Consider the following 55796-nt stretch of genomic DNA (forward strand, 5'->3'; position numbering starts at 1 on the left):
TGCCTTCGCTCATCACCGCGAGGCGGCTGGCCATCGTCATCGCCTCTTCCTGGTCGTGCGTGACCATCACGCAGGTCACGTCGACCTTCTCGATGATGTTCACGAGTTCGAGCTGGGTCTTCTGGCGGATCTTCTTGTCGAGCGCGGACATCGGCTCGTCGAGCAGCAGGAGCTTCGGGCGCTTGACCAGCGAGCGGGCGAGCGCGACACGCTGCTGCTGGCCGCCCGACAGTTGATGCGGCTTACGCTGCGCGTACTTGCTCATCTGCACCAGCGCGAGCGCATCGGCCACGCGTTCCTTGATCTCGTGCTTCGGCGTGCCTTCCTGCTTCAGGCCGAACGCGACGTTCGATTCGACCGTCATGTGCGGGAACAGCGCGTACGACTGGAACATCATGTTCACCGGACGGCGGTACGGCGGCAGCGACGCAAGATCTTCACCGTCGACGAAGATCTTGCCGGAGGTGGCCGTCTCGAGCCCGGCGAGCATGCGCAGCAACGTCGACTTGCCGCAGCCCGAGCTGCCGAGCAGCGCGAACAGCTCGTTCTTTGCAATAGTCAGGTTCACGTTGTCGACGGCCGTGCTGTCGCCGAATTTCTTCACGACGTTTTCGATGCGCACGAACGCGTCGTTCGTCGCGCGGGTGGCGCCGGCCGCGGCCGGCGCATCGGGCAGGGTGTGGTTCATGGCCGCCTCCTCAACCGCCCGACTTCAACTGCAGCCACAGACGGTTCTGCATCCGCGCGATCTCGGCGCTGCGCGGCATCGCAAGCGACGTCTTCGCGATCGTCGCATCGGACAGGTAGATGCCCGGGTCCTGCACGATCGCCGGTGTCACGAACGGGCGCGCGGCCTTGTTGGCGCTCGGGTAGAAGATCTCGTTCGTGATCGCCGCGTTGGTCTTCGGATCCTCGATGTAGTTGATCCATTTCAGCGCGGCTTCCGGATGCGGCGCATCCTTCGGGATCGCCATCACGTCGAACCACAGCAGGCCGCCTTCCTTCGGATTCACGTAGCGGATTTCGTACGCGCGCTTCGCGTCCAGCGTGCGCCGCCGCGCGATGCCGACGTCGCCCGACCAGCCGAGCACGACGCACACGTCGTTGTTCGCCAGGTCGTCCGCATAGCCGGCCGAGCTGAACTGCGTGACGTACGGGCGGATCTTCTTCAGCACGTCGTAGGCCGCCTGGTAATCGGCCGGATTCCTGCTCTCCGGATCCTTGCCCATGTACTGCAGCGCCGCCGCGAACGCGGCGTCCGGCGCGTCGAGCAGCGAGATGCCGCAGCCTTTCAGCTTCGCCGCGTTCGCCGGATCGAACAGCAGCGCCCAGCTGTCGGTCGGCGCGTTGTCGCCGAGCCGCTTCCTGACGGCCTCGACGTTGTAGCCGATACCCGTCGTGCCCCACGCCCACGGTACGCCGTACTGGTTGCCAGGATCGGCCTTCGCGACCATCTTCATCAGCACCGGGTCGAGGTTCGCGAGATTCGGCAGCTTCGACTTGTCGAGCTTCTGGTACACGCCGGCCTGGATCTGCTGCGCGAGATAGTTCGACGTCGGCACGACGATGTCGTAGCCCGAGCTGCCCGCCAGCAGCTTGGTCTGCAGCGTGTCGTCGCTGTCGTAGCTGTCGTAGCGTACCTTGATGCCCGCCTGTTTCTCGAACACCGGCACCGTGTCCTTCGCGATGTATTCGGACCAGTTGTAGACGTTCAGGTTGGCATCGCCGGCACGCACCGGTAGGCTTGCCGCGGCGGCAAGGCCCGCCGACATGACGAACATGGCACGGACGGCCGGACGACAGCGAAATCGGACACGCATGGGGATCTCCAGAGAGTAGTCATCGGCCGTTGCGCCACGCCCGGGTGGGCTCGCGGTAACGCCGTCAGACGGTTTCGGCACAGGGGTCAATGTAGAGATCGCGATTCGTACCGTCAGTCCCGAAAACCGGGACAAGCGGTGTCGCGTGCCGGGGCCGTTTGAGTGGATTCCCATCTAGGCAATCGAAAATCGTCGTGATACGAGTAGCGCCACCTGAAATTTCCTGATACCCGAGGCCATGGACGCTGCGCTCCCCTCCCCCGATCTGCCGCTGAGTCACGTCGCATTCGTGACGGAAACGCTGGGCGATATCGCGCAGGCTGTCGGCACGCCGCAGTTCATGCGCGCCGTCTACGACACGCTCGTGCGCTACGCCGACTTCGACGCGGTACACCTCGACTACGAACGGGTCGCGTCGTCGGGCCGGCGCAGCGTCGGCTGGATCGGCAGCTTCGGCCGCGAGCCGGAACTCATCACGCAGGTGATGCGCCACTACTACCGGAGCTATGCGAGCGACGATGCGACCTACGCGGCCATCGACAGCGAAAGCGACATGCAGCTCGTACAGGTGTCCGCGCAGCGCGTCGCGAGCGAGATCCGCCATCAGTTCTTCGACAGCGGCGACATCCACGACGAATGCGTGATCGCCGGCGTCACGCTCGGCACGCGCTATTCGATCTCGATCGCGCGCTCGCGGCGGCTGCCGCCGTTTTCATTGAAGGAGTTGAGCCTGCTGAAGCAACTGTCGCAGGTGGTGCTGCCGCTGGCGTCCGCGCACAAGCGCCTGCTCGGCGCGGTGTCGGCCGACGGCGGCGAGTGCGACGAACTCGATCTCGACCACGTCGCGCAATGGCTGCCGGAATGGCAGGAACGACTGACCGCGCGCGAGCTGCACGTGTGCGCGTCGTTCATCCAGGGCATGACCTCGGCTGCGATTGCGCAGTCGATGGGGCTCAAGACGTCCACCGTCGACACGTACGCGAAGCGCGCATTCGCGAAGCTCGGCGTCGATTCACGCCGGCAGTTGATGACGCTCGTCCTGAGAAACGCGTCGCGACGGCACGACGCATGAGTTTCCCGCGCACCGGCCGCCGGCCGGTTGCGCGCGCATCCATCCCCGCGCCGCCTCATAACGATCCGACAATTTATTGGTTCCCTTGACGATGCGCTGTCCGTATCGTTCACCGACTCGTCAGACCATTCGACCAACGGGGGAATCCAACAATGAAACAGATCCGTTCACTCGCACTGCTCACGCTGCCGGCCGCGCTCTATGCCGTCGGCGCTCACGCACAAAGCAGCGTCACGCTGTACGGCATCGTCGATGCCGGCATCGCATACGTGCACAACGCGCAGAACGCGAACGGCGGCAACGCGTCGAGCCTCGTCAAGTTCAGCAGCGGCAACCTGTCGGGCAGCCGCTGGGGGCTGCGCGGCACCGAGGATCTCGGCGGCGGCCTGGCCGCGCTGTTCCAGCTCGAGAACGGCTTCAACATCGGCACCGGCGCGCTCGGCCAGGGCCAGCGCGAATTCGGCCGCAAGGCCGTCGTCGGCCTCTCGAGCAGCACGTACGGCACCGTGACGCTCGGCCGCCAGTACGATCCGGTCGTCGATCTCGTGCAGGGTCTCACGCAGGACAACTACTTCGGTGGCGTGTTCGCGACGCCGGGCGATCTCGACAACTACGACAACAGCCTGCGCGTCAGCAACTCGGTGAAATACACGAGCCCGCTGATCTCGGGCTTCCAGTTCGAGGGCCTGTACGGCTTCGGCGGTGTCGCGGGCGCCACCGGCAGCGGTCGCACGTACAGCTTCGGCGCGAGTTACGCGAACGGGCCGCTGTCGCTCGGTGCCGGCTTCTTCTACGCGAACGGCGGCTCCACCGTCGCAAACGGCGTGCGCAACTGGTCGAGCAGCTCGGACACGCTGTTCAACACCGTGATCAACCAGGGCTTCTCGAGCGCGAAGTCGATCCAGATCGTGCGCGTGGCCGGCCAGTACGTGGCCGGGCCGGCCACCTTCGGCCTCGCGTATTCGAATACGCAGTACGGCGCGGACACGCTGTCGGCCTTCAGCCAGAACGCGAAGTTCAACAACGGCTCGGCGTTCTTCAACTGGCAGTTCTCGCCGGCGCTGCGCGCGGGCGTCGGCTACAACTACACGTCGCTGACGGGCCCGGCGTCCGCGCACTACAACCAGGTCAACCTCGGCGCGGACTACGCGCTATCGAAGCGCACCGACCTGTATGCGCTGTTCGGCTACCAGAAGGCGAGCGGCAACACGCTCAACGCGAACGGCGCGGTCGTGAAGGCCGCCGCGTCGGTCGGCTCGTATGGCGTGAACTCCGGCACCGATACGCAGGAACTCGCGATCGTCGGGATTCGCCACAAGTTCTGATCGCGTCGCCGCACGGCGACATCGACCACGACGACAGCCGGCAGGCGCGCACCTCGGTGCGCGCCTGCGGCGTTTACACTGTCCGCGATTCCGTTCCGCACGACACAAGGAGGCCGGCATGCTGACCGTATGGGGGCGCCGTAATGCATTCAACGTCCAGAAGGTGATGTGGCTCGTCGACGAGCTCGCACTCGCGCATCGGCACGTGCCGGCCGGCGGGCAGTTCGGCGTGCTCGACACGCCCGCTTTTCTCGCGATGAACCCGCACGGGCGCGTGCCCGTGATCGACGACAGCGGCACGGTCGTCTGGGAATCGCACAGCATCCTGCGCTACCTTGCCGCGCGTTACGGCCGCCCCGGCTTCTGGCGTGACGATCCCGCCGAACAGTCGCGCGCCGACCGCTGGATGGACTGGTCGCAAACCACGCTGCAGCCGACGTTCCTGAACGGCGTGTTCCGGGGCTTCTTCCGGACGCCGCCCGAGCAGCGCGACACGGCGCGCGTCGAGCAAAGCATCGCGCAGTGCGCGCAGCACTTCCGGACGCTCGATGCGGTGCTGGCCGGGCAGCCGTTTCTCGCGGGCGACGCGCTCTCGCTCGCCGACATCGCGACCGGCACGCACCTGTATCGCTATTTCGAGCTCGACATCGCGCGGCCGGACATCCCGCACGTGCAAGCGTGGTACGAGCGGCTGAAAGCGCGGCCCGCGTATCGCACGCACGTGATGATTCCGTTCGACGACTTGCGCGGGCGGCTCGATTGACTGTAAGGCGTCAAGAGGTGGTGTCTCGACGCGGGAAATCTGGCCATCGGCATCGTGCTCACCACATGGCGCTGTGAGCACGATGCCGGTTGTCGTGATGCGATTACCGGGGCGAGCGATGCGGCCGCTATCGGCTTGCTGACGCAGCGTCGACCGGATGCCCGACGTCATGCAACGACGCGATCAATCTCTGCCTGACGGTCTGAACCTTGATCGAATGGCGATTATGTGGCGGATAGGCGATAAAGAGCCAATCGCCGTATTTTGGCAAGGGTTTGGCGAAACTGGTTTCCATGATCGGAACGAGTTTTCCAGCGGACAACTCGGCACCCACCAGCCAATACGGCATCAGAATAATGCCCTGATTTGAAATCGCCGCAGAAATAACCGCATCCGACATATTGGACGAGAATGATCCTTGAGGCAGGAAGTGAGTCACGCCTGTTTTGTCCTCGAATACCCAATGCTTGTCGAGCCCCAGTATTTCGTGCCGTATGCAGCGGTGTTTTTTCAAATCGTCGATTTCTTCCGGAACGCCGTGTCGTGACAAATACGTCGGGCTTGCGCAGAGCACATGCGTATTCGGCGTGAGCCGGTGCTGAATCAGCGACAAGGATTGATCCTCACCGACTCGAATTCCCATATCGAAACCCTGGGTCACCAGATCACGGTATTCATCACTGAGATCAAGCTCTATCTCGAGCTCCGGGAATTCATCAAGCAACGCCGGAATGATGTCGATCAGATAGCGGCGTCCGAAATTCTCGGGAGCCGTGATACGCATCCTCCCCGACATATCTTCCGTCACACCTCTGATCGCCTTCAGCGTCTCGTCCAGCTGTGTCAGCTGGACACGCGACTGCAGAAGCCGGTACCCGGCTTCGGTCAGCGATAGCTGACGCGTCGAACGGATGAACAGCGTCGCGCCCAGGTTTTGCTCCAGCTGGTTGATGAGGCGCGTGATCGAGGAAATGGCGACCTGACGGGTGCGCGCAACGGCGGAAAAGCTCCCCTGATCGGCAACGTCGAAGAACAGTCGAACTGCGGCGATGGTGTCCATGGATCACTCGAATCATATTTTGCGCAAAGCGCAAGGCACCTTTCGAACGCGCGAAGTGCCTGCTGCCGGGGAAAGAGAATACCATTTCAAGGTCAGAAAAATTTTGCGCCTGGCGATGAATAAACTCGCAATATCGGCGCAATCGAGACGCACGGCGACAACGAATATTTTCCATTCCAGCCAGTAGCGAAGGAGACTCCCGATGATTCGACGCTTCGATAAATTGTTCATCAATGGGGACTGGATTGCCCCGCGTGGCAGCGATTTCAGTCCGGTCATCAATCCGGCTACCGACGAAGTCATCGCCGAGATATGCAATGCAACCGCCGAAGATGTGGATAAAGCATTCCGTGCTGCCAGACAAGCATTCGGCACATGGTCGAAAACCCCATCCAGCGAGCGTCATGACTGGATCGTGAAAATCCACGATGCGCTGGAAAGCCGCCGCGAGGATCTGGAGAACGCCATCTCGACATCGATGGGTTGCCCGATCGAAGTGACACGACAGATACAGACGTCCTGTATCGGTGCCTTCCGGAATTTTGCTGCGCGCAGCGCGATGCTCGACGAGACGACGGAGGTCGACAATGTCGTGGTCATCCGGGAGCCCGTCGGTGTATGCGTGCTCATTACGCCGTGGAACTATCCGCTATTCCAGTTGCTGACCAAAGTCGGATCCGCGCTGGCCGCAGGATGTACGGTCGTGATCAAGGAATCGTCGGTCACGCCGCTGCAAGGCCTGATACTGGCGGAGATTGTCGACTCGATCGGCCTTCCCAAAGGCGTCTTCAACCTGTTGACCGGCAGGGGGAGCGTGCTCGGCGACCTGCTGGTCACCCACCCGGCCGCGGACATGGTGTCGTTCACCGGATCGACTCTCAATGGCGCCCGCATCCAGGAACTTGCGGCCCGGTCGATCAAGCGGGTCTGCCTGGAACTCGGCGGCAAGAGTCCTTTCATCATCACGGAAAGCGCGGATCTCGAGGCCGCAATCAGGTTCGGTGTCGAAGACGTGATGATCAACTCCGGCCAGACCTGCGTCTGCCTGTCTCGCATGCTGATTCCGACATCCAGGTACGAAGAGGCGGTCACCATCGCCAAGCGTATCGCCGAGCGCATCAGGATCGGCAACCCGGCGGATGAAACGACCGACATGGGCCCGATGAGCTCCCGATCCCAGCGAGAGACCGTCATCGCGTACATCAACAAGGGGCTGGAGGAAGGCGCCAGATTGGTGACCGGCGGCCCCGATCTTCCCGAAGGCATCGACAAGGGGGCCTTTGTCAGACCGACGATCTTTCGTGACGTGCACAACAGGATGACGATCGCACAGGAAGAAATATTCGGACCGGTCATCTGCACGATTCCATACGACCGGATCGAGGATGCCATCTTCATGGCCAATGACACGCCTTACGGACTATCGTCGGCGGTCTGGTCCGGAACCGTCGCGGACGCAATCGACATCGCCAGGAAGATCCGGGCGGGCGCCTGCTCGATCAACGGCGGCGAATTCAGCTATGAAGCGCCATTGGGCGGCTACAAGCAATCAGGCAACGGCCGCGAGTGTGGCGATTTCGGCATGCATGAATTCATCGAGCTGAAGAGCTTGCAACTGCCCGCAAGCGCGCGTTGATCCTTGAATGAAACGTGAGTTCCGATACACAGGAGGCGCCATGCTGAACATCGTTTCGGAGCCAGCAGCCGATGGCTACGACTATGTCGTCATCGGATCCGGATCCGCTGGAAGCACGATCGCCGGCCGACTGGCAGAAGACACATCGTTAAGCATCCTTCTGATCGAGGCGGGCGGATCCGATATCAATATCGGCATCGTCATGCCAGGTGCGATGGGTCTGCCGTTGCTCAGCGACAAGACGAACTGGAAGCTTTTTTCGGATGATGGCCCGGGGCCCATTTACGAGCCGCGAGGCCGCGTGCTGGGCGGTTCGTCATCGGTCAACGGCATGAACTGGATGCGCGGCAACGCCGAGGACTACGATGCCTGGTCCGATTTCGGCGTGGCAGGGTGGGATTACCAGGACGTCCTTCCGTACTTCAAGAAGATGGAAACATTCGAAGATGGCGAGAATCGCTGGAGAGGAGGCAGCGGCCCGATCAAGGTCGAGCGAGCACCCTGCAGGAACCGGCTGTTCGAGGCATTCCTCGAGGCCGGGCAGCAAGCCGGGCATGCGCTGAATCCGGATCAAAACGGGGAGAAGCAAGCAGGCATGCATCGAATCCAGCGCAACATCTGCGACGGCCGGCGCATCAACGCTTCGTATGCCTATTTGCGGCAAAAGCCCATGCGCAACCTCGATGTCATGTTGCATACACGGGTGACGCGGCTGCTGTTTTCGGGCACGACCTGTGTAGCCGTCCAGGCCACCCGCCAGGGCAGGAATCATCGGATCGCCGTAGGACGCGAGGCGATTCTTTGTGCGGGCGCCTTGATGTCCCCGCACCTGCTGATGCTGTCGGGAATCGGAGAGGCGGACGCGCTCCGCAGCCATGGCATTGCGCCGGTTGTCCACCATCCGGAGGTGGGACGTGGCTTATCCGATCACACGGCGCTCGTCGTCGACTGGCATGTCAGGAACGAGCACGATTCGATGGCCCGCGAGTTGTCCGTGCCGCGCCGCCCGCTGATCGGCGCGCAATGGATCCTGACACGTCGAGGCATTGGCGCCTCCAATCTCTTTGAAGCCGGCGCGATGATTTCCACCGATGGCTCCGGGCGACCGGATGTCCAGATGGAGTGCGTGGCTTTTCGACCGTACTTCGGGCACGACGCCATACGCATCAATCCCGGCTACCACTGCTCATTGAGTCTGCAGCGGCCCACGAGCACCGGGCGGGTATGGTTGCGCTCCGCCGACCCACTGGCAACCCCCGCGTTCAGCTTCAACTATCTGACGACCGAATATGACCAAAAGCTGGCGATCAAGGCGATCAAGTCCGTACGCGAGATCATGAGCCAGTCCGCCATGGCCAGGCACGTTCAGGGGGAGGCAGACGACGTTGCGCAAGCGCGCAGCGACGCAGACATTCTGGCGTGGGCGAAAGCCACGGCGGAATCCAATTACCACCCGTCCTGCACGTTGCGCATGGGGACGGTGACGGATTCGGAGGGCCGGGTGTTTGGCGTCGAACGCGTCCGGGTAGTCGATGCTTCGATTTTTCCGACCATCCCGTCCGCCAACCTCAATTCACCGGTCACCATGCTGGCAGAGAAGATTGCCGCGTCGATTCTCCGGCAATCCGGGCAAGCCGGTTCGGCGCAGCGCAATGCGTTCTCGATCGATACGGCCTGAGCGCGACACCTTGCGTCCTTGAGAGACGTCGCTGAAAGATGAATCGGAATGTCGTGGAGCCTGAGCGAACATGAGCAAGCATGAATGCAACGCCGAACGGATCAACGCAATGCCCGACCACGCCGAGGCCGGCCCGACTGCCAACAAGCTGTATCGCAAGCATGGCATCGCCGACGACGGCCTCGACGCGTGGCGTGCCAGGCTCGGCAGCGGGAATACCGCTGAAGCGAGACGCGTCAGACAGCTGGAGGACGAGAACACTCGTCTGAAGCTGCTCGTTGCGGACCAGGCGCTCGATATCAAGCTGCTCTGGGAAGTCGTCAGCGGGAAGAACGTGCAATCTGATGCTGACTGAAGGCCGTTCCGTTCGACGACTTGCGCGGGCGGCTCGATTAGCGGATGTCCTGGCGCGGCAGATCCGCCCGCAAACTCCGCCTAATGTCGCCGCATTCCACCGAATCCGCTCGCGCCGCCGAACTGATGCATGCCGCCGAATCCGTGGCCGGCGGCACCCACCGGAAACGCGCCATGGTGAAAACCGGCGCCGATCGGCACGCCGAAGCGGTGATGCTCCATCCCGTTGAAGTGGACGACGTGATCGAAGTGGTGGAAATGATGAAAGTGGTGGAAGCGATCGACGAAGACGAAGCCCACGCCCGCGCCGATGAAAAGCGGCGGCCCCCAGTACCACAGGTCGGCATACGGATAGTCCACCGCCGGATACCATAGAACGCTACCGTCGGGGCTCTGCACGAACTGCCATGTGCCATCGTCTTGCACGCACGCACGCCCCACGATTTGCTGCTCCGTGCCGTCGATGTTCGCCTGCGCGACGACCGCACGGCAGTTCGTACCGGCGTCCGCCTGATCGTCGTATGTTTGCGCAAAGACCGCCGCGGAACAGCCGAGACAGACGATACCTATCCCGGATCGAAACCAGTTGCACATGATCGGCTCCTGCCTGATTGCCCCCGACCACTCGATCGCGCGGCGCCGCTGGCGGCGCCCGGCAGATCGGATTGCTTGCACACGATTCATCACGCGGCGCTCGCATGCCGCCGCTTCATACAGGGTCTCCTGTCGGCTAAACGATGCAGCGCGCCTGCTTATTCCAGGGGTCTGGTTCGAATGAATCGTTGTCGCGTTTGACGTCCGGCCTAGCGTCTCGCGAAGCGATAGGCAGCCGCTGCGGTGATCCCGAATACCAGATGGGCCACCAGCGTGATCGCGCCGCGAACCGGGATGAACCACGGGAAGATCGTGGTAAAGGCGTACAGGTTGACGCCGTACAGGACGAGGCCGAACGCGCCGCCTGCGAGTAGCGCGGCCGCGAGCGACAGGGTGCGAATCACCTTCGCCAGCACGGCCGCGTAGGCCAGCGACAGCACCAGGTGCACGAGGGTCGCCACCGCCATGACCAGCGGATCGAAGCCGCCGGGCGCGCCGAGCGCGCGGCGCCCCATCACGATGGCCGCCGTGAGGCGCGCGTCTCGCAACAGGTTCCCGATGGCGTCGTCGCCGGCGATCGGCCAAAGCAGCAGTTCGACGACGGTCGAACCGACCGCCGCACCGAATGCGGCCCAGAGAACCGGGACGAAATCGGCTCGTTTCAATGGGCGCTCCCGTCGCAACCGGCCGATGCATCGAAGCGGCGTGCGCCCCACCCGCTTCGGCTCCGGTCGGCCGACGTGTGCCCGCGATACCGAACCGGGCGGCCACGCAAAATTACGACGCCCCTTCGCAATCCGTCCAGTACGCGAAAGGATCGCGATGTTTCGGATAATTCTCGTCGAGCCATTTCAGCAACGTCGCCCGCGCATTGTCCATGTCGGCTTTCAGCGACGAGGTCGTCAGTTCGTGCACTTCGACGGACTTTTCGCGATCGACCACGAAGCAGTTCCAGTCGGGGCCGTCCAGATCCGGATCGTCGGACGCCTTCGACGACTTGCCCCAGCCGAACCCCTTGCGTGCGTCGATGTAGTACCGCGGATGCACCTTCAGGTACGACATCTCGCCGCCTTGCAAGCTGCTCTCCGCGCGCAGCACGTCGCGTCCGTCAACGATCTGCGTGACTTCCGGCAGCCGGCGCGCTCGCCATCCGGCGGGCAGCGTCGCGATGGCCTTGACGCTGTCGTACATCCCCCACTCCAGCCCCCAGGCTTCGGCCATACGCTTCATGAATGCGTTCGCATTCGGATAGCCGCGCAACTGGATCCGGGTCGACAGCGTGACTTCGACACCGCCGCGCCCGCCGGAACCCGCGGACGCTTCATCGCCCGCCGCTTCAAACGGATTGAACGGATTGCCCGGACGCGACGCGCGCGTCTCATCCGCGGGCGCCATACCCGAAAACAGCTGGTCGAGCGCCGCACGCGCTTTCGACGACTTGTCTGGCCTGTTCATCGCTGACCTCCTTTCCATCGGCACGGCTGTACACATTTTCGATTTTCGTTCATCTCTCCACCTCATCGTTTTTCGCGGTCGCATTGTCGTCGATCCGGCGGCCCGAGCCTAGTGCCGCGAATCGCGTACTGCTTCCTTCTGCGCCATCGGCCCGCCGTGGCGGGTCGTCAAGGCGGGCCGGCTAGCGGCCTTCGCCCACCGCCGCCCGCATCCGCTCCATCAACGCGAGCACCTCCGGCCGATTCTCCCCCTTCGCGTGCACGAAGTAATACCTGAGCACCGAATCGACCTCGTGCGGGCTCACGCGCACGAGGTCGCTGCGCTTCAGATAGGCGTCGGCGAGCGGCACGCGCGCCAGCGCCACGCCGAGCCCGGCCTCGGCCGCGGCCAGCACCAGGTTGTAATCCTCGAAACGGCGATCCTGCGCGCGCGGCTTGAACGGCACGCCCAATGCATCGAACCACGTGCGCCAGCCTGTCACGTCGGAGTCGTGCAGCAACGGCAGGTCGAGCAGCGCGGCATCGCCGCGCCGGCGGCGCTCCGTGGCCAGTTGCGCGGCGAGCCGCGGATGCGCGACCGGATAAAGCCGCTCCGGCATGAACGCACGGGTTTCGAGCTGACGCCAGTTGCCGCGCCCGTAGCGAATCGACAGATCCGCTTCGCCGCCGGCGATATCCACATTGCGAAGCTCGATGCCGAGCTCGATCCGCAACGCCGGCGCCTCACTCTCGAGCGCATGCTGGCGCTCGAGCAGCCAGAGCTGCGCGAAGGCCGGCACCACGCTCATCCTGACCAGCCGCGGCGTACGCGGCGAGCGCCACTGATCGGCCGCACTGTCGATGATCGCGAACGCCTGCTCGATCCGGCCGACGAAGCGCTGCCCGTCCGGCGTCAGGCGCACGCCGCGCGCATGACGTTCGAACAACCTCAGGCCGAGCCAGTTTTCAACGGCGGCCACCCGCCGGCTGATCGCGCCGTGCGTCACGCCGGAGACGTCGGCCGCAGCCAGGAACGAACCCTCGCGCGCGACCGTGCACACCGTCTCCAGGCTCGCGAGCGGCGGCCGCGAACCCGGCGCCGGCGCGGCGGCGGGCGACGCCGCTGGGGCGCGCTTCGCACGGGTTGAAGCACCGGCCGGCCGCCGGCCCGAGCTGTGAATCATGGTCATATCTGCGTGCTGATCTGTGCGCTAGCTTAGCATCTTGCCACACCGCATCATTGCCGCATGAACACGCTCTCCACCCCGTCGTCGCGCCCTGCGCGGCAGCCGCTGATCGCGGCCGGCGCGGTCGCTTTCACGATCGTTTCGTGGGCGTCCGCTTTCCCCTTCATCCGGATCGGCCTGCATGGCCTGACCCCGCTGCAGCTCGCGGCGGCGCGCTTCGCCACCGCGGCCGTGCTGATCGTCGCGTGGCTGATCGCGCGACGGCCGCGCGTGCCGACACGGGGCGACGCGCTGCGCTTCCTGCTATGCGGCTTTCTCGGCATCGCGCTCTATAACGCGCTGCTCAATACCGGCGAGCAGACGGTATCGGCCGGCGCGGCAAGCTTCATCGTGAACACCCTGCCGATCTTCACCGCGCTGCTGGCCGCGGTGTTTCTTGGCGAGCGCTTCAATCGCTGGGGCTGGCTCGGCTCGCTGGTCAGCCTCGCCGGCATCGCGGTGATCGCGCGCGGACAGCCGGGCGGCCTCGTCCTCGGCGCGGGCAGCACATTGATCCTCGGCGCGGCCCTGTGTTCGGCCAGCTATTTCGTGCTGCAGCGGCGGCTGATTCCGGTGTACGGCGCGCTGGCCTGCACCGCGTACACGCTGCTGGCCGGCGCGCTGCTGCTCTCGCCTTGGCTGCCGGGTGCGCTCGTGGCGCTGGGCAGCGGGTCGCGCGACACGACGCTGGCCGTCCTGATGCTCGGCATCTTCCCCGCCGCGCTGGGTTACGCGACCTGGACGTTCGCACTCGGCTACTTCGGCGCGGCACGCGCCGCCAACTTCCTCTATCTGACGCCGGCGGTCGCGACGATGCTGTCGATGGCGCTGACGGGCGAGCGGCCCGGTATCGAGACGGTGTGCGGCGGCCTGCTGGCGATTGCCGGCGTGATCTTCGTGGCGTTGCGCGGACGTTCCTAGGATCGCAGCGTCATCGGGCCGGCACGATCGCCCCGGCGATCCGCAAGCGAGCCGGTCGGGACGACCCCGGCATCTGCGAAACCGAATGCGTGGCGCGGGCTGTCGCCGTCGCGCCAGTTCGCCGAGGTTGCCGGACTTGACGGTTAGTTGCGTTGGATGGGGGCATCGATCCCGATGAAGCATGGTCATGCAACCGGATGCGCGATCGAAACCGTCCAAACTGTGCAGACAAATCGACCGAACAGTTCCGAATTGACCGCGCATCAGTGTCCATGGCTTCGTCCCGGCCGCCGGCCGAATAATGGATGCGGCCGTAAGGCCGTCGACAGCGAATCGCAGCCTGCGGCCTGCTGCGGCGCACGATTTCCGGCATCCGGCACCTTCGAAATCCGGGCGCCGGCCGTGCCGCGCCCGCCCCGCCATGCGATTCGCCGCAGCGCGCAAAATCGGCTTCATATATATTCGTACGAATTGCACCGTATCAGGCCCCGATTCGACCGCTCAGCCGGGCGGCACGTCGCAGGTCAGGACGCGATGCAAGTGAAGCCCATGATGGGTATGGAGACTCGTCCGATCGCCCCGACCTCGCCGTCGGCCGGTCGAGACGTCAATAGAAAGATCATTCAATTCGGAGATGGCAGATGGAACGAAGCACTGTCGGCATGCGCTGCAAACCCCTGATCACCGTTGCACTGGCTGCCGCCGCGTTTGCGGCCGCCTCGACCGCCATGGCCGACCAGGTCGTCAAGATCGGTAGCGTCGAGCCGACGACGGGCGGCATCTCGCACCTCGGCAAGGACAACGAGAACGGCGCGCGCCTCGCGGTCGAGGAAATCAATGCGAAGGGGCTCACGATCGGCGGCAAGAAGATCACGCTGCAACTCGACGCGCAGGATGACGCGGCCGACCCGCGCCAGGCCACGCAGGTCGCGCAGAAGCTCGTCGACGACAAGGTTGTCGCCGTCATCGGCCACCTGAACTCGGGCACGTCGATCCCGGCCTCGAAGATCTACAGCGACGCGGGCATCGTGCAGATCTCGCCGTCGGCCACCAACCCGACCTACACGCAGCAAGGCTTCAAGACGACGTACCGCGTCGTCGCGACCGACGCGCAGCAGGGCCCGGCACTCGCGAGCTATGCGCAGTCGAAGGGCGTGAAGAGCGTCGCGGTGATCGACGATTCGACCGCGTACGGCCAGGGCCTCGCGAACGAGTTCGAGAAGAAGGCGAAGGCGCTCGGCCTGAAGGTGCTGTCGCACGACGCGACCAACGATAAGGCCGTCGACTTCCGCGCGATTCTGACGAAGGTCAAGGGCGAGAACCCGGACGCGATCATGTACGGCGGCATGGACGCCACCGGCGGCCCGCTCGCGAAGCAGGCGAAGCAGCTCGGCCTGCGCGCGAAGATCCTGTCCGGCGACGGCGTGTGCACCGACTCGCTGGCCGATCTGGCCGGCCCGGCGGCCGACAACGTGACGTGCTCGCAGGCCGGCGCGGCGCTCGAGAAGATGCCGGGCGGCGCGGACTTCCTCGCGAAGTACCAGAAGCGCTTCAACCAGGGCATCAAGTTCGATGCGCCGTTCGCGTATGACGCGGTCTACATCGCGGTCGACGCGATGAAGCGCGCGAACTCGACCGATCCGGCGAAGATCCTCGCCGCGATGCCGGCGACGAAGTACGACGGCGTGATCGGCACGACGACGTTCGATTCGAAGGGCGACCTGACGCACGGGATCATCTCGATCTACGGCTACAAGAGCGGCAAGAAGACCTTCGTCGACCAGGTGAAGATGTAACCCGCCGCGGCGCCGGCACGACGGGGACGCCACCCGTCGGCGCCGGCGCCGCGCGGGCCGATTTCTGATTCACGGAGACGAAGCATCATGTGTGCAATGGCGTATGCGGAATTCCAACAGGAGTTGAAGAAAGCGCAGTTGACGGCGCGCGAGTTCGCCCGCCTGATCCGGATGAATGAAAGTTCGATCACGAACTATTCGAGCAAGGGCACGGTGCCGTCCCACCTCGCGGTGATCGCGAAACTGATCGGCACGATGGCCGCGCACGAGATCGATTTCCGGCGCGTGATCCGGCAGATGCGGATCGAACCGAAACGGCCACGCGGCGGCGGCACGTTTCCTGCGGCGGACAAACCACGCGTGCGGAAAACGGCGAAAGCGGACGCCTGAGCCCGGGCATGCGTCGACAGCGGCACGGTGCTTGCCGCTCGACGCCGAAATGAAGTCATCTCACGGGCAACGCGACACGCGACGCCCGATCGTCACCCCGCCGCCCGCACATGATCGAGCAGCGCCTGCAACGGATGCCGCACCTGCTTCGACGACATCCGCTTCACCTGGCTGCGGCACGAATACCCGGTCGCCAGCGCCTCGCCTTCGTCCTCCGGCCCGTCCACGTGCGCCGCCCACGACTGCGAGTAGATCGTCTTCGACGTCGCGAGATTGCGCGCCTCGTGCCCGTAGGTGCCGGACATCCCGCAGCATCCGGTCGATGCAACCTTCAACCGCAGCCCGCATCGCGCGAACACCTGCGCCCATTGCTTGCCGCTGTCGGGTGCATTGGTCTTCTCGGTACAGTGCGGCAACAACCGGTACGAGCCGGTCACACCGCTCGTGCCCGCTTCCGGCAGCACCTGCAGCAGCCACTCCTGCGGCAACGCGACCTTCGGCACATCCGAGAGCCCCGTCACCTTCAGGTACTCCTGCCGATACGTGAGCGTCATCGCCGGATCGAGGCCGACCAGCGCGACGCCCGAGCGCGCCAGCGCGGCCAGCTGCGTCGCATTGCGGATCGCCGCCTGCTCGAATGCCCGCAGAAAACCCTGCACGTGCAGCGCCTTGCCGTTCGGCGCCAGCGGCGCGAGCCACACCTGAAAGCCCGTGCGCGCCGCCAGCTCGATCAGCGTCGCCAGTTGCTCGGTATCGAAATAGCGCGTGAAGGTGTCCTGCACGATGACGACGCTGCGTGCGCGCTGCGCATCACTCAACGCGGCAAGCGCCTGCGGGTCGGCCGGTTTCACCTGCCATTGACGGATCACGGCCGCGAGATCGAAGCGGCTCAGCAGCGGGCTGTCGACCATGCCGACGTGCCGCTCCAGCACCGTGCGCACCCATCCCGCCCGCATCAGCCCGTTGTACAGCGCGGGCACCCGCGCCATCCACGGCATCGTGAATTCGAGCGAGCCGATCAGGTAGTCGCGCAGCGGCCGCAGGTAGCGCTGGTGATACAGCTCGAGGAAACGCGAGCGAAACTCCGGCACGTTCACCTTCACCGGGCACTGCCCCGCGCACGACTTGCAGGCCAGACACCCGGCCATCGCGTCGTACACCTCGTGCGAGAAGTCGGCTTCGCCGTTGCGCGCCGCGCGACTGTTGCGCCAGCGCGTCGCAAGGCTGCTCAGGAACGGCTGCCGCGCGCGCGCCGCCGCGACGACATCGACGCCGGCCTGCCCTTGCAGGCGCAACCATTCGCGCATCAGCGACGCGCGCCCCTTCGGCGATTGCACGCGTTCGCGCGTCGCCTTCCATGACGGGCACATCGCGTCGTCCGGATCGAAGTTGTAGCACGCGCCGTTGCCGTTGCAGTGCATCGCGGTGCCGTAGCTCTGCCACACGCGCTCGTCGATCTGCCGATCGTGGTCGCCGCGCGTCGGCACTTCGTCGATCTTCAGCAGCCGCATCGTGTGGTCCGGCGGCGTCGCGATCTTGCCCGGGTTGAACTGGTTGTGCGGGTCGAACGCGGCCTTCAGTTGCTGCAGCGACGGATACAGCTCGCCGAAAAACGCCGGCGCATATTCGGAGCGCACGCCCTTGCCGTGCTCGCCCCACAACAGGCCACCGTGGCGCTGCGTGAGCTCGGCCACCGCATCCGACACGGGCCGCACCAGCGCCGCCTGCTTCGGATCCTTCATGTCGAGCGCCGGCCGCACGTGCAGCACGCCGGCATCGACGTGGCCGAACATCCCGTATTGCAGCCCGTGACCGTCGAGCAGCGCGCGAAATTCGGCGATGTACGCAGCGAGGTTCTCGGGCGGCACCGCGGTGTCCTCGACGAACGGCTGCGGGCGCGCCTCGCCCTGCACGTTGCCGAGCAGGCCGACCGCGCGCTTGCGCATCGCATACACGCGCTTCACCGCGTCGTCGCCGGCCGCGAGCGTGTGGCCCAGGCGCTCCACGCTCGTATCGGTGCGCAAATGGTCGACGAACGCGCGCACGCGCGCGTCGACGTCGTCCGCGTCATCACCGCTGAATTCGATCAGGTTGATGCCGAGCGTCGGCCGAGCGTCGTCCTGCGGGAAATACTCGGCCACGCTGCTCCACACGAAATCCTTCATCGCCAGCATCAGCACCTTCGAGTCGACCGTCTCGATCGACAGCGGCTGGAGCGCGAGCAGCGCGCGCGCGTCGCGCAGCGCGTCCATGAAGCCCGCATAGCGCACGTTGACCAGCACCGAAACCTTCGGGATCGGCAGCACGTTGAGCTTCGCCTCGACGACGAAGCCGAGCGAGCCTTCGGCGCCGCACAGCACGCTGTTCAGGTTGAAGCGGCCGTCGGGTTCGCGCAGGTGCGCGAGGTCATAGCCAGTCAGGCAGCGGTTGAGCTTCGGAAACTTCGCGTCGATCAGCGCCGCCTTGTCGTCGCTGATGCGTCGCGCGGTACGGTACACCTTGCCGACGCGGTCCTGCCGCGCGCAGCGGCGCTCCAGTTCGTCGTCCGCGAGCGCGTCGCTGTGCAGGTGTTCGCCGCCCATCAGCACGAAATCGAGCTCGAGCACGTGGTCACGCGTCTTGCCGTACGTGCAGCTGCCCTGCCCGCTCGCGTCGGTGTTGATCATCCCGCCGACGGTCGCGCGGTTCGACGTCGACAGTTCCGGCGCGAAAAACAGCCCGTGCGGCTTCAGCGCCGCATTGAGCTGATCCTTGACGACGCCCGCCTGCACGCGCACCCAGCGCTGCTCGACGTCGATTTCGAGGATCCGGCTCATGTTGCGCGACAGGTCGACGACCACGCCGTCGGTCAGCGACTGCCCGTTGGTACCCGTGCCGCCGCCACGCGCGGCCACCGCGACGTCGCGATGCGCGGGCTCGGCGAGCAGCCGCGCCAGCAGCCGGACATCGTCCGCATGCGCGGGACAGATCACCGCCTGCGGCAGACGCTGGTAGATCGAGTTGTCGGTGGCCTGCACCGTCCGGTTCGCATGGTCGGCGCGGATTTCCCCGGCGAAGCCGGCAGCCTGCAACGCGGCGAGAAAGTCACGGTACGCATGCGCGGGCGGGCTGGCGGGACGGGGCAACGAGGCGATCGACATGGGGTAAAGGCGCAGTGTGGGTGGAACCGGCCGGTTCGCGTGGCCGAAACATGATTTTTTAGCAAGTTTCCACGCGACCGGGAATTCCAGTATCTTTGGAAATTCCATGAGAAACAAACGAATTCTCATCCGGCGAATATTGCATAAAACTCATGAATTACCGTCGCCTCACCCCGTCGATGTCGCTGCTGCTCGTGTTCGAGGCCGCCGCGCGGCACGAAAGTTACACGCGCGCAGCCGAAGAGCTGTCGTTGAGCCAGAGCGCGATCAGCCGGCAAGTCCAGACGCTGGAAGACCAGCTCGGCGTGCCGCTGTTCCGGCGCGAGGGCCGCTCGGTCAAGCTGACCGAGGTCGGGCGGCGCTACTTCACCGAGCTGAGCGGCGCGCTGGGGCGCATCCGCGGCGCGACGCTGCAGGCGATGTCCCACCAGGCGGGCGCCGGCACGCTGCGGCTCGCGACGCTGCCCACATTCGGCTCGAAATGGCTGCTGCCGCACCTGCACGACTTCTACGCCGCGCATCCGGGCGTGACCGTGCACCTTCATTCACGGATCGGCGGCATCGATTTCCTCAACGACGACCTCGATGCGGCGATTACCGTCGGCGCGGGCGACTGGCCGGGCCTGCACGCACATCGGCTGTACAACGAGTTCCTGATCGCGATCGCGCCGCCGGACACGGCCAGCGGAAGCCGCCGCAAGGCCGACCCGCGCACGCCGGCGTGGGCCGCGAAGCAGACGCTGCTCGGCGTGACGAGCAACCAGCAGGCGTGGGCGGAATGGTTCTCGCACTACCGGCTCGACCATCGGCAGATGCGCATCGGCCCGAGCTTCGAGCTCACGTCGCATCTGATCCAGGCCGTGCGGGCCGGGATGGGGATCGGGCTGGTGCCGAAGGTGCTGGTGGAAGACGAGCTGAGCCGCAACGAGCTCGTGTCGATCGGCGACGCGATCACCAGCCAGCGCAGCTACTACCTCGTCTACCCGCCGGGGAACGAGACGCTGCCGTCGCTCGTCGCGTTCCGCGAATGGCTGCTGAAGTCGTGCTGAAGCGCGGCCGGCGGCGGGCCGCTCAGGTGCGCCATTCGCCGAGAATCTGCTCGGCCAGGTAGTCGCACGGCGGGCGCGCGGACTGCGCGCTGCGCGCGAGCACGACCTCCATTTCGCCGAGCGGCGGCAGCCCGTGGCTTTCCGACAGCTGCACGAGATGATCCGGAACGCAGCAGCGCGCCAGCGGCGCGACCGCGAGCCCGGCCTCCACCATGCTGAGCAGGCCGAGGTGGCTCGGGCTTTCGTACGACATCCGGTACGGGATCTTCCGCCGGTTCAGCGCCTTGACCGCGTGATCGCGCGCCGCGCTGCCGCCGTGTGTGAAAAAAGCCACCGGCAGCGGCCGCTCTTCCCAGACGTTGCGCTTCGGCGACCCGGCCCAGACGAGCGGTTCGAGCCGGATCAGCTCGCCGGTCACGCCCTTGATCCGCGTGAGGCATGCGAGGTCGACCGTGTTGTCCTTCAGCATCGGCACGAGCGCGCTGCTCGGCTGGCCGATCACGCGCAGTTCCACGCGCGGATGCATCGCGGCGAACTTGCCGAGCACCTGCGGCAGCAGCGACGAAATGTAATCGTCGGGCACGCCGATCGTCACGCGGCCGCGGATCTCCGGGCGCACGACCGACGCCCAGGCCTCGTCGCGCATCGCCAGCATCCGGCGGCCGTATTCGGCGAGCATCGTGCCGTCGTCGGTCGGCGTCACGTTGCGCGTATCGCGGATGAACAGCGGCTTGCCGAGCGCGTCTTCCAGCGCCTTGATCTGCATGCTCACCGCAGACGGCGACCGGTGCACGGCCAGCGCGCCCTGCGCGAACGATCCGGATTCCGCGACGGCCACCACCATCGCGAGCACATCGAGGTCGAGCTTTTTCATCGCATTCAGAAAAATTGATCAATCTATTCAGTTTATCCCGTTTTACTGTTCTTCTCCACGGTCGGACAATGAATCCCGTCAACCCTCACTCGTTGCAGGAATCATCAGATATGCACACGTCCGGATCGCTCTACGGATTTCTCGTCATCGGCGGCATGCTCGCGGTCACGCCCGGGCCGAACATGGTCTACGTGATGTCGCGCTCGATCGCGCAAGGACGCACGGCGGGGCTCATCTCGCTCGGCGGCGTGATGATCGGCTACCTGTTCTACATGTTCGGCGCGGCGTTCGGCATCACGACGCTGTTCATGAGCGTGCCCTATGCGGGCAGCGGGCTGGCCGTGGTCGGTGCGGCGTACCTGTTGTATCTGGCGTGGCAGGCCGTCAGGCCCGGCGGCCGTTCGCCGTTCGAAGTGCAGGCGTTGCCGAGCGAGCGGCCGCTTCGGCTGCTGGCGATGGGTGCGACGACCAGCGTGCTGAATCCGAAGCTCGCGATGCTGTTCATTTCGTTGCTGCCGCAGTTCATCGACTACGGGAGCGGCAGCGTGCTCGGGCAATCGCTGTTTCTCGGTTCGCTGCTGATCGCCGCGTTCGCTTCCGCGAACGGGCTGGTGGCGATCTGTTCGAGCAGCATCGCGAAGTTCCTGCATGGGCGCCCGACGCTGCTGCTCGCGCAGCGCTGGGCGATGGGGCTCGTGCTGGGTGGGCTTGGCGTGCAGATGGTGGTCGATGCGTCGAAGATGGCGGGGGCGGCGTGACGGCCGCGAGCGCGCCCCTGAACTGAAACGGAAGCGGCCGGCCGGCTACGTCGCCCACCGGCCGTCATGCAGGAAACACGCCGTCGGTGCGACTCGATCACTTCGTCAGCAGTTCGGCCTCCAGCTCGCGCAACCGCTCCGGAAACCGGACGCGCAGCACCAGGAACCACCCGAGCCCGATGGCCAGCAGCGCGACGAACACATAAGGCAGCCACGCATAGACGCCCGCCGGCACCGGATACACGCTGCCGGCCAGCGGAATCGCGAGCAGCACGACCGCGACGACGCTGATCGCCACATGCCGCGCGCGCAGCCGGCGCTGCCGGCGCAGATAGAGCGGCGCACCGATCGCCACCAGCACGTACGCCAGCAGCCAGCCATACGTCGCGATCGAGCTGAGATAGCCATACGAATCGAGCAGCGCGGTGCCGCGTGCGGTGAACACCAGCGCAGTGGCCAGCGCCAGCACCGTAATCAGCGCCACCGCGACGTGCGGCGTCGCATTCCGCTCGTGCGCCTGGCCCGTCGACGCATGCAGCACGCCCTGCCGCCCGAACGTATAGACGATCCGCGCCGCCGCATTGATCGACGAGAAGAACGCCGCGAAAAAACTCAATGCCACGCCCGCGTCGATCAGCACGCCGACCCAGCCGGCCCCGAGCCGACGCGCGAGCACCGCGAGCGGGCCGTCGACCTGATCGAGCGGCGGCTTCTGCCCGTGGAACGCGCTCACCATCCCGTACGCGCCGATCACGAACAGGATGGCCGGCCCGACGACGCTGATCAGCACCGCGCGCGGAATCGCGCGGAACGGGTCGCGCGCCTCCGCGCCGAGCACGGTCGCGCTCTCGAACCCCGTGAAGCTGAAGAACGCGAGCACCATGCCGAGCTGCAGTTGCGTCGGCTTCACGCCTTCGAGCGTCAGTTGTTCGCGGTCGACCGGATGCCCGCCGAACGCGATCGTCCCGATCACGACGACGGCAATCAGCAGCAGCGTCGCGAGCTCGACGAACAGCGTGAAGCGCGTGGACAGCCGGATATCGCGAAACGCGATGTACCACGCGGCGAACGCGGTGACGACCGTCAGCCCGAGCACCGCACCGAGCGGCGTCGCGCTGCCGAGCAGCCCGGTCTCGCGGCCCAGCACCAGAAACGTGTTGATCGTCCCCTGCAGGATGCCCGCGGCGGCCACCGCATAGGCAATCAGCAGCGACCAGCCGCAGATCGCGCCCCAGACCGGCCCGATACCGGCCGACACGTACGCATACAGCGCGCCCGGCGACGCCGAGTCGCGTGCGAACACCGAGATGCTCCAGGACGCAAACAGCAGCGCGACGATCGCGAACAGGTAAGCAAGCCAGGTGCCATTGCCGGCCGTCGCGAATACGGCCGGGATCAGCACGCCGATCCCGCCCGACACGCCGACGAGGCCGATCGACTGCGCGATCAGTTCGGGCAGGCTCAGGTAGTTGCGCCGCAGGCCGCCCGCCTGCGGCACGGTATTGTGCGCAGGCAGTGCGTGCGCGGAGCTTGCTGGATGACTCATCGATTGACCTCGTCAGGAATGAAACGGTGCCGCGCGGGCCACCTGGCTTCCTTGCTCATGTTTCGTTGCGGGGAATACGCCGGCACGACCCGGTCAGTTCCAGGAGTGGCGCGCGGGTTTCACGCCGTTGAGGTAGTAGTTTCCGATCGCGTGATACTTCCAGCGCACCGGGTCGTGCAGCGTATGCACGCGTGCGTTGCGCCAGTGGCGGTCGAAGTTGTATTTCGCGAGCGTCGACTTGCTGCCGCCGAGCTCGAACAGCTTGCTCGCCGCGAGCAGCGACACCTCGGTCGTCGCGATCTTCGCCTCGCCGACCGCGATCGCGGCCTGCGCGACCGTTTCCTCGCTCGGTTCGCGCTTCGCCGCGTCGACGAAGCGCCCCGAGCGCGCGAGCAGCGCTTCGGCCGCGTGCACGCGGTACGCGATGTCGCCGATCTGTGCGATCGTCAGCGGATCCTCGCTCGCGCGTTCGACACCGCTGTCGATCCACGGGCGCGCATGCTGCTGCACGAATGCGATCGTGTCCTGCAGCGCGGCGCGCGCGATCCCGAGATCGATCGCGGCGGTCGTGATCTGCGCGAACGGGCCCGCGAAGGTCGGGCGGTCGTACGAACGCTGCGTGTGGAAGATTTCGAACGGACTCACGCGCACGTTCTCGACGATCACCGTGCCGCTCGCGGTCGTGCGCTGCCCGAAGCCGCTCCAGTCATCCACGACGGTCAGCCCCGGCGCACCCTGCCGCACGAATGCGAGCACGGCCTGGTCCGACTCGTCGAGCGCGAGCACCGGAATCCAGTGCGCGAACAGCGTGCCGGTCGAATAGAACTTGCGGCCGTTCAGCACGAACGCGTCGCCGTCGCGGCGCACACGCGTCTGAATGTCGAGCACGTTCTTGCCGCCCGCTTCGGAGAACGCGTTCCCATAGCGCGTGCCCTTCAGGACGAGATCGAAGAAGAAGCGCTTCTGTGCATCGCTGCCTTCGCACGGATGTCGTCGATCTGCGCCTTCAGGTTCTCCGGCGTATTGCCGTTCGTGAAGTACCAGTCCGACACGCTCGCCGCGTTGTCGCGCGCCGCCCGCGAGCTGCCGCCCTGGAAGATTTCCGGATGCGGCTTCTGCACCGGCTTCGGGCTCAGCGTGTAGTCGTTGAAGCGGTAGAAGTCGCCCTTGAACGTGAAGTTGTCCTGCGTCCAGATGCCCTTCAGCGCCTGGATGAATTCCTTCGAGCGCCGATAGCGTTCGTCGTGCTCGAGCCACGGCTCGCCAATCGCGGTGAATTCGCCCTTGAACCAGCCGCTCACCACGTTGATCGCGATGCGCCCGTTCGAGATGTGGTCGATCGTCGCGAGCTGCTTCGCGACCACCGCCGGATGCCACGGCCCCGGCAGAATCGCGGCGAGCACCTTGAGCTTCGTCGTCGCGTGCAGCAGCGCCTGGCTGAACGACACCGACTCGTGCTGGTATTCGGCGCCGTAGCCGGCCGTGAAGCGGATCTGGCTCAGTGCGTACTCGAAGCCGGCCGCCTCGGCCGTGCGTGCGAGCTGCTGGTTGTATTCGAGGCTCCAGTCGGTGCGCTGCTCGATCGTGCTGACGACGAGGCCGCCGCTGACGTTCGGCACCCAGTAGGCGAACTTGACGCCGTCGGCGGAAGGATCGGTATGGCTCATGAGTGTGTCCTGGTCGAGAGAGAAAACGCAGGCGGCCTACGCGGCCGCGACGGAAAGCGCATGCGGGCGCAGTTGCGGCACCGCGCGATCGACGGCGAGCGCGATACGCGCGCGCAATGCCGGGTTCGCGATCTGGTACTGGTCGAAATCGCTTTCGGATGCGTACACGCCGATCGGCAGCGTGCGGGCCTGGAAGAAGCTGAACAGCGGACGGAGCTGATGGTCGATCACGAGCGCATGACGCTCGCTGCCACCGGTGGCTGCCAGCAGCACGGGCACGTCGATCAGCGCTTCGTGATGCACGAGGTCGAACAGGTGCTTGAAGAGGCCCGTGTACGACGCGCGATACACGGGGCTTGCGACGACGAGCGCATCGGCCGTCTCGATCGCGCGGATCTGCGCGTCGAGGTCGGCCGGTACCTGCTTGCGCGTCAGCGCGCCGGCCAGTCGGCCGCCGATCTCGCCGAGTTCGATCAGCCGCGTGTCGATCGGCAGCGCCGCGCCGAGTGCCGCGACGATCGCGTCGGTCAGCACCCGCGTGCGCGACGGCCGTTGCAGGCCGCCCGATATCGCGACCACGTTGATTGCATTGCTCATCGGTTGCATTCCCATTGTCGAGTCGGGTGCCGACGCACCCGTCATGTCATGGGTCAGCAAGGAGCGTGCCATTTCGACGATCGCGACAAAAAACGATCGTCTGCAGGACGAAATGCATTGCGATCGACGGCCTGTCGCAGCGCGCCCGCCGATTGCGGCATGTTGATAAGCCTGCCAGCCACGGCATCACATCCATATTCCGCAGCGCGATGAACTGGGGGAAACAGCGCTGCTGATGCGCTGCTGCGTGATCAGCAGCGCAGTGCGCGCCAAGCACGTTTTTCCGTTTCGACACGGATTCCGGCAGGCACGCGGCGGCCGTCAGGTTGCATCGGCGTCCGCTTGCCGCGTTCATGCGCCCGCGCGACGCATCGTGTCCCTGCGGTAGCGTCGGCATGGCTGCTGCATCGTCACTTTGCATGCCGCCGATCGCTGCGCCGCACGACCTCGCCGCGCGCGGCTGCGTCCAGCGCAGCAATCCGGCATTGGTTATCAGAAATCGATGTTTCCCGCGTGGCGCAAAACGTTGAACACTCTGTTGATCACGCAGCACCCGGTCAGCAACGCCCATCGCGGCCTGACCGTTTTCGTGCAGCGACCCGACGCATTCATCGCCATGACCTCCATTTCCGTATCGCCCCGCGCGGAAAGCCTGCGCGTCGTCACGCCGCCCCGCGACGAACCGGCGCCCCCTGACGCCCTGCAAATCGCCGAGCGCCTGGCGACCGGCTTTGCCCGCACCGCGGCCGAGCGCGACGAGCAGGGCGGCACGCCGAAGGCCGAGCGCGACCAGTTGCGCGACAGCGGCCTGCTCGCGCTGAGCATCCCGGCCGCCTACGGCGGCTTCGGCGCGAGCTGGCGCACGACGCTCGACGTCGTTCGCGTACTCGCGGCCGCCGACAGTTCGCTCGCGCACGTGTTCGGCTTCCATCACCTGATGCTCGCAACCGTGCGGCTGTTCGGCGCGCCCGCGCAGTGGGAATCGTGGTTCGAGCGCACCGCGCGCCAGCAGTGGTTCTGGGGTAACGCGCTGAATCCGCTCGACGCGCGCACGGTCAGCCGCTCGCGCGGCGCATGGCGCGAATTCAGCGGCCAGAAAAGCTTCTGTTCGGGGGCGCTCGATTCGCAGATGCTGATCGCGTCCGCGCACGACGCCGAGACGCGCACGTTCCTGATCGCCGCCGTGCCGACGCAGCGCAGCGGCATCTCGATCGCCGACGACTGGAACAACATCGGCCAGCGCCAGACCGACAGCGGCACGGTCACGTTCGAGCAAGTGCGCGTCGAGGATCACGAACTGTTGACGGATCCCGGCCCGCTGTCGACGCCGTTCGCGTGCCTGCGCCCGCTCGTCGCGCAGCTCGTGCTGACGAACGTGTATCTCGGCATCGCCGAAGCCGCGTTCAACGACGCGCGGCACTACACGCTGCACGAGGCACGGCCGTGGCCCGGCGCGCAGGTCGCGAGCACCGGCGACGATCCGTACATCCTCGGCCAGTACGGCGAATTCTGGGTCGGGCTCGAAGCCGCACGCGTACTCGCCGATCGCGCGGCGGACCGCCTCGATGCCGCGTGGGCACGCGATGCGGCGCTCACGCATGCGGAGCGTGGTCAGGTTGCGCTCGCCACGGCAGCCGCGAAGGTGTCGGCCGCGCGCACCGGGCTCGATCTCTGCACCCGCATGTTCGACGTCGCCGGTGCACGCGCGACGCACGGCGCGCTGCGGCTCGACCGACACTGGCGCAACCTGCGCACTCATACGCTCCACGACCCGCTCGCCTACAAGATTCGCGAGATCGGCGAATGGGCGCTCAAGCGAACCTATCCGACGCCGGGCTTCTACGCGTGAACCACTCCCCTTCCGATGCGTGGCCCGACGGCGCGCCCGTCCTCACGCTGCCCGACCGGCCCGCGCTCGCGACGTCCATTCGTGCCCGCGCGCAGGTGTTCGTCGATCCGCGCTCGGTCGCGCTGCTCGAACGGATTCGCCTGGTCGCGCCGAGCGACGCGAACGTGCTGATCGTCGGCGAGACTGGCACCGGCAAGGAACTGATCGCGCGACACGTGCACGGCCTCAGCCGCCGCAGCAACGGGCCGTTCGTCGCGGTGAATTGCGGCGCGTTCTCCGAAACGCTCGTCGAGAGCGAACTGTTCGGCCACGAGAAAGGCGCGTTTACCGGCGCGTTCAGCGCGAAGCCCGGCTGGTTCGAAGCCGCGAACGGCGGCACGCTGTTTCTCGACGAGATCGGCGACCTGCCGCTGTCGATGCAAGTCAAGCTGCTGCGCGTGCTGCAGGAGCGCGAGGTCGTGCGGCTCGGGTCGCGCACGGGCGTGCCGATCGACGTGCGCGTGGTCGCTGCGACCAACGTCGATCTGCAGCAAGCCGTCGCGAACGGACAGTTTCGCGGCGACCTGTTCTACCGGCTCAACGTCGTGCAGCTCGCGGTGCCGACGCTGCGCGAACGCCCGGGCGACATCCTGCCGCTCGCGCGCCACTTCTTCGACGACTACCGGAGCCGCCTCGGCTACGGGCCGCGCAGCATCGACGCGCGCGCCGAGCGCCGGCTCGAGGCACATGGCTGGCCCGGCAATATCCGCGAACTCGAAAACGTGATCCACCACGCGCTGCTCGTGAGCCGCCACGACGCGCTGCAGGAGGCCGACCTGCACATCGCGTCGCCGGGCGTGCCGACGGCCGCCACGACCCCACCGGAACCGGCCGCCGGCGCGCAGGCCGCGCTCGAACGTGCGCTGCGCGACCTGTTCGACGAGGATCACGGCAACCTGTTCGAACGCATCGAGGACACCGTGATGCGCGTCGCGTTCGAATTCAGCCACCGCAACCAGATCCAGGCCGCACGGCTGCTCGGCATCAGCCGCAACGTGCTGCGCGCGCGGCTGATTCGCGCGAAGGAAATTGCGGCGATGAAGTAGCCGCGTATGGGAGCGCGCCGCCGCCCCGCTCCGGCGCGATCGCGCCGCGATCCGTGCAGCAACGTCCGAACCTGATGTATCGTGGCGCGAAGCGTGCGCCGCGTCTCGCCCCCGCATACGGTCATCCCATACATGGCCGCCTGCCCCCGGCGACAGCGCGCCCGCACGATCCTCCGCAACACGAAAGGCCGTCCAGCGCCCGTGTAGGCCCGGCCGAGCCTCGTTCACCCGTCCGGAATCCGTCGCCATGAAAAAGCTTGTCAACCGCCCGTCCGATGTCGTGCGAGAAATGCTGGAAGGCATTGCACGGCAGTCGCCGCATGTCGCGATCCTCGGCGACGAGCACGTGCTCGTCCGCCAGCCGCTGCCCGAGCCGGCGCAGCGCGCCGTCGCCGTCCTCTCCGGCGGCGGCAGCGGCCACGAGCCCGCGCACGGCGGCTACGTCGGCGAAGGGATGCTGAGCGCAGCCGTCTGCGGCGAAGTGTTCACGTCGCCGTCCACCGACGCCGTGCTCGCCGCGATCCGCGCCAGCGCCGGCCCGAATGGCGCGCTGCTGATCGTGAAGAACTACACGGGCGACCGGCTCAATTTCGGGCTCGCCGCCGAGCTCGCGCGGGCCGAAGGTATTCCGGTCGAAACGGTCATCGTCGCCGACGACGTCTCGCTGCGCGGCCGCGTCGAGCGTGGCCAGCGGCGCGGGATCGCCGGCACCGTGCTGATCCACAAGCTCGCCGGCGCGGCCGCCGCGCGCGGTCTGCCGCTCGCCCGCGTCGCGGCGATCGCGCGCGACGCGGCGGCCGAGCTCGGCACGATGGGTGTCGCGCTAGACGGCTGCACGATCCCGGGCGCCGACAAGTCGGGCTTCAGCCTCGCCGATCACGAGATCGAACTCGGCCTCGGCATCCACGGCGAGAAAGGCGTCGAACGCCGCGCGCCGCTGCCGGCCGATGCGCTGGTCGACACGCTGCTGTCGAGCATCGTCGCCGATCTCGTGCTCGACCGCGGCGAGCGGGTCGCGCTGTTCGTCAACGGCCTCGGCGCGACGCCCGACATGGAACTCGCGATCGTGCTGCGCGCCGCGTACGACAACCTGCACCGGCGCGGCATCGTCGTTGCGCGCGCGTGGGCCGGCACGTTCCTGTCGGCACTGAACATGCCCGGCTGCTCGATCTCGGTGCTGCGGCTGAACGACGAACGCGCGGTGCTGCTCGACGCGCCGACGCAGGCGCGCGCATGGCCGGGCGGCGGTGCCGTGAATACGCAGATCCGCGTGGCCGCGGCCGCTGCGCAGGAAGCACCGCTGCCGCCGCTCGATGCGGCCGGCCGCGCGTGGGCGGCGCGCCTGCAACCGGCGCTGCACGCGGTCGCGCAGACGCTGATCGATCACGAGCAGACGCTGACGGATCTCGATGCGGCGGCCGGCGACGGCGATCTCGGCGCAAGCATGCTGCGCGCCGCCCAGGCAATCCTCGCACTGCCGGAAGCCGCATGCGGCACGCCGGCCGGCGCACTTGCGGCGCTCGGCGCCGCGTTGCGCCGCGCGATCGCCGGCAGTTCGGGGCCGTTCTATGCAACCGCACTGCTGCGCGCGTCGCGCCGGCTGGCCGATATCGCCGAGCCGTCGGCACGCGACTGGGCCGCGGCGTTCCGCGGCGCGGTGGATTCGATCAGCGAACTGGGCGGCGCACACGCCGGCGACCGGACGATGCTCGATGCGCTGGTACCGGCCGTCGTGGCATTCGAGCGTGCGCTCGACAACGATCGCGATCCCGCCAGCGCATGGGCGGCCGCGGTCGAAGCCGCCGAGCACGGTGCGCAGGAAACGGCACGCATGACGCCGCGCGCGGGGCGCGCGAGCTATCTCGGCGAACGCGCGATCGGCACGCCGGACGGCGGCGCGGTGGCGGTGTCGTACTGGGTGCGTGCGTTGCAGACGCACGTCGGGTGAAGCGTGAAGGTTGAAGGCGCGGAGCGCGCCTTCAATGCATCGGCACGCATGACGTCACGTCGCGTCACGTGCCGATGCCGCGAATCGCTGCGATGCGGGCGGCGTCACCTCCGCCGACTCCGCCTCGAACCGTCCGCACTCCATCAGCGCGTTTTCGTCCGCCCGGGCAACAACGCCGCGCCGACCGACGCCGCGCTGAAACTCGCGAGCCAGCACCAGTAGCCGATCGCATCGAGATGCACGGGTTCGACGTCCCCCGCTTCGTTGACGGCGATCCGGTGCTGCGTCAGGAAGCTCATCCCGAACAGCAACGCCAGTCCGGCCAGCACGATCGCCTGGGCGCGGTAGCGCTTCGCCGTCAGCAGCCAGGCCGCGAACACGAGCGGATTCGCAAGCCATGCATAGATGCCGCCGAGCACGCCCATCCAGCCCGTCAGCAGCACTTGCCAGCCGTCGGCCCACGGATGCGGGACGGGCGCGCCGGTGCGGAACGGCGCGGTGAACATGGCGACCAGATAGAACAGCACGCTGATCGCGAGCAGCACGGTCGTGGCGCGACCCATCGGCGGGCGAACGGGTGCAGTGGCGGGGATCGATGTGTTCATGGGCGGGGCGGGTGCCCGGCGTCGCAACGCGCCGCCGGAAACGCTCGATGCGGGTCGTTCAGACGCCTTCGACCAGCACGGCGCGATAGCGCGCGCCCTTGAACCGGTGCTGGGCGACGGTCTGGTATTCGGGGCCGTGATACCACGCGTGCGCGGCTTCCTTCGACGGGAACTCGACGATCACGACGCCTTCCGGGCCTTCGCCCTCGAGCGTTTCCTGCGCCCCGTAAGCCGCGAGCACCTTCACCGGATGCCCGGCGAGCGTCGCGCCGACCTTGCTCTGGTAGAGGTCGAATTCTTTCTGGTCCTGCATGCTTTCACGTGTAAACACAATGTAGGTGGCCAAGATACGTGCTCCTGATGCGATGCGTGGAAAGTGGACGGGCCGGCCGCGCGCCGCACCGTTCGGCAGGACCGCACGCGACCTGCTCGCAGCTTACAGGGGTTTGCCGACGAACGTCGGGGCTCGCCCGGGTGCACGCCCGGGCGGCGACAGCGTGCGGCAGCGGCCATCCGCAGACGGATTTTGCCGCGTCGCGGATGAACGAACGGGCGCCCGTTACGCCACGGTCGCGGTGGCCTGCATCGTCAGCCAGCCGTCGCGATCCTTCGCCCACAGCTCGATCGAATTGCCGTCGTCCGACGGCTTGCCGCACAGCGTGAACGGCTCCCCGTCGAAGGTCGGACGCACCGCGCGGAACGCGAAGCTCGCGAGCGTCGCACCGGGCCGTTCACGATGCACGAGATCGACGAGCAGCGTCGCGATCAGCGGGCCGTGCACGACGAGCCCCGGGTAGCCTTCCTCCTGCGTCACGTAACTGCGGTCATAGTGGATGCGGTGACCGTTGAAGGTCAGCGCCGAATAGCGGAACAGCAGCACGGCGTCGGCCGTGATCGTGCGCGACCACGTCTCGCCTGCCGGCGCCGCGATCGGCTTCGGCGCGGGCGCACCCGGCCGCGGCGCATCGCGATAGACGATGTCGTGCTCCTCCTCGACGCACAGCGCGCCGTCGCATTCGATCCGGTGCTGCACCGTCACGAATACGAGCCGGCCGCTGCGGCCCGTCTTGTCCTCGAGGTTCGCGATCGTCGATTCGCGCGTTGCGCGCCGCCCGGTGCGCAGCGGTGCATGGAACGTCAGGCGGCCGCCGGCCCACATGCGACGCGGCAACGGCACGGGCGGCAGGAAGCCGCCGCGCTTCGGGTGGCCATCGGGGCCGAGTTCGGCCAGCGGCGCGACCGGCAGGAAATACAGCCAGTGCCACATCGGCGGCACCACGTTGCCAGGCGACGGAAGGTCGAGCGTGGCGGCCAGCGCGTTCAGCGGGAACGCGGTGATGTCGTCGCCGAGCGTTTCGGTCTTGCCGAGCCAAGCGTCGAGCGACGCCGGGGCGGGGGGCTGCGAGGATGAGGTCGACACGTGCGGATTCTCCGGAATGCTTGCAACGGTCCCAATATGCACGCCACGCGCCGTTTCGCGAAGCCGGATTTCCCGAACCCCGGCTTCCGATCTGCCTGACCTGCCGGACGACTTTCGTCTGACCATTCGATCGCGGCCGCCGCGCGCGCCGCCGGTGCCGACAACCTTACAGCTTGACCATCCCCGGCACGCCGCCTAAATTGCTTCAAACGGGCCGGCCGCGCCGTGAGCGACGTGTCATACGGGTGACAAAAACGATAGTTTGCTATCGAATTATTTTGCCCCTATCATCTCGCCCATGACCAATCTGCACGACCTCCGCCTCGCCGTCAGCAGCCTGCTCGTGCTGTCCGCGCGCAAGTGGCGCCGCACCAGTGACGGCGTGCTGAACGCGTACAACGTGTCCGAAGCCTGCGCGACGCCGCTGCTGATCGCCGGCCGCCTCGGCGAAGGCGTGCGGCAAGGCACGCTCGCCGAACACGTCGGCATCGAAGGGCCGTCGCTCGTGCGCCTGCTCGACCAGCTGTGCGCGGCCGGCCTCGCGCGCCGCGACGAGGATCCGCACGACCGCCGCGCGAAGACGATCTCGCTGACGGCCGCCGGCCGCGCGGTCACCGCGAAGATGGAAGAAGACCTGCGCGCGCTGCGCGCCCAGGTGCTCAAGGGTGTCACGCGCGCCGATCTCGAAGCGACGCTGCGCGTGCTCGACGCCTTCAATGCATCCGAGTCGCACACGCCCGCCGCGCGCGCGTCCCACACCGGCAACGCCACGTCATGACCTATCCGAGCCTGCGCGACTGGCTGTTCTCGGGCAAGACGTTCGCCGCGTCGATGCTGGCGCTGTACCTCGGCCTGTATTTCCAGTTGCCGCGCCCGTACTGGGCGATGGCGAGCGTCTACATCGTGTCGAACCCGTTCGTCGGCGCGACGCGCTCGAAGGCGCTGTATCGCGCGCTCGGCACCGCGCTCGGCGCAGCCGCCGCGATCTTCTTCGTGCCACCGTTCGTCGAGACGCCGCTGCTGTTCGCGATCATCGTCGCCACCTGGTGCGGCACGCTGCTCTACCTCGCGATCTCCGACCGCACCGCGCGCAGCTACGTGTTCATGCTCGCCGGCTACACGATGCCGCTGGTCGCATTGCCGACGGTCACCGATCCGTCCACCGTGTTCGACGTCGCGATCGCGCGCACCGAGGAGATCGTGCTCGGCATCGTGTGCGCGAGCGTGGTCGGCAGCGCGATCTTCCCGAACCGGCTCGCGCCGACGCTGATCGAGCGCACCGACGCGTGGTTCAAGGACGCCGCGTTCTATGGCCGCGAAACGCTGTCCGGGCACATTGCCGGCAAGGCGCTGTCCGCGTGCCGGCAACGCCTCGCTGCCACCATCACGGGTCTCGAATTCCTGCTGAGTCAGCTGAGCTACGACCATGCGCATCCGCGCATCCTCGCGCGCGCACAGGCGCTCGCGGGCCGCATGCAGCTGTTCCTGCCGCTGATGTCGTCGCTCGCCGATCCGTTGATCGCGCTGATGCGCGACCTGCACATCCGGCCGGCCGGGCTCGACGAGCTGCTCGCCGATGCTGCGAAATGGTTCGACGCGCCGCTGCCTGCCGTCAGGGCCGGCAGCGACGGCGACCTGACCGACGACCCGGTCGCGGAACGCCTGCGCGAACGCATCGCCGCGCTGCAGCCCGGCGACGATGCACTGACGAGCTGGGACGGCGCCCTGCTGTCGAATGCGCTGTGGCGGCTGCGCCAGGTCATCGACATCTGGCAGGACTGCCGCTCGCTGCGCGCGCTGATCGGCAACGAAGCGGGCGTCTGGCAGCCGCGCTACCGGCACTGGCGGCTCGGCGGCACCGAGCGCTTCTTCGATCGCGGGATGATGCTGTTCTCGACGCTGACCGTCGTCGCCGCGATCGTGTTCGCGAGCTGGCTGTGGATCGCGTCCGGGTGGCACGACGGCGCCGCGGCCGTCACGCTCGTGGCCGTGTCGTGCAGCTTCTTCGCCGCGCTCGACGAGCCGGCGCCGCTGGTGTTCAAGTTCTTCCTCGCGACGACCGCGAGCGTCGTGTTCGCGGGCCTGTACCTGTTCGTCGTGCTGCCGCACGTGCACGATTTCCCGATGCTCGTGGTGATGTTCGCGGGTCCGTTCATCCTGATCGGCACCCTGCTGCCGCGCCCGCAGTTCAACATGGTGACGATGCTCGTCGCCGTGAACACGGCCACCTTCATCAGCATCCAGGGTGCGTACGACGCCGATTTCTTCGTGTTCCTGAACAGCAACCTCGCGGGTGTCGCCGGGCTGCTGTTCGCCTATGTGTGGACGCGTGCGACACGGCCGTTCGGCGCGGAACTCGCGGTGCGGCGCCTGCTGCGCTCGGGCTGGGAAGATGTCGCGCGCTCCGCGTCGACGCAACCGCTCGACGACCAGCGCAACCACGCGTCGCGGATGCTCGACCGCGTCACGCATCTGCTGCCGCGCCTCGGCGCGTCCGACGACCATCGCCATCCGTCGATCGAGAGCTTCCGCGACCTGCGCATCGCACTGAACGCGCTCGACCTGCGCCGCGCGCGCCGCAAGCTGTCGGGCGACATGCCCGATGCGATCGACCGCGTGCTGGCCGGCGTCACCGACCACTACACGCGCTGCGCCGCCGCGAACGCTCGCCAGCCGGCGCCGCCCGCGCTGCTTGCGACGATCGACGATGCGCTGCAACGCGTCGCCGGCCGCAACCTGCCGAGCGCCGCGCAGGCGGAAGACGGCGCGGCGCCCGCGGCGCCGGCCACGCCCGCCACGCATCGCCGGCTGCGCGACACGCTGCACGCGCTGGTCGGCCTGCGCCTGTCGCTGTATCCGGCCGCGGCGGGGCAGCCGCCGCAGGCGTCGGACGGGGCACGCGCATGATCCCGCTTTTCCACCCGTCTTTCCGACCGCGACCATGATCGGCGAAATCGACATCTTCGGCGTATTCGTGCCGGCTCCGCTCGTGCTGATGCTGATCGCCTACCTGATCAACATCGTCGTGCGCGCCGTGCTCGAGCGCGTCGGCTTCTACCGCCTCGTCTGGCACCGTTCGATCTTCGACCTCGGCATCTACGTGTTCGTGCTTGCCGCCGTCGTGATCGTTTCCCACCATCTCGTGGCTACCTAACGTGAAAAAAACCTGGCTCTCGGCAGGGCAAATCCTGCTCACCCTGATCGTCGTCGTCGTGGCTGCCGTCGTGCTGTGGCGCATCGTCAACTACTACATGTTCTCGCCGTGGACCCGCGACGGTCACGTGCGCGCCGACGTGATCCAGGTCGCGCCGGACGTCGCAGGCCTCATCACGTCGGTGCAGGTCGCCGACAACCAGGAGGTCAAGCGCGGCCAGGTGCTGTTCGTGATCGACCAGGCCCGCTACACGCTCGCGGAACGGCTCGCCGAAGCCACGCTCGCGCAGCGCCGCGCGACACTCGCCCAGGCGAAGCGCGAATATGCCCGCAACCTGCAGCTCGGCAACCTGGTCGCGAGCGAGCAGGTCGAGGAAAGCCGCACGCGCGTCGAACAGGGCGAAGCCGCCGTCGCCGACGCGCAGGTGTCGCTCGATACCGCCAAGCTGAACCTGCAGCGCACGACGATCGTCAGTCCCGTAGACGGCTACCTGAACGACCGCGCGCCGCGCGTCGGCGAATACGTGCCGGCCGGCCGCGCGGTGCTGTCGGTGGTCGACCGCAATTCGTTCCGCGTCGACGGCTACTTCGAGGAAACCAAGCTGCGCGGCATCCACATCGGCCAGCCGGTCGACATCATCGTGATGGGCGAGCCGCATACGCTGCGCGGCCATGTGCAGAGCATCGTCGCCGCGATCGAGGATCGCGACCGCACGCAGGGCGCGAACCTGCTGCCGAACGTGAACCCGGCATTCAGCTGGGTGCGGCTCGCGCAGCGCGTGCCGGTGCGCGTCGTGCTCGACGAGGTGCCCGACGATTTCCGGATGATCGCGGGCCGCACCGCGACCGTGTCGATGCGCGAAACCGACACGCGCCGCCACGACAACGCGAAGCCGGCAGGCGGCGCGTCGGCGGCGGCCGCCAGCACGGCATCGGCCGTCGCGCCGGTATCGACGGCTTCCGGCACAGCCGCCAGCGCAGCAGGAGCATCGCAATGAAACGGCACGGTCTGCGCCTCGCCGCGACGCTCGCGCCGCTTGCGCTCGCACTCGGCGCGTGCAAGTCCGTCGGCCCCGATTACACGCTGCCGCAGCAGGCGTACGTGAATGCGCCGCTCGCGAACCATGCGCTCGACGATGCGAACGGCACGCTCGTGTCGCGCGACGCCGTACCCGGGAACTGGTGGCAACTCTACGACGACCCCGTGCTCAACGGGCTCGTGCGCGATGCACTGAAATCGAACACCGACCTGCGCGTTGCCGCAGCCAACCTCGCACGTTCGCGTGCGGCGCTGGAAGTCGCAAACCAGCAGGGCGGCTTCTCGGGCGGCGCGGAAGCCGCCGTGCAGCGTGCGCAGGAATCGGCCGAGCAATACCTGCTCGAGAACAAGCTGCCGGTCGTCAACGAAGGCACGGTCGGCATCAACGTGTCGTACGAGATCGACCTGTTCGGCAAGCTGCGGCGCGGCGTCGAAGCCGCGCGCGCGGACAGCGAGGCCGTCCGAGCCGCCGGCGACCTGGCGCGCATCACGGTTGTCGCCGACGCCGTGCGCGCCTACGTCGAATCGTGTTCGGCCGGCGACGAGCTGGCCGTCGCGAAGCAGTCGCTCGCGCTGCAGAAGCAGCGCGTCGCGCTGTCGCAGCGGCTGCGCGATGCCGGCCGCGGCAACCAGACCGACGTGACGCGCGGCGTGACGCAGGTGCGCACCCTCGCCGCCGATATCCCGCGCTTCGAAGGCCGCCGCAAGGTCGCGCAGTACCAGCTCGCCGCGCTGCTCGCGCGATCGCCGGCCGACCTGCCGAAAGCCGTTGCCGAATGCGAGCACCTGCCGAAGCTGCGCCAGCCGATTCCGATCGGCGACGGCGCCGCGCTGCTGCGCCGCCGCCCCGACGTGCGCGAAGCCGAGCGGCAACTCGCCGCCGCGACCGCGCGCATCGGCGTGGCGACCGCCGCGCTGTACCCGTCGATCAGCATCGGCGCGTCGGCCGGCTCGGTCGGTGTCGCCGCCGACCTGTTCTCGTCCACGACGAATCGCTGGTCGTTCGGCCCGCTGATCAGCTGGTCGTTCCCCGTCAACGGCCAGCGTGCGCGGGTGCGCGAAGCCGAAGCCGCAACGGGCGGCGCGCTCGCGCACTTCGACGGTGTCGTGCTGAACGCGCTGCGCGAAACGCAGTCGAGCCTCGCGACCTACGCGGCCGACGTGCAGCGCACGGAAGCGCTGCGCACGGCCTACGAATCGGCGCGCAATTCCGCGGACGAAACGCATCGCCTCTATCTGGCCGGCCGCGAGTCGTTCATCTCCGATCTCGACGCGACGCGCACGCTGACGAGCGTGCAGGCACAGGTCGCAGCCGCCGAAGGCCAGGTCGCCGCCGACCAGGTGCGGCTCTTCCTCGCGCTCGGCGGCGGGTGGGATGACGATGCGGCGCCCGACGCGTCGAAGCCGATGTCGAAGCAGGTGCCGGCGAGCAATGCATCGGCGGCCTCGGCCGCCGTTACCGCGGCCGAGTAACCCGCCGACGAAGACCTAGAAACGCGTCTGCAACCCCACGCGCGCCAGCAGCTGATTCGGGCCGCTGGCGGTGCCGTTCGGGTCGATGATGCCGCTGACGAGTGCCTGCGCGTTGGCGTTCGCGCGCTGGTACACGGCGACCGCGTACACGGTGGTCCGCTTGGAGAGAAAGTAGTCCACCGACGCGCTCAGCTGGTGCGCGTGATTGTTCTCGAGATACGCGTTGCCCTTCATGTACATGTAGCTCGCCCCGAGCTCCAGCGCGGGGGTGACGAGGAACGTCGCGCCCAGCTCGCCCTGGGCGATCGCCTCGCCGTTCGCCCCGTTACGCACGGTCGTGACGAGCGCACTGGTCGCGAGCCGGCCGAAATCGTAGCGCGCGCCGACGCCCCAGTTGCGGATGCCGACCTGCGGCCCGCCCGGCTGCAGATACTTGACCTCGGTGAACGCGGCGGCGGCGCCGAACGCGCCGTGATCGTAATTCAGGCCGGCGCTGACGCTGTTTCCGCTTCCCATCGATCCAGGTACGCCACCGAATCCATACATCGCGCCCATTCGGAAACCGAAAATGGATGGTGACTGATACTTGACCGAGTTCGCGACCGTCTGGCCGGACATCCGGTCCCAGTCGAACTGCGCCGCGTACGGCGGGTTGTACGGAAGCGCGATTTTCTGGAACGGGCCCGCGCGAAAATCGTACAGGCCACCGACTGCAAACGCCGCATCGGTACGGCCGAAGAACAGCGAGTCGATCATGAAGTCGTACTGGTTGCCGAACTTGATCGACCCGAACCGGTTGTCGGTCAACCCGACCCATGCGTTGCGCCCGAAGAGGCCTTTGCCGGGCGGCTGGATCGCCCCCGTTCCAACCGCGATCTGGCTGACGAGATCGAAGACCGCGTGCGTGCCGCCGCCGAGATCCTCGTCCCCCCGGATACCCAGCAGATTGGGCGCCATGATGCCGTCATCGAACTTCAAGTTGCCGTGCCCGCCCGAATTGCTGACGTAGGTGATGCCCGCATCCAGAAAACCATACAGCGTAACGCTGCTACCCGTTCCCGCCTGTGCGTCGTGCACGCATGCCGACGCGCCCAGAGCGATGCCCAGCCAGACCACATTTTTCATTGCTCGTCTCCATTGACCTGATTTCCAGTTTATTTAGTTATATTGATTATTATTTGCGGACTACCGCATCGAATCGATGCGTGCCGGCATGCGTGAACGCATCCCGCGGGTGCCGGCGGTGCCAGTCCCGCCCCGCAACGCACCACTGCCTCGCGATCGAACCGCTATCGAGCGGCGGAACGCGTGTTGAGAAGATCCAGCGCGACGTCGACGATCATGTCCTCCTGCCCGCCGACCATCCGGCGCTTGCCGAGTTCGACGAGAATATCGACCGTCTTCAGCCCGTACTTCCGTGCCGCTGCTTCCGAATGGCGAAGGAAGCTCGAATAGACGCCGGCATAGCCGAGCGCGAGGGTCTCCCGATCCACCCGAACCGGCCGATCCTGCAACGGGCGCACGATGTCGTCGGCCGCATCCATCAGCAAGTGGAGATCCGTGCCGTGATGCCAGCCCAGGCGCTCGGCTGCCGCGACGAACACTTCGAGCGGCGCATTGCCGGCACCTGCCCCCATGCCGGCGAGACTCGCGTCGACCCGGTCGCAGCCTTCCTCGACGGCGACGATCGAGTTCGCGACGCCGAGGCTCAGGTTGTGGTGCGCATGCATGCCCGTCTGTGTATCGGGGTTCAGCACGGCCTTGATCGCGCGGAAGCGGTCACGCACGTCGTTCATGTTCATCGCGCCGCCGGAATCGACCACGTAGATGCAGGTCGCACCGTAGCTTTCCATTTTCTTCGCCTCGACGGCCAGCCGGTCCGGCGTCGTCATATGGCTCATCATCAGGAAGCCGACCGTGTCCATGCCGAGTGCGCGCGCATGCTCGATGTGCTGCTTCGAGATATCTGCCTCGGTGCAGTGGGTCGCGACACGCACGACGCGCGCGCCCGCATCGTATGCGGCTTTCAGGTCGTGGATCGTGCCGATGCCCGGGATCAGCAGCGTCGCGATCTTCGCGTGCGTGACGACCTCCGCCGCGGCCGCGATCCATTCGGGGTCGCCATGCGCGCCGAACCCGTAGTTGAAGCTCGATCCTTGCAGGCCGTCGCCGTGCGCGACCTCGATGCTGTCGACCTTCGCGGCATCGAGCGCGCGAGCGATCGCCTGCACGTCGTCGAGCGAATACTGATGCCGGATCGCATGCATGCCGTCGCGCAGCGTGACGTCGGAAATGGTGAGTTTCTTGCTCATGATGAAGGTCTCGTTACGCGCTCGCGCGCTGCAGCGACTGCGCCATGCGCTCGGCGGTTGCGAGCGCGGCGGACGTCATGATGTCGAGATTGCCCGCGTATGCCGGCAGGTAATGCGCCGCGCCTTCGACCTCGATGAAGATCGAGGTCTTCAGCCCGCTCATGCGGCCGAGGCCCGGGATATTGAGCGGCGCGGAGGCCGGGATCACGTCGAACTGCACCGCCTGCTTCAGGCGATAGCCCGGTACGTACGCCTGTACCGCGCGGGCCATCTCGTCCACCGACGCGGCGATCCGCGCCTCGTCGGCCGGTTCCGACAGCACGTAGACGGTGTCGCGCATCATCACCGGCGGCTCGGCCGGATTCAGGATGATGATGGCCTTGCCGTGCGCCGCGCCGCCCACCGCTTCGATCGCCTTCGACGTCGTCTCGGTGAATTCGTCGATGTTCGCGCGCGTGCCGGGCCCGGCCGACTTGCTGCTGATCGACGCGACGATCTCTGCGTAGTGCGCTTTCGCGACGCGCGACACGGCCGCGACCATCGGAATCGTCGCCTGGCCGCCGCAGGTCACCATGTTCACGTTCGGCGCGTCGAGATGCGCATCGAGATTGACGACCGGCACGCAGTACGGGCCGATCGCCGCGGGTGTCAGGTCGATGCTGCGAATGCCGGGTTTCAGCGCGCGCAGGAATGCGTCGTTCTTCACATGCGCGCCGGCCGATGTCGCATCGAACACGAAGTCGATGTCGTCGAACACCGGCAACCGTGCCAGGCCCTCGACACCCTCATGCGTCGTCGCAACGCCGAGGCGTGCCGCACGCGCAAGGCCGTCGGACGCGGGGTCGATGCCGACCATCGCGGCAACGTCGAGATGCTGTGCATGCCGCATGATCTTGATCATCAGGTCGGTGCCGATGTTGCCCGAGCCGATGATCGCGGCCTTGAGTTTCGGATGACTCATGAAAATCCTCAATCGATGAAAGTCGCGCGCACGTCGCCGAGGCCGGCAACATGCGCGACGAACGTGCCGGCGGACCGGACGGCGACCATCGGCCCGAGCGCGCCGGTCAGGATCACGTCGCCCGCGCGCAGCGGCGTGCCGAGCCGCACCATCCGGTCGGCGAGCCACGCGGCCGCGTTCAGCGGATTGCCGAGGCAGGCGCCGCCGTTGCCGCGCGACAGCACGGTGCCGTCCGACGACAGCGTCATCTCGCAGCCGGCGAGATCGACGTCCTTCAGCAGCACGGGCCGACTGCCGAGCACGAAGCGTGCGCTCGACGCGTTGTCCGCGACGGTGTCGACGAAGCGGATGTCCCAGTCGGCGATCCGGCTGTCGACGACCTCGATCGCCGCCAGCGCATACGCGCACGCGCGCTGCAGGTCGGCGAACGTGTGCTTCTCGTGCACGAGGTCGTGCTCGAGCACGAGTGCGATCTCCGCTTCGACCTTCGGCTGGATCAGTTGCGACAGTCGCATCGGCTCGGCATCGCCGGCCGCCATCGACGCGAACAGCGTGCCGAAATCGGGCTGGTCGACGCCGAGTTGCCGCTGCACCGCGAGTGACGTCAGGCCGATCTTGCGCCCCACGATGCGCTCGCCGTTGCGGACCCGCAGGTCGGCGTTGGCTTGCTGCACCGCATACGCGGCGGCACCGTCGTCCGTTGCGATCTCGTCGCGTACGGGCGCGGTCACCCGGCATTGCGCCTCCGCGTGGCGAAGGCGCGCGGCCAGCGTCTCGACTACTGTGGAATCAGCCATCTTCAAGGTTCTCCTGCACTCGGTCGGCGGTGGATGGGAATCGCGCGTACTCATCAGGCGTTTGCGATGAAATCGGCGACCAGGCGGTTGAACTCGTCCGGATGCTCGATCATTGCCCAATGCCCGCAGCGGTTCAGCAACACGAGACGCGAATCCGGAATGTTCGCGAGCAGATACAACGACGTCTCGAACGACACCACGCGATCGTCGCGACCGTGGATCAGCAGCGTGGGCGTCTTGATCGCCGGCAGCAGTTCGGGCTTCACCCACTTCGGCAACGGCGCGCCGGCAGGCAAGCCCGCCACGTAGTTGCTCAGGTGCTCGGGGCGCAGCAGCGCGGCATCCGAACGTGCCTGGCACAATTCCGGCGTCGCAAAGCGCGCCTTGTCGTACACCATGATCTCCACCAGCCGGCGCATGTGCTCCGGCGACGGATCGCGGTACGCCTGGATCAGGACCTTGAGCCCTTCGGACGGGCCGTCGCCCGCACCGAACAGCGTGGGCATGCGGCCGACCGGCGGCCCCATCGTCACGAGGTGCGTAATGCGTTCCGGATGCTCGGTCGCGAGCCGCAACGACGTCTGGCCCCCCATCGAATTGCCGACGAAGGCGGCCCGCTCGATGCCCAGCGCATCCATGAACTGGATCGCCGCGTCGACATGGTCGAGCTGCTCGACCGTCGCCGAATCGGATTGCCCCCAGCCAGGCATGTCGACGGCGAACACGTGGAACTGCTTCGCGAGTGCATCGATATTGCCGCTGAAGTTGCTCCACCCCGTCGCGCCCGGGCCGCTGCCGTGCAGCAGGATCACGGGATGACCGCTGCCGGCCTCGTGGTAATGGAGTTGCCAGTCCCGCGTCTCGACGGTGCGGCTGGTCTGAGCCTGAGTAAGCGCCATGATGGTTCCCTTCCCGAAAGTGATTGACGTGTGTCGCCCTGACGTTGCGATCGCGCCCGAGCGTGGGGCGTCAGCCGCGCAGCAGGTCCGCGACGACGTGCGGAGGACGGTGCCCCCAGGTACTGAGCCGGTCCAGGTGCTGAACTTCCCAGCTGGATTCGTCGATGACGAGCCCGCCCCAGCCGAACTCGACGTTGAAGCCCGACGGCGTACGAACGTAGAAGCTGAACATCCGGTCGTTGGGGTGCATGCCGAGGCTCATCTCGAGCGGCTGCTTCGCTTCGAGGCAGCGGTCATGCGCGAGCCCGACGTCGCCGAGATCGGCGGCCTCGATCATGAAGTGATGCATGCGTTTGCCGAACGGCATGTTGGCGAACGCGATCGTGTGATGACGCGGGTTGCAGCGCAGGAACGCCACGCTGGCGACGATGCCCGGCGCCACTTCCTCGTCGATGACGTCCGTCGTGCGGAAGCCGAGCAGTCCGTACCAGTCGACAAGCACGCGGCGGTCCGCGCCGTTCTCGATCAGCACCTGATGACCCGCGCCGATTCCACCGGTGACGAAGCGCGACACGCGTTGCGGAGACTGGAACGGCGTATCGGCGGCGGCCAGCCCGACATAGAGTTCGACGCGGTTGCCCAGCGGATCGGCCGTCACGGCGAGGCGGCGCACCGACCGTTGCGCGCACAACTGCGCATCGCCTCCGACGACGTCGTTGCCGGCTGCGCGCAACCGCCCGACGATCACATCGAGATCCGCGTCCGTTGCACAACCGAAACCGGTGAACGCGAGATCGTCGGCACGGCCCCGGACGATGATCCAGCGATGCGCCGCGTCGTCCATCCGCAAGCTCAGCATGTCGTCGGTGCGACTGCCGACCTGCATGCCGAGCAGGCCGGTCGCGAAGCGTTCCCACGCGGCAAGATCGCTTGCCTCGATGCCGACGTATCCGAGTTCCGTCACTGTACTCATCCTGATCTCCTTCATTGATTCGTCCCGCATCGGCTGACGGTGCGATCGGGTACGGCGAGGCCGCTCACGTCGGCGGCCGCGACGAACCGGTCCGGGCGCAGCGCGACCGCGCGCGCGCCGAACTTGCGCAGCCACGGCTGCAGCACACCGTCGAGATCGACGAATTCGTCGGGCCCCTGCGTATGCTCATGTTGCTGGCGCACGGCGATGTAGCGCGCGCCCAGCCGGTCCCATGCCGCCTTTTCGTCGTCGCTGAGCAGGCTGGCCGGATCGACGTCGTCGCCGAGGAGCACGAAGCCGTCACCCAGCAGGTCGTCCAGCCGCGCCATCGCGCCGCGGTTGTCGCCCACCACCGGCTGCGGCACCATCCGACCGACGACGCTCTCGCCGCCGAGCGGGCCGCGCAGCCATCCGGCCGCGAGTACGGGGGGCGCAATCAACGGCGGCTCGGGCGCATCCGGGCCGGGCGGCACGGCCAGCGCGGCCTGCTCGTCTTCCGTCAGTTCCTGCTTGATGATGCGGCCGAGCTGAACGGCGAGCTGCGTGTAGAACATCGCGTTCGGCCGGCGTTCCGTCTCGTAGGTATCGAGAAAATCTTCGGATAACGTACCGTTCAGTACACCAGAAAGTTTCCAGCCGAGATCGAAGGCATCGCGCATGCCGGTCTGCATGCCGGCACCGGCCCACGGCGGCATCAGGTGCGCGGCGTCGCCGGCGAGAAACGCACGGCCGGCGCGCCACGTATCGGCCATGCGCGTGTGATGCCGGTAGAACGCGTACTGATGGATCTCGACGTCGTCCTCGCTCACGCCGAGCGCCTTCAGCAGCGGCCAGACCTGCTCGTGGGTCGCGAAATCGGCCTCGCTTTCGCCGGGCTTGAGCGGCAGTTCCCAGCGATGATTGCCGCCGGACAGCGCGATATCGACCACGGGCCGTTCCTTGTCGGACCAGAAGGTCAGCAGGTTGCGATCCGGCCACCAGCGCTTCACGCGGCAGTCGATCACGATCCATTGCACGTCCAGCGTATCGCCGAGCAGCTTGATGCCCAGCATGCCGCGCGTCGCGCTGCTCCCGCCGTCGCATCCGATCACGTAGCGCACGCGCGTGTCGTTCGTTTCGCCGGTGGCCGTATTTCTCGTGCAGACGGTGACGCCCGCTTCGTCCTGCGTCAGCGAGACCACCTCGAAGCCGTAGCGCACGTCGATCTCGCGTTCGTACTTCGCCGCGCATTCACGCAATGCCGCTTCCATCGTCGGCTGATAGATGTTGAAGAAGCGCGGCTTGATGCCGAGCGTCGACGGCGGGTGTTCGATGCGCATGATCTCGGTGCCGTCGTAGCGCATCCAGCGCAGCGCGCGCTGCGGATCGATGTGCTTCAGCACCGCCTCGTCGACGCCGAGATTCTGGAAGATCCGCATCGTCCAGTCGTTGACCGTCACCGCCCGCGCCCGCGGATAGATCTCGCGGTGCCGTTCGAACGCCACGCAGGAAATGCCGTGCCGGGCCAGCGTGAGCGCGGCGATGACGCCGGTCGGACCATAGCCAACGATCGCAACGTCGGCGTCGTACTCATGAGTCATGGGTTGTCTCCTTCTCCTGTAGTGCGTTCGCCACGCGGTGTGACGGTCCATGTCTTCGATGAACGGATTGTACCGATAGGTCCAAAACTGAAAATCTAGGGAAAACACGTATTGGACCAATTGGTCCAATACTTGAGGGGCGTATACTTTTGGAATGGACAATCCACAACAAATCGGTAACCGGCGCGGTCAGAAATCGCGCCAGGAAATCCTCGACGCGGCGGCCCGCGTCATGTCGGCCTATGGCTATGCCGGCACATCGATGTCGGCGCTGGTCGAAGCGACCGGCATCCCGAAGAGCGCGATCTACCATCACTTCGGTTCCAAGGCAGGCTTGCTCGCGGAAGTAATGGCGCAAGGCGCGCGCGGTTTCTTCGACGCGATGCGCAATGCGCACGAGAACCCGCCCGACGGCACGCCGCGCGAGCGGCTCGGCTGGTATCTGCAGAAGACCGGCGAGGTCTTCCTGCACCGCGAGAATTTCCTGCGCCTGCTGTTCGTGATGGTCATGAGCAACGAGGCGGCGGAGCCGGAAGCGATGCAGACCGTCGTCGACGTGCGCACCGAAGGCCGCGACTACATGCGCGAGATGATTCGCAACGCGTTCAGCCAGGATGGCAAGGGCATGACCGCCGCCACCGCGGACGATCTCGCGTACTTCGGCATGATGGGTTTCGACGGCGCCTTCGTCTCGTTGCAGTCGGGCGATCCGAGATCGATGACAAAACACATGGCGCAACTGACCGATGCGCTCGTCGCGCTGGGCGAGGCTCGGGTCACCCCGGCCCGCAAGACGGCGGCTCCGCGCGCCACGTCGAAGCGCAGCTAGGCGCAGTTAGGCGCGCTGGCCGCGAACGGGCAGACGCTTCGCGCCGTCCCGCAGCGCAGCATGCGTCGCGGAACGACCGTGACGCCGCCGTTCTACTCACCGGGCGATGCGCGCGAGACCACGCCGGGCTCACCAGAAGCTTCCGACGGGCGGACCACTGGGCAAGCACACGAGCGTTCGCCACCCGAATGTCGGGCATCGCAAACCCGAGCCGCATTTCGCCGGCTATTGACGGTAAACTCGTCCGCAATTCCCGTCTTCTACCCACCGCCCGCCGGGCGGCTCATTTTCCGGAGATCCATCATGCGAACCAGCGCCCGCAACCACTTCGCCGGCCAGGTCAGCGCCGTCAAGACCGGTGCCGTCAACGACGAAATCACGCTCCGCACGCAGGACGGCCTCGACATCGTCGCCGTGATCACCCACGGCAGCGCGGCTTCGCTGGGCCTCGCGGCCGGCTCGAAGGCATTCGCACTCGTGAAGGCGTCGTCGGTCATCGTGATGGTCGACGTCGACAGCAGCAAGGTGTCGGCCCGCAACTGCGTCGCGGGCACCGTATCGTCGGTCGTGAAAGGCGCGGTCAATTCGGAAGTCGTGATCAAGGCCGCGGGCGGCGCCGAGATCGTCGCGATCGTCACCAACGACAGCGTCGATCGCCTCGGCCTCGCGAGCGGCTCGGCCGCATCCGCGATCTTCAAGGCATCGAGCGTGATCGTCGGCGTCGAGTAAACGGGTGACGATCGCGATGGCGATCCGTTTGGCACTGCTCATTCACACGAATCGCATCATGCGACTGTCGGGCCGGTGCACACGATGACCGCCGCGTTCGATCACGCTCAACAACGGGCGCTGGCGTCGCTGCTATCCGCAGCGGCCAGCGCCGACACGCCCGATGCACGACTGTTCGGCGCGCTCGTTGCGGCACGCGCGCGCCGCAACGAACTCGGGCTGCTCGGCCTGTCTCACGCACAGCTGGCCGGCCTGCTGGCGCGACAGTTTCCGCGCCTGCCTGCGGCCAATACCGCGGCACTCATGACGCCGGCCTCAGTGGCGCTGCTGCCCTCCATCCACACGACGTTCGTCGCGACGCTGCACGCGCGGCTGATGGGCGACGCGAATCCCGCTGCCGACCGCGACGACGCCGGTTGCCTCGCGTCGATCATCGCGCACGCGTGCCTGCGCCCCGATCATCTGTGGCGCGATCTCGGGCTCGACGGGCGTGATGCGGTATCCGCGATGCTCGATCGCTATTTCCCCGCGCTTGCCGCGCGCAACGTCGCTCACCTGCGCTGGAAGAAATTCCTCGCACAGGAGGTGGCCGCAGCGCTCGATGTGCCGCCGTGCCCTGCCCCCGGGTGCCCGGGCTGCGAGGATTTCGGTTTCTGCTTTCCTCAGGCGCGATAGTCACCACAACGGCCGGTGCCGCCCTCCTCAAGCACGGTGACCTGTCGCCGGCATGCTTTTCGCACCCCGAACGCGATCCGGCGACGAGCGGGTTCAGTTGCTGCTTCCGGCTTGCGGACGTCGGCACGTTCTTCGACGACGTGCCCGCAGCCGGCATTCCGGAGCAGGCGACCGGCTGGCCACGTGCACGCCGGCCGACGCACGAAGCCTGGGACGACACGGTCGGCGCACTGATCGATCCGGACAGTTCGCCGATCCGGTTGATCGAGACCGAAGATCAGGCTCACATACGCAGTGGCTGCCGCGATCGGGCGGTGCCGCAACCAGAGGCGCGCGCGATGCGGCGCATGCCCCATAAACGGTTACCTTGCGATCCGTATCGTCCGCCGTTCATGCCACGGTCAATGCCGGTGCCGATGATGAATGTCCGGAAAATGCGCATGGCTGTGCGTGATCGGCAGATGCACGTGCGGATGCGTGTGCGGTTCGTTGCCGTCGTACGCAAAATCGTGCGCATGCTGGTGATGTTCGTCGTGCCGATGGCGGTGCGTGTGCTCGAGCCGCTCGTGCGCATGCGTGTGTTCATGCCGTTCGCGAACGTGCAGCCAGATGCCGAGCGCCATCAGCGCGGCGGCGATCCAGAACGTCGCGGGCGGCAGTGCGGGCCAGATCAGCAGCGACAGCACGACGCCGAACAGCGGCGCGATCGAGAAATACGCACCGGTGCGCGCGCTGCCGAGATGACGCAGCGCGACGACGAACAACACGAGGCTGATCCCGTAGCCGCCGAGCCCTGTCAGCATCGCGGCGGCCGTGACCGGGACAGCCGGCAGCGTCGCACCGGTCGCCAACGCGATGCCGATGTTCACGGGTCCGGCGATCAGCCCCTTCACGCACGCGATGACCATCGCGTCGTTCGCGGCGACCTTGCGGGTCAGGTTGTTGTCGATCGCCCAGCACAGGCATGCGCCGACGATCAGCAACGCGCCGACCGGTATGCCGGCCCGGCCCGGCGTCCACGACAGCAGCGTGCCGCCGGCGACGATCGCGACCATCCCGAGAAACACCTGCGTATCCACGTTCTCGCGAAACACGACCCACGCGATGACAGCCGTCAGCACGCCTTCGAGATTGAGCAGCAATGCGCTCGTTGCTGCGGGTGTGCTCGACAGCCCAAGCATCAGCAAAGCCGGGCCGGCCACGCCGCCCGCCACGATCGCGCCGGCCAGCCACGGCAAGTCGGCGCGCTGCAGCGGCGCGGCGTCTGCGGTCGGTGCATGACGGTTGTGCAGACGACGAAGCAGGATCCCGATACCGAGCCCGACGCCGCTGCCGAGATAGAACAGGCCGGCGACCATGAACGGCGACATCGCGCCGATCAGCGCCTTGGCGAGCGGTGTCGCGGCGCCGAACAGCGCGGCAGCGGTGAGCGCGACGAGAATCGCGGAATGTCTCGAGTGCATGATCCGGTTTGAATTGACGTTGAAAGGCGCCGGCCGTGGCGTCGAGTCGTGTCGCAGTCGGCTTTCAGTACCTTTCGAAATGCAAGCTGCATCGCACCGGCCAGCTTGCTGCGCGACCCCACGACCCGGTCGGGATTATCGCGCGTCATCATGTCACGATGACCGGGTGCGAACATCCACACGCCAATCGACGGCTCCGGCATGACTCTATTTTAGGAAACCGAATTAATTGAATGAAGCGTGGCCGCGTTGAGGATGGGCGTACCGTCCATGCGCATACGACAACGTCGACACATCGCGCATGCAGCGCCGATCGACGAACTTTCTTCGTCCGATCGCGTGGTCGGTTCAAGGCGGGATGGATAAGGGCCCGGCACGTCGAGCGCCGGTGGGTGCGGTCCTGACCTGCCTCTGTCGAGGCAGGTCAGCCTGCCGTGTCATTCGCCGCACACGATATGCATGCGAGGCAGCGCCGTGCGGGATGCAGCGGCGCGGTGCCGGTTACTCGTTTCCGGCCGTTTGCTGCTCGACCTGCGGCGCTGCGTCGGCTTGCGCCTCCACGTTCGCCGGTTGCGGCTCGGCTGCGGCGGCCTCGGCTTGCTGCTCGGCCTTCGGCTGCTGCGGCGTGCCCTTGGCCGATTGCGCCGCGCCCTTGCCGGGGCGGCGAGCCTTCAGCCGGCGCGCCCGCGCAGCGTCGTCATGCGTGACGCGCCCTGCTTCGTTGCCCTGCAGATCGACCCGCACCGCGTCTTCGACGAGGCACGACCAGTAACGGTTACCACGGCACCACGTCGACATCGCTTCGCGCAGTTCGGCTTCGTTGAGCCCGACGGCCTGTGCTTCACGTGCGAGGTCGTCCCAGATACCGACCTTGAGCGGCACTTTAGGGGCCGGATTCTTCGGGAACGCACGCGGAAACTTACGCTGCAGTTTGCCAATCGCAACGATGACCGGATCCACCGGCGCCGACGGCTTCGCCGAAGCGGGCTTCGCGCGATGCGGTGCTTTGCCGCCGGCCGCAGCCGGCTTGGCGCCACGCTGCGGCTGGTCACCGGACTTCGGCTTCGCGCCGGTGTCCGCCGGCGCTGCCGGCCGCTTCGCGTTGCGCTCCTGCTTGGCCTTCGCTGCGAGCTGCGCCCGCAATTCGGCAAGTTGTTCAAAACCCATAAATTCAATCCACCAGGAATATAAGGTGTGGTTCGTGCGGCCATGCCGCGCGGCGCAAAAGCTTCGCCGCCGTGCGGGCGACCCGTCTGCCGCCGATGCGGAACACAACGGGGCCGCATCGCGCACGCCACTCTGTTTTCAGGCACCCGGCCACGATGCCGGACAAGGCAGGAGTGGAAGTATACCGGTACGCGCGACGGCCGGTTGACTCGCTGGTCTGCATTGGCCCGATTCGGGGCACCGGAAATGCGTCCGAGCGGTCGTGTTGCGCATTATATGGATACGTTTCCGGAAGTCACGCCGTTCATCCGCTTCGGCGGAAATCGGGGCCATCTTGCGCATGGCGATCGACCCGGCCGCACCGGTCGACACCACGCGCGCGCTGTTCCGCCGCGGGACGTCGAACGCGATCGTGCCGCCTTGGGGCGTCGCGGGCCTCGCACGACTCGGCATCACGGAAAACACCGTCGGCCGCGTGCGACGCAACGATCACGGCAACGCGAGACGCACGACGATGGACCCGCGCAAGTGTCGCGACGTGCGGGTCCCCCTTCGATGACATCGGTGCCCGTACACGACTCGTTGCGCCCGCATCGATCCCGTGGCGTACGAGGATGCCGAAAAGTGCGTAGTATGGCCGGATCGATGTCGTCGGCAACCTGCTCCGGCCGTTTCGCTGCGCACCTGGCCAGGCCAGCCGTCAACATCCCTGCCTGCGAAAAGAACCGGTTGTACGAAACGGAGCAGATACATGGTTCCCCCACCCGACATTCCGCACGACGGCATCACGCGTGAGGAAATTCACCATCGGCAGATCGACATGCGCGGCTATCGGCGCAGCGACGGCCAGTTCGAAGTAACGGCCTGCCTCGCGGATCGCAAGACCTTCGATTTCACGCCACCAGGCGGCACGCGGACGGTCGCTGCGCTGTCGCCGATTCACGACCTCGGCGTGACGCTGGTCTTCGACGCCGACATGGTCGTCCGCGCCGTATCGACGTTCCTCCGGTCGCATCCGTATGAGCAGTGCCCGGGCGGCGGCGACTCGCTGCAGGCACTCGTCGGACTGAGCATCGGTGCCGGCTGGAACAGCGAGGTTCGCAAGCGCCTGCCGTCCTGCGATACGTGCACGCACCTGAAGGAATTGCTCGGCCCGATCGCCACCACGGCCTACCAGACGATGGTCGGCATGCGGAAGTCATCGCTCGAGGCGCGCGACAGCGAGGGAAAACCGCTCAAGATCGACAGCTGCCATGCCTATGGCGCATCGCGCGATCTCGTGAAACGACTTTGGCCCGAATACCATCGGCCTTCGGCGGCGACAAAGGGCAGCTAAGGGCCCGGCATTCGGCCAATCCGGTGCCGGCAGGATCGGTGCCGCACGAGCATGCACGGGTGGTGTGCACAAACGTGCTGCTTCGCCCCGGCCTCGCTCCGCCGGCCGTCGCGGTCACGGCGCGGGTGATCAGAAAACGCCCAGCGCGAGTCCTGCTGCAAGACCGGCGCCCAGTTCGGCGCAGCGCGCGAGGTCATCGCCGTCGATCGTCTTCGCCGCGAGGATGCGCTCCGGCGTCTGCGCGTGCGTACAGACGATCAGGCCCGGCGCCACGTTCTTCAACCGCCATCCGGTCGCGATCCGGTCGATCTGGCGCAACGCGTTCTGTCCGTCACTTCCCGCGCAGATCATCACCGCATATGGGCGGCCGTTCACGCGATCGAGCGCCGCGTAGTAGCAGCGGTCGAAGAAATCCTTCATCAACCCGGACATGGCCGCGAGATTCTCCGGCGTTGCGAACAGGTAGGCGTCGGCGGCAAGCACGTCGGCGGCGCTCGTCGCGTCAGCACGCTGCAGCCTGACGTCGACGCCAGGTTGCTCGCGCGCCGCGCCGGCAGCCGCTTCGGCCATCTGCTGCGTGCCTCCGGTCATCGTGTGATAGACGATCAACAGCGTCTTCATGCGTCGTCACTCGCGTTCGGTTTCAGGTGCGCCGGCGGTATCGCCGGTTTCCGCTGGATGGTCCGCCTGCATATGCGGCGGTTCCGCGTTCGCTTTCGCGGATCTGCCGGTTTGCCGGCTCGTCGGTGCCTGGCGCGCATCGATCTTGCGCATCGCGCCGGTTTCGATCCGCGCATGTTCGACCGGATGCACGATCAGCTCGTTTCACCGCGTGATGCGTCGCGGTCCTCCGGTCGCGCGTAGTACGCGAGAAACATGTCGGCAGCGGATTCCGCGACTTTTCGTTGCTCGGCCGCCTCAAGCGGCGGCTGGCCCATCGTTATCTGCGGCCAGAACGCGAATACCTTCACGACACCGTGCAGCTGATGCGCGGCAAACACCGGATCGGTGACGGCCAGGCGTCCGGCCGCCGCGGCCGTTCGCACCCAGGCCGTCATGTCTTCCTCGCGCTCGCCGAGACGCTCGACCATGTCGCGCGCACGTTCCGGCGAATGGATGGCCGCACCGATCGCGACGCGTGCGAGCGCGAGAAATGCTTCGTCGCTGAGCAGGCGCATCTTGCGATCCAGCAACGCAAGCAATTGCTCGCGCAGCGGCACGTCGGCACGATAGGTCGGCGAACTGCCGGTTCGGGTCGCCTCCCACAATTGTTGCAGGATCGCGGCGAACAACGTTTCCTTGCCCGGGAAATGGTTGTAGACCGTGCGCTTCGACACGTCCGCACGCGCGGCGATGCGGTCCATGCTGGTCGCGTCGTAACCCGATGCGAGAAATTCCTCGATGGCCGCGTCGACGATGGCCGCGCGCTTTCGATCGGTCAAGCGCTGAGGGGGCGTGCTGGTATCCATTCGGAAATTTTACACCGGGCAGTTTACTTATCCCAAAAATAAACTACACTGCTCAGTGTACTTTATTCTCCGGACGAACCGACATGGCATCGCCTCTCGTTTTGATTCATCGCATTCTGGGTTTTGCGGCCGCCCGACGCGGCCGCGCGCTGTCTGGCGGCTCGCCGCAGCACAATGGCGAGCGCTTCAGCAATGTCGCGCCGCGGCCGGTCGAGGGATTGGGCAAGACGCTCGGGATCGTCTGGAACATGCTGTTCAACAAGCCACGCAATACCGTCCCCGTGGGCGTGCTGCCCGTCGATTCATTGACCCGCGCGGAACTCGATGCGGCCCCCGATCGCAGCCTGTACCGGCTTGGCCATTCGACGCTGCTGCTCAAGCTGCGCGGCGAATTCTGGCTGACCGATCCGGTGTTTGCCGAGCGCGCGTCGCCGTTTCGGCGCGTCGGCCCCAAGCGTTTCCATGCGCCGCCGATCGCACTTGAAGATCTTCCGCCGCTGCGCGGCGTGATCCTGTCGCACGACCACTACGATCACCTTGACCGCGACACGGTGCTCGCGCTCGCGGCAACCACCGGTGTGTTCGTGACCACGCTGGGCGTCGGCGACCGCCTGATCGAATGGGGCATCGACGCGAAGAAAGTCCGTCAGCTCGACTGGTGGCAGAGTGTCGACGTGGCCGGCCTGACACTGACCGCGACACCTGCCCAGCACTTTTCCGGGCGCAGCCTGTTCGATGGCAACAGCACGCTGTGGGCATCCTGGGTCATCGTCGACGACGACTTGCGCGTGTTCTTCAGCGGCGACACGGGCTACTTCGACGGTTTCCGGACGATCGGCGAGCGCCTTGGGCCGTTCGACATTACGCTGATCGAAACAGGCGCATACGATGCGCAATGGCCGTACGTGCACATGCAGCCGGAAGAGACCGTGCAGGCGCACATCGATCTGCGCGGACGCCGGCTGGTTCCGATCCACAACGGTACGTTCGATCTCGCGATGCACCGCTGGCAGGAGCCGTTCGAACGCGTCACGGCGCTGGCAATCGTGCGGGGCGTCGAGCTGTCGACGCCCAGGATGGGTGAGCGCCTCGCGCTCGACGCGCCGCACCGGGGCGAGCGGTGGTGGCGCACGGTGGACGAGCGCGCGCCGTCCGTTGCCACTAAATCGCGCCGCTGGTCGCTTTGCGCGTCGCAAGCGACGAAGTAGTCCCACCGGTCGTTGCGCATTTTTCCCGGGCGCGCAGTCATGCCGCGACTCCGGGAGGCGCGTTGCCGGCGTACCCGCACGCCGGCTGCCCGCCTATAGACCCGATCACCTGAGTAGAGAAGTCATGCATCCGGCACCCGGCCAATCAGACGCCGCTATCGCTGCGCTCGACCTTGCAGCCCCCCGCTCATCCAGCCATAGCCGGGAGAACGATCTGCGGCAAACGCTCGCAGAGCGCGTCGCTAGGTGGACAGAAGGCGTCGACCACCTCACCACGGCCATTCCGAACCTGAGCCTCCATCGAAGGGAAGCGACAACGCAACCGATGGACTGCATGGTCGAGCCGAGCTTCGGTCTCGTCGTTCAAGGCACGAAGCGGATCATTCAAAGTGGGGATGTGTATCTCTGCGACGCCAACCGCTTTCTGATCACGTCGCTCGACTTGCCCGGATCGACGCAGGTCATCGAGGCCAGCCGTGAAAGACCGTTTCTCGGCATCGGGCTCAAGCTTGATTTTCGCGTCATGGCCGAACTGATGGCACAGGTCGCACCGGATCAAGAGGAAGCTCCCGCAGGGCGCGGCCTCGTCGTCGGCGAGATGAACGAACCGCTCTACGACGCAGTGAACCGGTTGCTGACGTTGCTGGATGACCCGAACGCCATTACCGTTCTCGCACCTTATGTCGAGCGGGAAATCTACTATCGGCTGCTGACGAGCGACCAGGGTGGCCGTCTCCGTCAAATCGCGTCCGCCGGCAGTCAGGGCAACCGGGTGTCACGGGCGATCCAGTGGTTGCGAACCCATTACGACGAGTCGCTGCGAGTCGACGATCTGGCGGCGCAGGTTCAGATGAGCAGTTCGACCTTCCACCACCACTTCCGTCAGCTCACCGGCATGAGTCCGCTGCAATACCAGAAATGGATGCGGCTCAACGAAGCACGTCGGCTGATGTTGTCCGAGCGGCTCGACGCAGCGTCGGCATCGTTCCGGGTCGGATATGCGAGCCCGACCCAGTTCAATCGCGAATACAGCCGGTTGTTCGGCAATTCGCCGCGGAGAGATATCGATAGCCTGCGGAGCGGGGCGGACGTCGTTCTGTCGGTGGCAGCGACTTAACGATCGCGGG

General features: G+C 66.5%; 54 protein-coding genes and 3 pseudogenes. 28 read left to right on the top strand and 29 right to left on the bottom strand.

Annotated elements, in window-relative coordinates:
* Nucleotides 1–688, bottom strand: a 688-nt coding sequence (locus QZM67_RS35850; protein WP_301810737.1) for an ABC transporter ATP-binding protein, incomplete at its 3' end; no start/stop codon positions are given.
* Between the two features lie 10 nt (nucleotides 689–698).
* On the bottom strand, nucleotides 699–1772 hold the full coding sequence (locus QZM67_RS35855) for a polyamine ABC transporter substrate-binding protein (RefSeq protein WP_301810804.1): 1074 nt from the start codon (nucleotides 1770–1772) through the stop codon (nucleotides 699–701).
* 286 nt (nucleotides 1773–2058) lie between these two features.
* Between QZM67_RS35855 and QZM67_RS35860 the strand changes: the two genes are divergently transcribed.
* From QZM67_RS35860 to QZM67_RS35870, 3 genes are all read left to right on the top strand, one after another.
* Entirely contained in the window at nucleotides 2059–2892 is an 834-nt protein-coding gene (locus QZM67_RS35860) for a helix-turn-helix transcriptional regulator (RefSeq protein WP_175020915.1), read from the top strand.
* A gap of 152 nt (nucleotides 2893–3044) precedes the next feature.
* Nucleotides 3045–4217, top strand: coding sequence for a porin (locus QZM67_RS35865; RefSeq protein ID WP_301810739.1), 1173 nt, complete (start codon nucleotides 3045–3047; stop codon nucleotides 4215–4217).
* A gap of 118 nt (nucleotides 4218–4335) precedes the next feature.
* A complete protein-coding gene (locus QZM67_RS35870; RefSeq protein WP_301810741.1) occupies nucleotides 4336–4980 on the top strand; it encodes a glutathione S-transferase family protein in 645 nt (214 codons plus the stop codon).
* Between the two features lie 127 nt (nucleotides 4981–5107).
* Here the strand turns inward: QZM67_RS35870 and QZM67_RS35875 are convergent, their stop codons facing one another.
* Entirely contained in the window at nucleotides 5108–6040 is a 933-nt protein-coding gene (locus tag QZM67_RS35875) for a LysR family transcriptional regulator (RefSeq protein ID WP_301810743.1), read from the bottom strand.
* On the opposite strand from QZM67_RS35875, the gene QZM67_RS35880 reads away from it, so the two are divergent.
* The 4 genes from QZM67_RS35880 (at nucleotide 6039) to QZM67_RS35895 (ending at nucleotide 9709) form a co-directional block, all read left to right on the top strand.
* Nucleotides 6039–6227: a hypothetical protein gene (locus tag QZM67_RS35880; protein WP_301810744.1), complete on the top strand. Its 189-nt coding sequence runs from the start codon at nucleotides 6039–6041 to the stop codon at nucleotides 6225–6227. The two genes, QZM67_RS35875 and QZM67_RS35880, sit on opposite strands and share 2 nt — an antisense overlap.
* 18 nt (nucleotides 6228–6245) lie before the next feature.
* Nucleotides 6246–7676, top strand: coding sequence for an aldehyde dehydrogenase family protein (locus tag QZM67_RS35885; protein ID WP_301810806.1), 1431 nt, complete (start codon nucleotides 6246–6248; stop codon nucleotides 7674–7676).
* A gap of 40 nt (nucleotides 7677–7716) precedes the next feature.
* Nucleotides 7717–9354 carry a GMC family oxidoreductase gene (locus tag QZM67_RS35890; RefSeq protein ID WP_301810745.1) on the top strand — a complete coding sequence of 546 codons (1638 nt, stop codon included), beginning with the start codon at nucleotides 7717–7719 and terminating at the stop codon, nucleotides 9352–9354.
* 70 nt (nucleotides 9355–9424) lie between these two features.
* Nucleotides 9425–9709, top strand: coding sequence for a transposase (locus QZM67_RS35895; protein WP_301810746.1), 285 nt, complete (start codon nucleotides 9425–9427; stop codon nucleotides 9707–9709).
* 80 nt (nucleotides 9710–9789) lie between these two features.
* Here the strand turns inward: QZM67_RS35895 and QZM67_RS35900 are convergent, their stop codons facing one another.
* The 4 genes from QZM67_RS35900 to QZM67_RS35915 all read right to left on the bottom strand — a co-directional run bounded on the left by QZM67_RS35900 (nucleotide 9790) and on the right by QZM67_RS35915 (nucleotide 12925).
* The gene (locus tag QZM67_RS35900) at nucleotides 9790–10302 is read right to left on the bottom strand and encodes a hypothetical protein (protein ID WP_301810807.1); all 513 of its coding nucleotides are present in this window, start codon (nucleotides 10300–10302) and stop codon (nucleotides 9790–9792) included.
* A 209-nt stretch (nucleotides 10303–10511) separates the two neighbouring features.
* Nucleotides 10512–10967 (bottom strand): sodium:proline symporter, encoded by a 456-nt coding sequence (locus tag QZM67_RS35905; protein WP_301810809.1) that lies wholly within the window; start codon nucleotides 10965–10967, stop codon nucleotides 10512–10514.
* A 112-nt stretch (nucleotides 10968–11079) separates the two neighbouring features.
* Complete coding sequence (locus tag QZM67_RS35910) at nucleotides 11080–11757, bottom strand: nitroreductase (protein ID WP_301810747.1); 678 nt, start codon at nucleotides 11755–11757, stop codon at nucleotides 11080–11082.
* Nucleotides 11758–11938: 181 nt separating this feature from the next.
* Nucleotides 11939–12925, bottom strand: coding sequence for a LysR substrate-binding domain-containing protein (locus tag QZM67_RS35915; protein WP_301810748.1), 987 nt, complete (start codon nucleotides 12923–12925; stop codon nucleotides 11939–11941).
* 57 nt (nucleotides 12926–12982) lie between these two features.
* On the opposite strand from QZM67_RS35915, the gene QZM67_RS35920 reads away from it, so the two are divergent.
* The 3 genes from QZM67_RS35920 (at nucleotide 12983) to QZM67_RS35930 (ending at nucleotide 16068) form a co-directional block, all read left to right on the top strand.
* Nucleotides 12983–13882, top strand: coding sequence for a DMT family transporter (locus QZM67_RS35920; protein ID WP_301810751.1), 900 nt, complete (start codon nucleotides 12983–12985; stop codon nucleotides 13880–13882).
* A gap of 641 nt (nucleotides 13883–14523) precedes the next feature.
* Nucleotides 14524–15678, top strand: coding sequence for a branched-chain amino acid ABC transporter substrate-binding protein (locus QZM67_RS35925; protein WP_122950191.1), 1155 nt, complete (start codon nucleotides 14524–14526; stop codon nucleotides 15676–15678).
* Nucleotides 15679–15765: 87 nt separating this feature from the next.
* Nucleotides 15766–16068 (top strand): XRE family transcriptional regulator, encoded by a 303-nt coding sequence (locus QZM67_RS35930; RefSeq protein WP_175020922.1) that lies wholly within the window; start codon nucleotides 15766–15768, stop codon nucleotides 16066–16068.
* Nucleotides 16069–16160: 92 nt separating this feature from the next.
* Here the strand turns inward: QZM67_RS35930 and QZM67_RS35935 are convergent, their stop codons facing one another.
* Nucleotides 16161–19208, bottom strand: coding sequence for an FAD-binding and (Fe-S)-binding domain-containing protein (locus tag QZM67_RS35935; protein WP_301810753.1), 3048 nt, complete (start codon nucleotides 19206–19208; stop codon nucleotides 16161–16163).
* 152 nt (nucleotides 19209–19360) lie between these two features.
* Between QZM67_RS35935 and QZM67_RS35940 the strand changes: the two genes are divergently transcribed.
* Nucleotides 19361–20257 carry a LysR substrate-binding domain-containing protein gene (locus QZM67_RS35940; RefSeq protein WP_301810754.1) on the top strand — a complete coding sequence of 299 codons (897 nt, stop codon included), beginning with the start codon at nucleotides 19361–19363 and terminating at the stop codon, nucleotides 20255–20257.
* Nucleotides 20258–20279: 22 nt separating this feature from the next.
* Here QZM67_RS35940 and QZM67_RS35945 read toward each other — a convergent pair whose 3' ends face one another.
* A complete protein-coding gene (locus tag QZM67_RS35945; RefSeq protein ID WP_301810756.1) occupies nucleotides 20280–21131 on the bottom strand; it encodes a LysR substrate-binding domain-containing protein in 852 nt (283 codons plus the stop codon).
* 110 nt (nucleotides 21132–21241) lie between these two features.
* On the opposite strand from QZM67_RS35945, the gene QZM67_RS35950 reads away from it, so the two are divergent.
* Nucleotides 21242–21889 (top strand): LysE family translocator, encoded by a 648-nt coding sequence (locus QZM67_RS35950; RefSeq protein WP_301810758.1) that lies wholly within the window; start codon nucleotides 21242–21244, stop codon nucleotides 21887–21889.
* A 97-nt stretch (nucleotides 21890–21986) separates the two neighbouring features.
* On the opposite strand, the gene QZM67_RS35955 is transcribed toward QZM67_RS35950, so the two are convergent.
* The 5 genes and pseudogenes from QZM67_RS35955 to QZM67_RS35975 form a co-directional block, all read right to left on the bottom strand.
* On the bottom strand, nucleotides 21987–23435 hold the full coding sequence (locus tag QZM67_RS35955; protein ID WP_301810760.1) for an APC family permease: 1449 nt from the start codon (nucleotides 23433–23435) through the stop codon (nucleotides 21987–21989).
* Between the two features lie 93 nt (nucleotides 23436–23528).
* Nucleotides 23529–24413: pseudogene (locus QZM67_RS35960) on the bottom strand (SfnB family sulfur acquisition oxidoreductase); the annotation flags it as partial.
* A pseudogene (gene sfnG, locus QZM67_RS35965) lies at nucleotides 24407–25102 on the bottom strand (dimethylsulfone monooxygenase SfnG); the annotation flags it as partial. The pseudogenes QZM67_RS35960 and sfnG, both read right to left, overlap by 7 nt.
* Before the next feature lie 36 nt (nucleotides 25103–25138).
* Nucleotides 25139–25699 carry an FMN reductase gene (gene msuE / locus QZM67_RS35970; protein ID WP_175020929.1) on the bottom strand — a complete coding sequence of 187 codons (561 nt, stop codon included), beginning with the start codon at nucleotides 25697–25699 and terminating at the stop codon, nucleotides 25139–25141.
* Between the two features lie 46 nt (nucleotides 25700–25745).
* Nucleotides 25746–26270 (bottom strand): hypothetical protein, encoded by a 525-nt coding sequence (locus QZM67_RS35975; RefSeq protein WP_301810812.1) that lies wholly within the window; start codon nucleotides 26268–26270, stop codon nucleotides 25746–25748.
* Here QZM67_RS35975 and QZM67_RS35980 point away from each other — a divergent pair.
* From QZM67_RS35980 to QZM67_RS35990, 3 genes are all read left to right on the top strand, one after another.
* Entirely contained in the window at nucleotides 26202–27548 is a 1347-nt protein-coding gene (locus QZM67_RS35980; RefSeq protein ID WP_301810763.1) for an acyl-CoA dehydrogenase family protein, read from the top strand. The genes QZM67_RS35975 and QZM67_RS35980 overlap by 69 nt on opposite strands.
* Complete coding sequence (locus QZM67_RS35985) at nucleotides 27545–28633, top strand: sigma-54-dependent Fis family transcriptional regulator (RefSeq protein ID WP_301810765.1); 1089 nt, start codon at nucleotides 27545–27547, stop codon at nucleotides 28631–28633. Before QZM67_RS35980 ends, QZM67_RS35985 begins: the two co-directional genes overlap by 4 nt.
* A 247-nt stretch (nucleotides 28634–28880) precedes the next feature.
* The gene (locus QZM67_RS35990) at nucleotides 28881–30581 is read left to right on the top strand and encodes a dihydroxyacetone kinase family protein (protein ID WP_301810767.1); all 1701 of its coding nucleotides are present in this window, start codon (nucleotides 28881–28883) and stop codon (nucleotides 30579–30581) included.
* 143 nt (nucleotides 30582–30724) lie between these two features.
* Here the strand turns inward: QZM67_RS35990 and QZM67_RS35995 are convergent, their stop codons facing one another.
* The 3 genes from QZM67_RS35995 to QZM67_RS36005 all read right to left on the bottom strand — a co-directional run bounded on the left by QZM67_RS35995 (nucleotide 30725) and on the right by QZM67_RS36005 (nucleotide 32606).
* On the bottom strand, nucleotides 30725–31186 hold the full coding sequence (locus tag QZM67_RS35995) for a hypothetical protein (RefSeq protein WP_301810769.1): 462 nt from the start codon (nucleotides 31184–31186) through the stop codon (nucleotides 30725–30727).
* A gap of 58 nt (nucleotides 31187–31244) precedes the next feature.
* Entirely contained in the window at nucleotides 31245–31532 is a 288-nt protein-coding gene (locus QZM67_RS36000; RefSeq protein WP_301810771.1) for a DUF1330 domain-containing protein, read from the bottom strand.
* Nucleotides 31533–31745: 213 nt separating this feature from the next.
* A complete protein-coding gene (locus QZM67_RS36005; RefSeq protein ID WP_301810773.1) occupies nucleotides 31746–32606 on the bottom strand; it encodes a MaoC family dehydratase N-terminal domain-containing protein in 861 nt (286 codons plus the stop codon).
* A gap of 298 nt (nucleotides 32607–32904) precedes the next feature.
* Here QZM67_RS36005 and QZM67_RS36010 point away from each other — a divergent pair, with 298 nt between their 5' ends.
* From QZM67_RS36010 to QZM67_RS36030, 5 genes are read left to right on the top strand one after another with little or no spacing between them, the layout of a single operon-like run.
* Entirely contained in the window at nucleotides 32905–33384 is a 480-nt protein-coding gene (locus QZM67_RS36010) for a MarR family winged helix-turn-helix transcriptional regulator (RefSeq protein ID WP_043185339.1), read from the top strand.
* The gene (locus QZM67_RS36015; protein ID WP_301810776.1) at nucleotides 33381–35513 is read left to right on the top strand and encodes an FUSC family protein; all 2133 of its coding nucleotides are present in this window, start codon (nucleotides 33381–33383) and stop codon (nucleotides 35511–35513) included. Before QZM67_RS36010 ends, QZM67_RS36015 begins: the two co-directional genes overlap by 4 nt.
* Nucleotides 35514–35547: 34 nt before the next feature.
* A complete protein-coding gene (locus tag QZM67_RS36020; RefSeq protein WP_039369242.1) occupies nucleotides 35548–35760 on the top strand; it encodes a DUF1656 domain-containing protein in 213 nt (70 codons plus the stop codon).
* Between the two features lies 1 nt (nucleotide 35761).
* Nucleotides 35762–36757, top strand: a complete 996-nt coding sequence (locus tag QZM67_RS36025) for an HlyD family secretion protein (protein ID WP_301810777.1) — start codon at nucleotides 35762–35764, stop codon at nucleotides 36755–36757.
* Entirely contained in the window at nucleotides 36754–38271 is a 1518-nt protein-coding gene (locus QZM67_RS36030) for an efflux transporter outer membrane subunit (RefSeq protein ID WP_301810778.1), read from the top strand. Before QZM67_RS36025 ends, QZM67_RS36030 begins: the two co-directional genes overlap by 4 nt.
* 15 nt (nucleotides 38272–38286) lie before the next feature.
* Here the strand turns inward: QZM67_RS36030 and QZM67_RS36035 are convergent, their stop codons facing one another.
* The 7 genes from QZM67_RS36035 to QZM67_RS36065 form a co-directional block, all read right to left on the bottom strand.
* Complete coding sequence (locus QZM67_RS36035) at nucleotides 38287–39396, bottom strand: porin (protein WP_301810779.1); 1110 nt, start codon at nucleotides 39394–39396, stop codon at nucleotides 38287–38289.
* 164 nt (nucleotides 39397–39560) lie between these two features.
* Entirely contained in the window at nucleotides 39561–40583 is a 1023-nt protein-coding gene (dmpG, locus tag QZM67_RS36040; protein WP_175025381.1) for a 4-hydroxy-2-oxovalerate aldolase, read from the bottom strand.
* A 13-nt stretch (nucleotides 40584–40596) separates the two neighbouring features.
* Nucleotides 40597–41544: an acetaldehyde dehydrogenase (acetylating) gene (locus tag QZM67_RS36045; RefSeq protein WP_301810780.1), complete on the bottom strand. Its 948-nt coding sequence runs from the start codon at nucleotides 41542–41544 to the stop codon at nucleotides 40597–40599.
* An 8-nt stretch (nucleotides 41545–41552) separates the two neighbouring features.
* Entirely contained in the window at nucleotides 41553–42341 is a 789-nt protein-coding gene (locus tag QZM67_RS36050) for a fumarylacetoacetate hydrolase family protein (RefSeq protein WP_301810781.1), read from the bottom strand.
* A 53-nt stretch (nucleotides 42342–42394) separates the two neighbouring features.
* Nucleotides 42395–43240, bottom strand: a complete 846-nt coding sequence (locus tag QZM67_RS36055; RefSeq protein WP_301810783.1) for an alpha/beta fold hydrolase — start codon at nucleotides 43238–43240, stop codon at nucleotides 42395–42397.
* Nucleotides 43241–43310: 70 nt separating this feature from the next.
* Nucleotides 43311–44213 (bottom strand): VOC family protein, encoded by a 903-nt coding sequence (locus QZM67_RS36060; protein ID WP_301810785.1) that lies wholly within the window; start codon nucleotides 44211–44213, stop codon nucleotides 43311–43313.
* A gap of 11 nt (nucleotides 44214–44224) precedes the next feature.
* On the bottom strand, nucleotides 44225–45793 hold the full coding sequence (locus QZM67_RS36065) for a bifunctional 3-(3-hydroxy-phenyl)propionate/3-hydroxycinnamic acid hydroxylase (RefSeq protein ID WP_301810786.1): 1569 nt from the start codon (nucleotides 45791–45793) through the stop codon (nucleotides 44225–44227).
* Between the two features lie 154 nt (nucleotides 45794–45947).
* Here QZM67_RS36065 and QZM67_RS36070 point away from each other — a divergent pair, with 154 nt between their 5' ends.
* The 4 genes and pseudogenes from QZM67_RS36070 to QZM67_RS36085 all read left to right on the top strand — a co-directional run.
* Nucleotides 45948–46622: a TetR/AcrR family transcriptional regulator gene (locus tag QZM67_RS36070; RefSeq protein ID WP_301810788.1), complete on the top strand. Its 675-nt coding sequence runs from the start codon at nucleotides 45948–45950 to the stop codon at nucleotides 46620–46622.
* Between the two features lie 303 nt (nucleotides 46623–46925).
* Entirely contained in the window at nucleotides 46926–47351 is a 426-nt protein-coding gene (locus QZM67_RS36075; protein ID WP_043185362.1) for a molybdopterin-binding protein, read from the top strand.
* A gap of 84 nt (nucleotides 47352–47435) precedes the next feature.
* Nucleotides 47436–48026: a nitrogen fixation protein NifQ gene (locus QZM67_RS36080; protein ID WP_301810789.1), complete on the top strand. Its 591-nt coding sequence runs from the start codon at nucleotides 47436–47438 to the stop codon at nucleotides 48024–48026.
* Between the two features lie 56 nt (nucleotides 48027–48082).
* A pseudogene (locus tag QZM67_RS36085) lies at nucleotides 48083–48295 on the top strand (bleomycin resistance protein); the annotation flags it as partial.
* A 132-nt stretch (nucleotides 48296–48427) separates the two neighbouring features.
* Here QZM67_RS36085 and QZM67_RS36090 read toward each other — a convergent pair.
* Together QZM67_RS36090 and QZM67_RS36095 are read right to left on the bottom strand one after the other, a co-directional pair.
* The gene (locus QZM67_RS36090) at nucleotides 48428–49489 is read right to left on the bottom strand and encodes a DMT family transporter (RefSeq protein ID WP_043185367.1); all 1062 of its coding nucleotides are present in this window, start codon (nucleotides 49487–49489) and stop codon (nucleotides 48428–48430) included.
* Between the two features lie 501 nt (nucleotides 49490–49990).
* On the bottom strand, nucleotides 49991–50656 hold the full coding sequence (locus QZM67_RS36095) for a ProQ/FinO family protein (protein ID WP_301810810.1): 666 nt from the start codon (nucleotides 50654–50656) through the stop codon (nucleotides 49991–49993).
* 340 nt (nucleotides 50657–50996) lie between these two features.
* On the opposite strand from QZM67_RS36095, the gene QZM67_RS36100 reads away from it, so the two are divergent.
* Nucleotides 50997–51215 (top strand): hypothetical protein, encoded by a 219-nt coding sequence (locus tag QZM67_RS36100; RefSeq protein WP_301810790.1) that lies wholly within the window; start codon nucleotides 50997–50999, stop codon nucleotides 51213–51215.
* Between the two features lie 192 nt (nucleotides 51216–51407).
* Entirely contained in the window at nucleotides 51408–51992 is a 585-nt protein-coding gene (locus QZM67_RS36105) for a DUF2889 domain-containing protein (RefSeq protein WP_175025371.1), read from the top strand.
* A gap of 129 nt (nucleotides 51993–52121) precedes the next feature.
* On the opposite strand, the gene QZM67_RS36110 is transcribed toward QZM67_RS36105, so the two are convergent.
* Genes QZM67_RS36110 through QZM67_RS36120 form a run of 3 tightly spaced genes read right to left on the bottom strand, consistent with a single transcriptional unit; the run spans nucleotide 52122 to nucleotide 53461 of the window.
* Nucleotides 52122–52613 (bottom strand): flavodoxin family protein, encoded by a 492-nt coding sequence (locus tag QZM67_RS36110; protein ID WP_085042978.1) that lies wholly within the window; start codon nucleotides 52611–52613, stop codon nucleotides 52122–52124.
* Nucleotides 52614–52619: 6 nt separating this feature from the next.
* Nucleotides 52620–52766 (bottom strand): hypothetical protein, encoded by a 147-nt coding sequence (locus tag QZM67_RS36115; protein ID WP_301810794.1) that lies wholly within the window; start codon nucleotides 52764–52766, stop codon nucleotides 52620–52622.
* A gap of 41 nt (nucleotides 52767–52807) precedes the next feature.
* Nucleotides 52808–53461, bottom strand: coding sequence for a TetR/AcrR family transcriptional regulator (locus QZM67_RS36120; protein WP_175025369.1), 654 nt, complete (start codon nucleotides 53459–53461; stop codon nucleotides 52808–52810).
* 83 nt (nucleotides 53462–53544) lie between these two features.
* Between QZM67_RS36120 and QZM67_RS36125 the strand changes: the two genes are divergently transcribed.
* Both QZM67_RS36125 and QZM67_RS36130 read left to right on the top strand, forming a co-directional pair.
* Entirely contained in the window at nucleotides 53545–54669 is a 1125-nt protein-coding gene (locus QZM67_RS36125; protein ID WP_301810796.1) for an MBL fold metallo-hydrolase, read from the top strand.
* 124 nt (nucleotides 54670–54793) lie between these two features.
* Nucleotides 54794–55786, top strand: coding sequence for an AraC family transcriptional regulator (locus QZM67_RS36130; RefSeq protein ID WP_301810797.1), 993 nt, complete (start codon nucleotides 54794–54796; stop codon nucleotides 55784–55786).
* Nucleotides 55787–55796: the final 10 nt, after the last annotated feature.

Origin of the sequence: Burkholderia sp. AU45251 (assembly GCF_030482905.1) — a bacterium.
In the GTDB taxonomy this organism is placed as follows: Bacteria; Pseudomonadota; Gammaproteobacteria; order Burkholderiales; family Burkholderiaceae; genus Burkholderia; species Burkholderia aenigmatica.

Excerpts from the sequence above, each read along its gene's own strand:
- QZM67_RS35855 (WP_301810804.1), bottom strand. The coding sequence starts at position 1,772 with ATGTCGGCGGGCCTTGCCGCCGCGGCAAGCCTACCGGTGCGTGCCGGC.
- QZM67_RS35860 (WP_175020915.1), top strand. The coding sequence starts at position 2,059 with ATGGACGCTGCGCTCCCCTCCCCCGATCTGCCGCTGAGTCACGTCGCA.
- QZM67_RS35865 (WP_301810739.1), top strand. The coding sequence starts at position 3,045 with ATGAAACAGATCCGTTCACTCGCACTGCTCACGCTGCCGGCCGCGCTC.
- QZM67_RS35870 (WP_301810741.1), top strand. The coding sequence starts at position 4,336 with ATGCTGACCGTATGGGGGCGCCGTAATGCATTCAACGTCCAGAAGGTG.
- QZM67_RS35880 (WP_301810744.1), top strand. The coding sequence starts at position 6,039 with ATGGATCACTCGAATCATATTTTGCGCAAAGCGCAAGGCACCTTTCGA.
- QZM67_RS35875 (WP_301810743.1), bottom strand. The coding sequence starts at position 6,040 with ATGGACACCATCGCCGCAGTTCGACTGTTCTTCGACGTTGCCGATCAG.
- QZM67_RS35890 (WP_301810745.1), top strand. The coding sequence starts at position 7,717 with ATGCTGAACATCGTTTCGGAGCCAGCAGCCGATGGCTACGACTATGTC.
- QZM67_RS35895 (WP_301810746.1), top strand. The coding sequence starts at position 9,425 with ATGAGCAAGCATGAATGCAACGCCGAACGGATCAACGCAATGCCCGAC.
- QZM67_RS35900 (WP_301810807.1), bottom strand. The coding sequence starts at position 10,302 with ATGTGCAACTGGTTTCGATCCGGGATAGGTATCGTCTGTCTCGGCTGT.
- QZM67_RS35910 (WP_301810747.1), bottom strand. The coding sequence starts at position 11,757 with ATGAACAGGCCAGACAAGTCGTCGAAAGCGCGTGCGGCGCTCGACCAG.
- QZM67_RS35915 (WP_301810748.1), bottom strand. The coding sequence starts at position 12,925 with ATGACCATGATTCACAGCTCGGGCCGGCGGCCGGCCGGTGCTTCAACC.
- QZM67_RS35920 (WP_301810751.1), top strand. The coding sequence starts at position 12,983 with ATGAACACGCTCTCCACCCCGTCGTCGCGCCCTGCGCGGCAGCCGCTG.
- QZM67_RS35925 (WP_122950191.1), top strand. The coding sequence starts at position 14,524 with ATGGAACGAAGCACTGTCGGCATGCGCTGCAAACCCCTGATCACCGTT.
- QZM67_RS35930 (WP_175020922.1), top strand. The coding sequence starts at position 15,766 with ATGTGTGCAATGGCGTATGCGGAATTCCAACAGGAGTTGAAGAAAGCG.
- QZM67_RS35935 (WP_301810753.1), bottom strand. The coding sequence starts at position 19,208 with ATGTCGATCGCCTCGTTGCCCCGTCCCGCCAGCCCGCCCGCGCATGCG.
- QZM67_RS35940 (WP_301810754.1), top strand. The coding sequence starts at position 19,361 with ATGAATTACCGTCGCCTCACCCCGTCGATGTCGCTGCTGCTCGTGTTC.
- QZM67_RS35945 (WP_301810756.1), bottom strand. The coding sequence starts at position 21,131 with ATGAAAAAGCTCGACCTCGATGTGCTCGCGATGGTGGTGGCCGTCGCG.
- QZM67_RS35950 (WP_301810758.1), top strand. The coding sequence starts at position 21,242 with ATGCACACGTCCGGATCGCTCTACGGATTTCTCGTCATCGGCGGCATG.
- QZM67_RS35955 (WP_301810760.1), bottom strand. The coding sequence starts at position 23,435 with ATGAGTCATCCAGCAAGCTCCGCGCACGCACTGCCTGCGCACAATACC.
- msuE (WP_175020929.1), bottom strand. The coding sequence starts at position 25,699 with ATGAGCAATGCAATCAACGTGGTCGCGATATCGGGCGGCCTGCAACGG.
- QZM67_RS35980 (WP_301810763.1), top strand. The coding sequence starts at position 26,202 with ATGTTTCCCGCGTGGCGCAAAACGTTGAACACTCTGTTGATCACGCAG.
- QZM67_RS35975 (WP_301810812.1), bottom strand. The coding sequence starts at position 26,270 with ATGGGCGTTGCTGACCGGGTGCTGCGTGATCAACAGAGTGTTCAACGT.
- QZM67_RS35990 (WP_301810767.1), top strand. The coding sequence starts at position 28,881 with ATGAAAAAGCTTGTCAACCGCCCGTCCGATGTCGTGCGAGAAATGCTG.
- QZM67_RS35995 (WP_301810769.1), bottom strand. The coding sequence starts at position 31,186 with ATGAACACATCGATCCCCGCCACTGCACCCGTTCGCCCGCCGATGGGT.
- QZM67_RS36010 (WP_043185339.1), top strand. The coding sequence starts at position 32,905 with ATGACCAATCTGCACGACCTCCGCCTCGCCGTCAGCAGCCTGCTCGTG.
- QZM67_RS36015 (WP_301810776.1), top strand. The coding sequence starts at position 33,381 with ATGACCTATCCGAGCCTGCGCGACTGGCTGTTCTCGGGCAAGACGTTC.
- QZM67_RS36020 (WP_039369242.1), top strand. The coding sequence starts at position 35,548 with ATGATCGGCGAAATCGACATCTTCGGCGTATTCGTGCCGGCTCCGCTC.
- QZM67_RS36030 (WP_301810778.1), top strand. The coding sequence starts at position 36,754 with ATGAAACGGCACGGTCTGCGCCTCGCCGCGACGCTCGCGCCGCTTGCG.
- QZM67_RS36035 (WP_301810779.1), bottom strand. The coding sequence starts at position 39,396 with ATGAAAAATGTGGTCTGGCTGGGCATCGCTCTGGGCGCGTCGGCATGC.
- dmpG (WP_175025381.1), bottom strand. The coding sequence starts at position 40,583 with ATGAGCAAGAAACTCACCATTTCCGACGTCACGCTGCGCGACGGCATG.
- QZM67_RS36045 (WP_301810780.1), bottom strand. The coding sequence starts at position 41,544 with ATGAGTCATCCGAAACTCAAGGCCGCGATCATCGGCTCGGGCAACATC.
- QZM67_RS36050 (WP_301810781.1), bottom strand. The coding sequence starts at position 42,341 with ATGGCTGATTCCACAGTAGTCGAGACGCTGGCCGCGCGCCTTCGCCAC.
- QZM67_RS36055 (WP_301810783.1), bottom strand. The coding sequence starts at position 43,240 with ATGGCGCTTACTCAGGCTCAGACCAGCCGCACCGTCGAGACGCGGGAC.
- QZM67_RS36060 (WP_301810785.1), bottom strand. The coding sequence starts at position 44,213 with ATGAGTACAGTGACGGAACTCGGATACGTCGGCATCGAGGCAAGCGAT.
- QZM67_RS36065 (WP_301810786.1), bottom strand. The coding sequence starts at position 45,793 with ATGACTCATGAGTACGACGCCGACGTTGCGATCGTTGGCTATGGTCCG.
- QZM67_RS36070 (WP_301810788.1), top strand. The coding sequence starts at position 45,948 with ATGGACAATCCACAACAAATCGGTAACCGGCGCGGTCAGAAATCGCGC.
- QZM67_RS36075 (WP_043185362.1), top strand. The coding sequence starts at position 46,926 with ATGCGAACCAGCGCCCGCAACCACTTCGCCGGCCAGGTCAGCGCCGTC.
- QZM67_RS36080 (WP_301810789.1), top strand. The coding sequence starts at position 47,436 with ATGACCGCCGCGTTCGATCACGCTCAACAACGGGCGCTGGCGTCGCTG.
- QZM67_RS36090 (WP_043185367.1), bottom strand. The coding sequence starts at position 49,489 with ATGCACTCGAGACATTCCGCGATTCTCGTCGCGCTCACCGCTGCCGCG.
- QZM67_RS36095 (WP_301810810.1), bottom strand. The coding sequence starts at position 50,656 with ATGGGTTTTGAACAACTTGCCGAATTGCGGGCGCAGCTCGCAGCGAAG.
- QZM67_RS36100 (WP_301810790.1), top strand. The coding sequence starts at position 50,997 with ATGGCGATCGACCCGGCCGCACCGGTCGACACCACGCGCGCGCTGTTC.
- QZM67_RS36105 (WP_175025371.1), top strand. The coding sequence starts at position 51,408 with ATGGTTCCCCCACCCGACATTCCGCACGACGGCATCACGCGTGAGGAA.
- QZM67_RS36110 (WP_085042978.1), bottom strand. The coding sequence starts at position 52,613 with ATGAAGACGCTGTTGATCGTCTATCACACGATGACCGGAGGCACGCAG.
- QZM67_RS36115 (WP_301810794.1), bottom strand. The coding sequence starts at position 52,766 with ATGCGCAAGATCGATGCGCGCCAGGCACCGACGAGCCGGCAAACCGGC.
- QZM67_RS36120 (WP_175025369.1), bottom strand. The coding sequence starts at position 53,461 with ATGGATACCAGCACGCCCCCTCAGCGCTTGACCGATCGAAAGCGCGCG.
- QZM67_RS36125 (WP_301810796.1), top strand. The coding sequence starts at position 53,545 with ATGGCATCGCCTCTCGTTTTGATTCATCGCATTCTGGGTTTTGCGGCC.
- QZM67_RS36130 (WP_301810797.1), top strand. The coding sequence starts at position 54,794 with ATGCATCCGGCACCCGGCCAATCAGACGCCGCTATCGCTGCGCTCGAC.